Source organism: Chryseobacterium sp. Marseille-Q3244 (assembly GCF_940807095.1).
Taxonomy (GTDB): Bacteria; Bacteroidota; Bacteroidia; order Flavobacteriales; family Weeksellaceae; genus Chryseobacterium.
In genome coordinates this window covers 565,172-622,842 of record NZ_CALNWX010000001.1, presented here as the reverse complement: position 1 = coordinate 622,842, position 57,671 = coordinate 565,172, and the positions used below count along the sequence as shown (strand labels likewise).

Sequence of the window (57,671 nt, the reverse complement as noted above, 5' to 3'; positions counted from 1 at the left end):
CTGAAAACTCAATCTTTTTTTACCGTTAATATATTTTTCAAAATCTGCGCTAGAAAGTCTTTCCTTAAAAGATTTATCATTAAAAACTCTGGCGAACCTCTCTTCAATGGCTATCTGTTGTTCCTGCGGCATTTTATATGATATTTATCACAAAAATAGAACTTTTTAACTCGATAAACAAAAAAAATTGTTATAATTTTGTAGTTCAATATTTTAGGGAGGTGAGCGAGAACTGTTTTCATTGTGGTCAAGGTATAGAAAAAGAGAGAATTTTGTTTGACGAAAAGACTTTCTGTTGCAATGGCTGTAAGTCTGTTTATGAAATTCTGAATATAAATAATTTAAGTAATTTCTATGAACTTAATAAAGGGGCAGGAATTCGTCCAAACGATGAAAATTCTACCCAGTTCGATTATTTGGATACTCCGGAAATTTTTGAAAAAGTTACCGACTTCTCTGAAGGAAATACCAGTCTTGTCACATTCAAGATCCCTGTAATTCACTGTTCTTCTTGTATCTGGCTATTGGAAAGCCTTCATACGCTGAATCCTTACATTAAATATTCTCAGGTTAACTTCACAAGAAAGACCCTGCAGATCTCATTCAATCATAACGATCTAAAATTAAGCGAACTCGCTAATTTTTTAACGAATTTAGGATACAAACCTGTTATTAGCCTTGAAACTGCTGAAAAAAATGTTGACCATCTTGATAAATCACTTCTTGTAAAGTTTGCGATTGCAGGTTTTGCTTTCGGAAACGGGATGTTTTTAGCATTCCCTGAATATGTAGGTGGAGAAGATTATTGGATGGAGCATTACAAGGGGCTTTTCAGGGTTTTGATGTTCTTATTAGCCTGTCCTGTTGTATTTTATTCTGCTTCAGATTACTATAAATCTGCATGGTACGGATTAAAAAATAAAATTGTCAACATTGACGTCCCTATTGTATTAGGAATATTCGTTCTTTTTGGAAGAAGTATTTATGAAGTAGCAACAGATTACGGACCTGGTTATTTTGACACCCTTTGCGGACTTTTGTTCTTTATGCTGATGGGTAAACTGTTCCAGAAAAGAACCTATAGCGCTCTTTCTTACGACAGGGATTACAAATCATTCTACCCTATTGCTGTAACCAAGGTAGACTTTGAAGGAAAGCAAGAAAATATTCTTCTTTCCGAAATAAAAGTTGGAGACAGAATATTAGTTAGAAACCAGGAAATCATCCCGGTAGACGCAATTCTTATCAACGGAGAAGGAAACATTGACAACAGTTTTATCACAGGAGAAAGTGAAAGTATCAGCAAACAACCGGGAGACAAAATTTTTGCCGGTGGAAAACAGATAGGATCATCTCTGGAACTGGAGGTAATTAAGGATGTTGACCAGAGTTATCTTACTCAGCTCTGGAATAAAGAGGCCTTCAAGAAACACGAAACAGGTCTTGATACTCTAACCAACAATATCAGTAAATACTTTACATTTATCATCTTAGGAATTGCTCTTATTTCCGGAATTTACTGGGCATTCATCGATTTAGAGAAAATGTTCCAGGTTGTTTCAGCAATTCTCATCATTGCCTGTCCTTGTGCGCTTGCCCTATCCGCACCCTTCACTTTCGGACACATTATGAGAATTTTAGGTCGAAATAAATTTTATGTAAAAGACACCCTAACGATTGAAAAAATTGCCAAATTAGATACTATTGTTTTTGATAAAACCGGAACCATCACTCACAGGAAAAGATCAAACATTAAGTTTGAAGGTTCTGAAATCAGCGAATTTGATCAACTGAATATCAAAACATTATTAAAGAACTCCAATCACCCTCTTTCTAAATCACTTTATGAATTCATTGAAGTGAATGACGATTATTTCCCAGTGGAAGACTTCCAAGAAATCTCAGGAAAAGGATACTTGGCAAACGTAAGAGGAAATCTTTATAAAATTGGTTCTGCCCGTTATAACAATCAAGAACCTAAAAACCTAGAAACCGCTGTTTATATCAGCAAAAACAATGAATTCTTAGGCAAGTTTATCTTTAAGAATGAATACAGACCTAAACTTAAAGATCTATTCAAGAAACTCACCCACTACAAAATATTTATTCTGAGTGGAGATAATTCCTCAGAGGAAAATCAGCTTAAAGAGCTCATTCCAAACTACAAAGGAATGGCTTTCAATCAAAGTCCAGAAGACAAATTGAATTATATCAAAAATCTCCAGGATCAAAACATGAAAGTTGCCATGCTTGGAGATGGACTGAACGATGCAGGAGCCCTAAAGCAGAGCAATGTAGGTATTGCTATTGCCGATGACACCAACAGCTTTACCCCTTCTTCTGACGTTATCATGAATGGTGAAAAAGTAGTGACTTTAGACAACTATCTGAATGTCTGCAAAGGCTCCATCACCATTGTGAAAATGACATTTATAATTAGTTTTCTTTACAATATCGTTGGGTTAAGTTACGCAGTTACAGGGCACATGCATCCGCTTTTCGCTGCTCTCATCATGCCAGCAAGCTCTATCACGGTAGTTACATTTACGACAGTTTCAACATGGATACTGGGTCGCAAATACTTCAAAAAACAGGCTTAAACCCTCTTATTTAGACTGATTTTAAATTAGCTGAAATCGGCATTTCGTGATGAATGTCATTATTTTTCACTAAATTTGAACCCCGAAAATAGGTTAATTTTGTTGTCCAATGGATATTCTATATTTAATGATCGTCTGCAGTGTTTCTTTAGCTGCGATCTTCCTGGTCGTATTTATAGTGTATGCCAGAAAAGGGCAGTTTGAAGACGACGAATCTCCTGCTGTCAGAATCCTTTTCGATGATGAAGTCAAGGAAAAAGATGAAACTGGCGACAAAAATAAAGACGAGAAAGAAATAGGAGAAAATAATAAAAATTGAGAAAAATAGTGAATAGTTGATATGGAAACACAAAAGTTTAGTTATGACAATAGTATTGTCCGTGCGTTCCTCTATGCGACCATTATCTTTGGTTTCATAGGATTTACGTTCGGGCTTACGGCGGCATTAATGCTTTTCTACCCTGAATTACCTGAATTCTTATTCGGTACAGATGATACAACCATTAAAAGTTTGGCATCGGGTAATATTCAAGGGTTAATAAACACTCATGGAGCGTTTGGTTTTGGTAGAATCAGAATGTTGCACACCAATACCGTGATCTTTGCGTTCGTGTGTAATATTGTTTATGTAGGGGTATACTACTCTACGCAAAGATTATTGAAAACAAGAATGTACAGTGATACATTATCTTGGATTCATTTCTGGACATGGCAGTTTATGATCGTTGCTACGTTCATTACCTTCTTTATGGGTATTAACACTTCTAAAGAATATGCTGAACATGAGTGGCCGATCGATATCCTGATTGCATTCTCATGGATCATTTTCGGGGCTAATATGATTCTCACTATTTCAAAGAGAAGAGTAAGACACCTTTATGTTGCTATTTGGTTCTATCTTGGAACTTGGGTAGCAGTAGCAATGCTTCACATCTTCAACAATCTTGAAGTTCCATTATCTTTCTCTGGCTGGAAGTCTTATTCTGCATATGCAGGAGCAAAAGATGCCATCGTACAATGGTGGTATGGTCACAATGCGGTAGCATTCGTATTGACAACTCCGGTTCTAGGTTTAATGTATTACTTCTTACCAAAAGCGGCAGACAGACCTGTATTCTCATATAAGCTGTCTATTATTCACTTTTGGTCACTAATCTTCGTATATATCTGGGCTGGTCCTCACCACCTTCAGTATACCGCTCTTCCAGCATGGGCACAGGCAGTAGGAACAGGTTTCTCTATCATGCTTATCGCACCGTCTTGGGGAGGAATGTTAAATGGTCTTCTTACCTTAAGAGGAGCTTGGGATAAAGTAAGAGAAAATCCTATCCTTAAGTTCTTCGTAGTAGCTGTTACTTGTTATGGTATGGCAACGTTTGAAGGACCACTATTGGCAACGAAAAACATCAACAAAATTGGTCACTTTACTGACTGGGTTATCGGTCACGTACACTTAGGAGCTCTTGGATGGAATGGTTTCATGGCATTCGGGGTTATCTATTATCTGGTACCTATTATGTGGAGAACAAAAATTTGGTCTGTAAAATTAGCTAACTGGCATTTCTGGTTAGGGACTTTAGGAATTATTTTCTATGCAGTACCAATGTATATTTCCGGATTCACACAAGGATTAATGTGGAAACAATTCAACCCAGACGGAACATTATTATGGAAAAACTGGTTGGATACTGTAACAGCGATTATTCCTTACTTCAAAATGAGATTCTTAGGAGGTATCTTCTATATTTCCGGAGCAATCTTAATGATCGTTAACGTAATTGCTACGGTAAGAAAAGGATCATTCCAGAAAGAAGTTCCTGCTGAAGCACCTGCATTAGCAAACATCGGGAACAAACGTAAAGAAGGAGAAGGATTCCACCTTTGGTTGGAAAGAATGCCATTATTGTTAACAGTATTATCATTGTTTACAATTTCAATAGGAAGTATGGTTGAAATCATCCCTACCCTATCCCTTAAGAAAAGTGTACCTACTATTTCAGCAGTGAAGCCTTATTCTCCGCTTGAACTTGAAGGTAGAGATATTTATATCCGTGAAGGATGTAATGCTTGTCACTCTCAGATGATCAGACCGTTCAGAGATGAGATTACAAGATTTAACGGTAAAAACGGACAGTACTCTAAAGCTGGGGAATTTGTATATGACAGACCATTCCTTTGGGGATCTAAGAGAACAGGACCGGATTTACATAGAGAAGGAGGTAAAAACCCAAGTTCTTGGCACTACAAGCACATGTATAACCCAAGATCAACCTCTGCAGGTTCTATCATGCCTCGTTACCCTTGGTTAATTGCTACTAACTTAGACAGATCTAAAATGGTAGATAAATTGAAGCTGATGAAGAATACATTTGATGTACCTTATACAAAAGCTCAAATTGACTCTGCAGATAAGTGGGCAGACAACCAATCGGCAAAAATTGTAAAAGATATCTTCTCTGAAGCAAATGACTTGAAAGAGGCTTATGCTAAGAGACCTCAGGGAGAATTAGAGAAAAAAGAAATTATTGCTCTTATTTCTTACCTTCAGAGATTAGGAACAGATATTAAAACAACTGAAATTAAAACAGCAAGTAATAACTAAAAACATTAAAGGTTAGTATGATTCCTCAGAACTTTAAAGATATATTATCCAATACAGAAAATGCTGGCTTCTACCAGACACTGGCTCTGATTTTCTTTATGCTGTTCTTCGTAGCTCTGGTAATCTATGTTTTTAGCAAGCCTAAGAAATATTACAAAGAGGAAGAAGAAGCTCCCCTTGGAGAGGATGAAGACGACGATTTTAATTTAAAAAATTAAACTATTTTTTATGAAACAAAGAACACCTGTTGTTGTAAACATCTTGATAATAATCGGACTTTTAATAGTTTTTTATTATTTGTTTGTGCAGAGCTACGCGTTCCTAGCTTCGCCTTACTTCTGGGGAACTGTTGTGATAGCTGGTATCCTTGCCTTTATCCACAGTGCTATTGGAGATTTGATTGAAAACAACAAATTCAAAAAATTATCTCCGGAAGAGAAAGCGGCTTATTTAGCTGAAAAGAAAATTCCTTTCTTCAAAAGAATGTATGCAGCTGCCTTCAAAAAGCAATCTGATACGGAAGAAAAAGATATCCTTATAGACCATGGTTTCGATGGAATTATGGAGCTGGATAACCAATTACCAAAATGGTGGGTAGGTTTATTCTACTTTGGGACTGCTTTTTGTATTGTATATATTGCAGCGTATGCGTTTACAGATTTCGCTCACCCATTAAGCGAATATGAAAAAGAATACAAAGAACAATTGGCAAGTATTGCAATTTATGAAGCAAGCCAGCCACCTGTAACAATAGAAACAGCTAAATATTCAGCTGATAATATTGCAGAAGGTAAAGAATTATTCAAGACAAACTGTGCATCTTGTCACAAAGAAGACGGTAGTGGAGGTATTGGTCCAAACCTTACTGATAACTTCTGGATCAACCAGCCTGAGAAGACGTTATTCAAAAACGTATTCCACATGGACTGGAATGGTTCTCCTACTAACCCGGCGATGAGAGCATTTGGTAAAAACGGGGAAGTTTCTGGAGCTGAAATTGAAAAGATTGCAGCGTATGTATATCACATCAACCAGGAATTACCGCCAGTGACTCAGGCTCAAGGAGGAGCTGCTCCTCAGGGAACTGAAGCACATTGGGAAAAAGAATAATTTAGAAAATTAGAAACATATGAAAAAAACATAATTTGTTATTACCTTAAAAATAGTAACGAATTATGTTTTTTCTTTTTTAAACACATTACAATATGTCAGACATAGAAGAAATAGAAGTACGAGGCGGACAGGGACAGGTTCTGGACCCTGAGACTTACAGAGATTCTATCGGGACAATGGAGCAATCCGGTAAAAGAAGATGGGTATTTCCGAGAAAACCAAAAGGGAAATACACCAACTATAGAAACATTGTAAGTTATCTACTATTAATCATTTATTTTTCATTACCGTTCATCAAAATCAATGGTAACCCATTGTTGATGTTCAACGTCATAGACAGAGAGTTTTTCATTTTTGGACAGCCTTTCTATCCTCAAGACTTTTTTATCCTGACTTTAGGTGCCATCGCATCTTTAATCTTTATTATCGTTTTTACGATTGCATTCGGAAGAATTTTCTGCGGGTGGATTTGCCCTCAGACAATTTTTATGGAATCCATTTTCCGTAAAATCGAATATCTGATTGAAGGTGACCGAAACAAGCAGATGAAGCTGGACAGACAGGAATGGGACAGCGAGAAGATCTGGAAAAGAACTTTAAAATGGTCTGTTTATATCATTATTTCACTCATCATCACTCACTTTATGTTTATGTATATTGTGGGATATGAACAAGTATTCAAAATTGTTTCTGAAGGACCCTTTACGCATCCTACCAATTTCATTGTAATGATTCTGCTTACTGCTGCATTTTACTTTGTATTTGCGTGGTTCAGAGAACAGGTATGTACTTTGGTATGCCCATACGGAAGACTTCAGGGAGTATTGATTGATAAAGATACAATCAACGTTTTCTATGACTTCAAAAGAGGAGAAAACAGATCAAAATGGAGAAAGGGTGAAGACAGAAAAGCAGCCGGTAAAGGAGACTGTATAGATTGCCATCAGTGTGTAGTCGTATGTCCTACCGGAATTGATATCAGAGACGGGCAGCAGCTGGAATGTATCAACTGTACCGCTTGTATTGATGCCTGTGACGAAGTCATGGAAAAAGTAGGTCTTCCAAAAGGCTTGGTAAGGTATGCTTCTGAAAATGAAATTGAAAAACAAACTCAGTTTAAATTTACAGGAAGAATGAAAGGATTCAGTATATTCTTATTTCTTCTGGTAGGATTCTTAGGGTATCTATTATACAGCCGTGGGGAAATGGAAGCTAAATTCATTAAGCCCGCTGGAAGCACATTCTTTGTGAAAGAAGGAAAAATTATCAATACTTATAATTATACTTTCCTGAATAAAACCAATGAAAAGAAAATTGTTACCATCAAGGTAATAGATCCTGCACATGGAGAAATCACTTACAGTGCATCTAGTAAAATTCAGGTAGATAGAGATAAAATTACCAAAGGAACTATCAATATCAGCTTTCCGGAAGATGAAATGAAGCTTTCTAAACAGAACATTACGATCGGAGTTTACGATATGAAAGGTAAACTGGTAGATTCTTATCAAACTTATTTTGAAGGACCATTTAAATTACAATTTTAATTAGACAAAATGAAGAACTTTAGTTGGGGACACGGTGTTGTAATTGCATTATTAGCATTTATTATTTTCATATTATCCATGATGTTTCTTTTCCCGAACGGACAAAAGAACTCTGAAATGGTAACCGATAATTATTATGAAGAGGAATTACAATACCAGGATGTAATTGATTCCAAGAAAAGAGCAGATGAACTACAGGAAAAACCTGTATACAGCCAGGACACTCAAGGAATTAAAATCAATTTTCCAAAAGATTATAATAACTCAAACACTACGGTAAAGTTTGTTTTAAACAGAACCGACGACCAGAATTTAGATATCAAAAAATCTGTAGAACTTGATGCCAACCATTCTTTCATTATTCCTGCACAGGTATTGAAAATGGGTAATTATACCTTAAGACTGAGTTGGACGAAGGACAAAACAGACTATAGAATGGATTATGATGTGATATGGAAATAGGACTTGTTATATCGGCTATTGCGTTAGGCTTTGCTTCCGGTTTTCATTGTATCGGAATGTGTGGGCCTATAGCTTTATCGATGGGATTAACAAAAAAACAGGCAGCCAATTTTTATCTTCAAAATCTTACTTATCAGTTTGGAAGGATTTTCACCTATTCATTATTAGGTGCGCTTCTTGGAATTATAGGACAGGGATTTGAGATGGCTGGTTTTCAAAAATACCTGACCATCACTGCCGGCATCCTGCTTATTATTATGGCTGTATTTTCATTTGGTGGAAAAGATTTTGCTTCAAAGATTCCTTTTTTGTCCAAATTTTTATATTCAGTAAAGTCAAATTTAGGACGTCTCCTGCAAAAAGCTGATTACCGTTCGAGATTTACAACTGGAATTCTTAATGGCTTTTTACCCTGCGGAATGGTTTATATGGCTCTCACTGCAAGCCTTGCAGGTGGAGGAATATGGCAGGGAGCTTTATATATGGCTTTATTTGGTTTAGGAACCCTTCCATTCATGTTTGCCATCGTTCTGGCCGGAAACCTTATGAACCAGGCCTTCAGAACAAAAGTTTTAAAGGCGGTGCCTGTCATTATGATTATTTTGGGTGGACTTTTCATTCTCAGAGGTCTAGAACTGGGCATTCCTTATGTTTCGCCAAAAGCCGAGTCCATGACTATTTCAAAAGATCCTAATGGAGCTGTGAACTGCCATTAACTAGAATTTATAATATACCATGAAAAAAGCAATCGTCTTATTTTTAATAAGCTTGTTTATGTTGCAATCCTGTAGTGTCAATTCTGAGATTATCTACCATACCGATAAAGTAATTACCTCTGTGACGGATGTTGATACAAGAGAATTTATATCAGAAATGATGGCGATGACTCCTGATTCGTTAAAACAACAAGAATTTGAACAAATAGATAAACTACCGACGACCTGGAAAAGTATGTATGATCTTGCAAAGCAGGAAGGTACGTTAAAGACTAAAGATCCGGATACCCTAAAAATCATGAAAAAGGTATTCATAAAATCAAATAAAGAAAACAATAAATTGGCAGGTTTTTCCCTTAAAATGGAAAGTTTTACAACAGAGGATTATCAGTCTGTGAAAAGTATGACCAAAGAGGGAAGATTAGCCATAGATCAGAATATTTACAATCATTGGGACGGAAAGACTCTTACCATTGATACAGATAACTTTAATTTGGGATCTATTGAAGCGGCAATCCGAGCCAAAACTTCAAAGGAAGAATCAGAAAAAATGGAAGGCATGATGGAAATGTTTTTCAAAAATATCGGGACTACTTTAAAGTTCGAAAGTAAAATAAAATCGATCACCGGCAGACATGACTGGCTGAAACAGGTAGATGATTATTCAGTAAGAATAGAATACGATTTGAAAGCCATGTATGATAAGGATGTAAAATTAAAAAATGCTGATAAAAAGATTATAATCATTACGGAATAAAATAACAAGACCCACCGGAATCCGGTGGGTTTTTATTTGGAGATCAATCAAATTAGTTGATTGTATCAAATCTTGCATATTCAGCAATCTTCTTAGGAAGTTTAATTCCTTCTGCTGTCTGATTGTTCTCTAACAATGCTGCCATAATTCTTGGCAATGCCATTGCAGACCCATTCAGGGTGTGAACCAATTGAGATTTTCCATCTGCTTTGTAACGGCACTTTAATCTGTTAGCCTGGAATGTTTCAAAGTTGGAAACAGAACTTACTTCTAACCACATTTCCTGTGCAGCACTCCATACTTCAAAGTCATATGTCATTGCAGAAGCAAAACCTGTATCTCCACCACAAAGTCTTAATACTCTGAATGGAAGCTCAAGATCAGTAAGAATCTCTTTGATGTGCTCTACCATTTCTTCTAATACAGCATAAGAATTTTCAGGTTTTTCGATTCTTACAATCTCTACCTTTTCGAATTGGTGAAGACGGTTCAATCCTCTTACGTGAGCTCCATAGCTTCCTGCTTCTCTTCTATAACACTGAGAGAAAGCTGTATTTTTAATCGGGAGATCTTTCTCATCCAATAATACATCACGGTAAAGGTTTGTTACAGGGACTTCTGCAGTAGGAATCAGATATAAATTATCTTCGTTAATATAATACATCTGACCTTCTTTATCAGGTAACTGTCCTGTTCCATACCCTGAAGCTTCATTCACTACGTGAGGCGGGTTTACCTCTGTATATCCTTTCTCTACATTTTTATCAAGGAAATACTGAACTAAAGCTCTTTGTAATCTTGCTCCTTTTCCTAAATAGACAGGGAAGCCTGCCCCAGCAATTTTTACTCCTAGTTCAAAATCAATAAGGTTATATTTTTTAGCCAGTTCCCAGTGAGGAATAGCTCCTTCACCAAGACCTTCTACGGTATGAGACTGGAAAATATTTTCATTATCATCAGCAGAAGCACCGCTTTTTACCAATTCATTTGGAATGTTGGGAAGTTGGTACAAAATATTTAATAATTCTGTTTCTTTTACTTCCAGCTGAACTTTCAATTCTGAACTCGACTCTTTGTACTGTGCTGTTTTAGATTTTGCCGATTCCGCTTCTTCTTTCTTTCCTTCCTTCATTAAAAGTCCAATTTCCTTGGAGATTTTATTGATCTCGGAAAGCTGGGAATCTAATTCAAATTGGATTCTTTTTCTTTCATCGTCAGTAGCAATAGCTTCGTCTACCAACTCAAGATTTTTGAATTGTCTTTTTTGAAGACCTTCTAAAACGCGTTCTTTATTGTCGCGTAAAAAATTGACTTGTAACATTTTATTTAGATGTTAAATATTAAATTTAGCCTAATATAAGCTAACAATTTTACAAATTTAAAACTATTTTATGATAGTTACGTTATTTATCGAATTGGGAGTACCCGAATCTTTTGAAAATACAGATTTTGTGTTGTATAAAACTTCTGAAACCTGAAAAACTTCCGGCGAATTTCGATAATGAATTTCAAGAATATCCGTAACTGGCTGAGGAGTATTATTAACAGTCTTATTTAAGGTTACAGCCATCCTCGAATAATAAGTTGTGCCAGCAGAATCAAATTTCTTTCTTTTGGCTCCTGCAATATACTCTATATAGAAAACAGAATCCTGTCTCATTCTTAGAGGCATAGTCGTCACAGGAGAGTTATCTTTATCCCCCAATAGATCATTCACTGAATAGCTGGTAAAAGAACCACTTTTTTTAGCATTCAACAAATCCGGATTGGTATCCGATTTCATATAGATATTCATTATCTGGTCAATTCTTTGCAGAGATTCTTCATCCTGACCACAGCTGATAACCACACAACTAAATAATAAGATATAAAGAAAGATATTTTTCATTCCAACAAAGATAAAAAGATTTTATCATTAAGGCAGTTTCCTTAAGTAGGAAAAGAAAAAAAACAGAAAACCCAAACCTGAAATAAGCAATGTTGCCGTCATGGCAATTCCCATCCCAATGGTACCGTAAACAGGAACCAATATATATGCTAATACAGCCAGAAATAAGAGCGAACCCGCACTGAGCCAAGTATTGATTTCTACTTTACCTACAGCCGGCAAAAGATTCCCGTAAAGATTTCTGGTCAGCATTCCTAGTGTAAAACCCACCGATAAAATCATAAATAATGTTGTATTCTCCGCATAAGTTTCTCCAAAAAAGAAAATGATAATGTACTTTTTAAATAGATAAAAGAAAAGCAGAATTCCCAGGCAAATGGGAATGAAAAATTTATTAAAGTTTACAACATAGGACTGCAGGAACTTTTTATTCTTAAAATTCTTTGAGAGAACCGGAAAGTCACTCTGCAGAAAACTGGTCGCCAAAAAAATGATATTAGAAGGAATCAGAATAGCAGTTCTGTAATTGGCAACGGCATTCTCATTCATCATCAATCCAAGTAACAGAATATCCAATGAAAACAAAGCATCTGAAGTAAGGGATGTAAGACCAGTAAAGATACCGTATCTCCACATCTCTTTATAATTTTCAAGTTTGAATGCCCGATGCGAATAGATATCCTTCTTTAACCATATTAAAGATAAATACGGTGCAATACTGATGGCAATAAGATATCCGTAAAACTTAAAAAAATAGGTAAGAATTAAAACCAACAACAGTCCTCCGATATTCACAACATTATTGATTCTGGCAAATATCTGATTGCTGCCGGTAATTCGGTAAAATACCTGAATATGATTGAGAAAATAAAATCCTCCAAGCCTTACCGCACAGGCCATAAAAATAATGAAGATATCTTCATACTTATGAAAATAGAAAACAGAGGCACTTAGAAACAGGAGAATCAGAATGACTTCAAAAAAAATTCCTTTGAAAAAAAAATAAGATGAAATTTTTAATTTTTCCTCTTTATCAGATGAGATAGATCCGAAACGGATTAAACTCTGGCTGCTTCCAAATCCTGTAAATGGAGCAAAAATAGTTAAAACAGAAAGGACAATGCTTAAGACCCCAAATTCATTTTCAGGCAATAATCTGATAATCAGCAAAGATCCTAAAAAACTGCAGATTTTAGCAATAAGGAATGAAAAGAAAACATGATGTCCACTATTGTTAAAAAAATTTCTAAAAAAATCTTTCATGCTTTTCATTTCAACCTTATCAACGGAGCATTTAGACTTTAACAGTCTTATATTATATTTTTAAATGCCTGATTAAATTTATCTGCTATTGCTGATACTGAAAACTTTTCGACAACATATTGATGAAGTTTTTCCGGAGAATCTGCTTTATAATTTCCATTCAGCATATTCTTCATTGCTCTATAGAGTTCTTCTTTAGATTTTTCAATGATAATTCCCTGATTTTCTCCAATAATTTCAGGAATTGCTCCTACACGCGTTGCAATCACCGGAACCCCCGAAGCAAGAGATTCTAACAAAACACACGAGAAACTTTCATAGTCACTGAAAAGGACAAAGCAATTGCTTTTTTTCATTTTTTCAGCAACCTCTGTATATGAAATTTCTCCAAATGTTTTGATGTAACTCTTTCCATCATACTTTTCGATAAGTCTATTTAATTGCTCTACATCCCCGTCGCCTCCAATTTGGAGTTCAAAGTTCTTAAAATCCTTTCTTAGCCTAATTGCAGCTTCTATGATAGCATCTGGGTTCTTAAGGGAAATAAGATTCGATATATGAAGAAATGTAAATGTATTGCTTTGTTTATTTTCCGGAAAAAAAAGATCTGTGTTAACCACATTTCCGATGACCTTAAAGTTTTTACCGATTTTAAGATCTTTTAAATTATCCATCAGAGTTTTACTTACAGGAAATAAGAAAGAGGCTTTCCGGGCAATATATCGTGCCGTAAGAATACTTGTAAATGAAATTTTGGATCTATTAATCTGAAGAAAACCTGACCAGTGTTCTGAAACCACAAAGGGAATCTTATATTTTTCCTTTAGATAAACCGCAAAAAGCATGGAATTATGCAATATGTTTGCATGTACCAAATCAGGCTTTTGTAACTCAAGGAAACCCTTTTGGTAAGCCTGCATTCTATTTCTAAAATTCAGTAACGGATTTTTTGAGCTTTTATAATATACAATAAGAGTTCTTATTCCGTTGATCTTCTGATCATCGAAAATAAATTCCTGATCTTGGGAGAAATCCCCTATAGCATGTAGTATTTCTACCTCGTGCAACGACGCAACGGCTTCTGCATGACGTTGTACAAAGTTGCCATTCGTAGGCTCCAACTTGTTGGGAAACCATGAGGAAATATACAGGATTTTCAATAGAGATTATTTTATGGAAGAAGCCCAGCTTTTCTCCAATGGAAGAAGGAAATGGCTTAAAAAATCCAAATAAGTATTTTTAGAAAAATCAAAAACCTCAATATCTTTCGACAATTCACCGTTTCTTAACTTGTTCTTGAAATCAAGAAGCTTTAATGTTTTCACCTCACTGTTTTCTACGAAACTGGCTTTCATTCTGTCAAATAATCCCAACTGATACTCTTCATCAATCTCTCTCATTACCTTCCCTAAAGCATCAATACTGCACCCTGAAGCCATCTCCTTCTCTTCATCAACACATACAATAATGAATTGATTTTTTTCAATTTTGAAGGATGATGAAAGTGGCTTTCCATGCGCAGCCCAAGTTGCCAGAAAATCAAATAGTTTTTCCGTAATAGCTTTTGCTTCTTTAGTTTCAAATGGCCTGGATGCCGGATATATAATAACTCTGTAATCGTTTGTTTCTACAACGTTTGATTCTTCAATTTTCATATCTAATCAATTTAGAGGATAAAATTACGCTTTTTTCTTCAGACAGAATGTGACTTATATCCTGTAAAGATATTCTTCCCAATTAAAGACATTCAAAAACAGCATTATAAGAATTCTCATTTCTACTTAATACTTTGGTCTGAGAATAGCCTTTTTCAACAAGTAAATGGATGAGTTCTTCTTCGCTATGATTTGAATTTTTCAGTGCTATATTGTTTATTTCTATGATAATTTTAGGTTGGTAATGGGTAAGTATTTCGTGCATCCCCTGTAGTGCTGAAAATTCACCCCCTTCAATATCTATTTTAATAAGATTAATCTTTGTAATCTTTTGATTTCTAACATAATCATCCAGAATGACACTTTTTACCTTCTCTTTTGCCGTGAAATCTTCAAGATACAATGAAGCCATGCCTACATTTCCATAACTTTCGTTGTATAAAATTTCAATGTAATCATTTTTATCCGCAACAGCCAGGTGCTCAAGAGTTACATTTTTTAAATTATTAATAGAAAGATGCTGGGAAAATTTTTTATAATTAGGATTAAAGGCTTCAAAAGCGTACACATGACCATTAATTCCAATAATTCTGGATGCATTTAATGAAAACAAACCAATATTCCCGCCTACGTCTATGAAAGTATCTCCATCCTGTAAAACAGAGTATAGATAATCTATTTCGTTCTTTTCATAGTCTCCAACAAAATAAAGTTGTTGCTGAATCCAGTCATCAAGATCTAAATTAAGGATAATATTACCTCGGTAAACAATGCTTTTCTTTACCCCATTAAAAAGATGATAAGGTTTAAAGATATATTTATGAAAGGCAAAAAACTTTTGTCTGAAAAAAGGGAAACCTATGATGAATTTAAAAAATGAAGCTAAAAGACTTCCCATACTCGTTTTATCTGACTGCAATTTACAGCATTTTGAATAAAAAAACAAAACCAGGGATTCTTCCTGAACTGTATGATTTGATGTTATACATCTTCGTTTACATTCTTGAAATGTCTAGATATTATATCCATTTCTTAAGCCATATAATCATTTAATTTTTAATAGTATAATATTTTTGACTCAATGCATAGAGCATCATAATGAAAAGCGGAAAAATAAACGGAAAGAAGAGTCTCAATGCTGCCGTATGCGGAAAGAAAAAGAATTTGATGTATACATTCACCAGGAAAAGTACTGAAATCATTCTTACCCATGCATCTTTGGAACACCAAAATACTATTGCAATCATGATGATTACAGACAGAGTCACTTTTTTAAAGTAGATCATCCTGATATAAATAATACTCAGATAGTCTCTTACGCTTACTTCAATAGGATGGGTGGAAATAAAAGGTCTTCTGTCGATAAAAGTGTCGTAAAAAACGTCTTTCCAACCGGGATAATGGTAAAATTTAATAATTGCCAGATATATCAGCAGAAGTACTGCACCCTGTGCAATAAGGGAAAAATCAATCTTCTTTTCTTTAAAATAGTAAAAGAAGAAAACGGCAATAATATAAGTCAGGGTAAGTGTAATATAGTCCGGACGTATAAAGGTGATGGCACACAGAAGTACAAACATCCCCCATTTGTTCCATTTTTTGATCAAACCGATGATAAAAATCAGGATAAACTGAAAAATGAACATATCCGGTGTCGAAATTCTTGCCATATCCGTCATGGGCGGCAAAAGCATGGCTGCAACCGTTAGTCCTATTGCAAACCAATATTTCTTCGGAAATAGAAGTTTTAGAATATAAAATAATAGTAACCCTGAAAAAAAATAAGAAATAAGACTGGTAAACAAGACTGCCATTGGAGAGGAAAGTCCCAACTTATAAAAGAGAGTTATTACAAGAATATACCCTACTTTGATTTGAAAATAGGGTAATTGTTCTGTAAAAGATTGTGTATTTTTTACGAAATACTGCCTTGGAATGTTCCACTGCTTTATGCCGATGATATCTGTATACTGGTCTGCAGGTGCTTCTTTTTTTATTTCATCGTAAGTTATAATTCGAACTTTATCTTGTGAATTCGGGAACTCAGAAGTATACATACTTCCTAAATATCCCGGCATATCCCAGTTATATACTCTGTTTTGGTAATTCCAGAATGTAAGAGCAGCAAGTATCGAAATGATAAATAAAAAGGAGAGTTTCAATTCTACCTTCATAAAACTGTATAAGATTACAATTATAAATCGTCTGCTTCAGCAAGAAGCTCAACGATATCTTTTACCGCAACTTCTGTATTTTTGTTGAAGTGTTTTACCCCGTCCGTCATCATTGTATTACAGAATGGGCATCCTGTTGCAATTACCTTTGGTTCAAAAGATAAAGCTTCTTCTGTTCTTTCAATATTGATGTCTTTATTCCCTTTTTCAGGCTCTTTAAACATCTGGGCACCCCCCGCTCCACAGCAAAGTCCATTTGTTTTGCAACGCTTCATTTCTACAAGCTCTGCATCCAGTTTCTCAAGAAGCATTCTTGGAGCTTCATATTCATCATTGGCACGTCCCAGGTAGCATGGATCATGGAAGGTAATTTTCTTTCCTTTGAACGCTCCGCCTTCAATTTTCAATCTCCCTTCTTCCATTAAGGTTTTAAGGAATTGAGTGTGGTGAACAACGTCAAAGTGACCTCCAAGACTTGGATATTCATTTTTAAGGGTATTGAAACAGTGTGGGCACGCTGTTACAATTTTCTTTACCTCATAAGCATTCAGAACTTCAATATTGGTAAGTGCCATCATTTGAAAAACAAACTCGTTACCTGCTCTTTTTGCAGGATCTCCGGTACAGCTTTCTTCCTGTCCTAAAACAGCAAATTCAACCCCTATTTTATTCAATATCTTGCAAAATGCTTTTGTAATTTTTTTGGCACGGTCATCAAAACTTCCGGCACATCCAACCCAAAATAAAACTTCCGGTGATTTTCCTTCGGCAGCATATTCTGCCATTGTTTTTATATTGAAATCCATTTCTTTTTCCAATTTGAAAATGTGAGAATTTGGAAATTTGAAAATGACTTAGCTATCAGCAGTTTTCAAACTTTCAAATCGATTAGTTTTTTAATTTTCTGAAGCCCAGTTCAGACGATCAGCCTGATTATACTGCCAAGGAGCAGCATTATTTTCCACATTCGTCATCATCAGATTCAACTCCTGCGGAGCAGCAGACTGTTCCATGACCAGGAATCTTCTCATTTCAAAGATAATGGAAAGTGGGTCTAACAATACAGGACAAGCCTCTGTACATGCATTACATGTAGTACAAGCCCAAAGTTCTTCTTTAGTAATATAGTCATTCAACAGCTTTTTGCCGTCGTCTACAAATTTCCCATTTTTATCAATATTCCGTCCTACTTCTTCCAGTCTGTCTCTGGTCTTCATTAAGATCAATCTCGGAGACAATTTTTTCCCGGTAATATTTGCAGGACAAACAGAAGTACAACGCCCACATTCTGTACAAGAATATGCATTTAACAATTGTACCTGATTAAGGTCAAAAATATCTTCTGCTCCAAACTTGGAAGGAACATCTGCTTCAGCTCCCTCTGCTGGTGCCGCATAAGGATCTGCATTAGGATCCATCATCAATTTGATTTCTTTTGTTACAGAATCAAGATTGTTGAATTTCCCTTTTTTATCAAGATTCGCATACCAAGTACTTGGGAATGCTAAAATAATGTGTAAATGCTTTGAATAGTAAAGGTAGTTCATGAAGAAAAGAATTCCTACAAAGTGGAACCACCAAGCTCCTTTTTCTGTAAAGTGCAAAAATCCATCACCGAAATTACTAAAAACAGGACCTAAAATAGAAGAACTAATCGGGAAGCTTCCAAGCGCCGGTAATACACCTCTTTGCTGTAGCACCCAATCAGCAGCATTCATTTTAAAGAACGCCATCATTAAAGCAAATTCAATGATAAGAATCCAGTTGGCATCTTGTTTTGGCCATCCAAAAAGTTCTTTCATGGTTAATCTCTTTACTCCATAAAAGTTTCTTCTGATGAAGAAAACCACAACTCCGATAACAACAAGAAGTGCCAGAATTTCTAACGTGGCAGTAAAGAAACTATAGAATCCGTTTCCGAAAACTGAAGCCAGGAAACGATGAGTTCCAAACAGTCCATCAACAATAATTTCAATAAGTTCTATATTGATAATCACAAAACCTACGTACACGAAAAGGTGTAAAACACCAGCAATAGGACGTTTCACCATCTTGCTTTGCCCCATAGCTACTCTTGCCATGGTAGTCCAGCGTTCAGATTTTCTATCCGTTCTATTGATCTCGTGACCAAGTCTGATATTTCTATAGATCTTCAGTAGGCTCTTGGCAAACAGTCCAAATCCCGCTACTAATAAAATCAGGAAAATAATGTTATCGATGTACTGCATAAGGCGTATTAGTCTTTGTTATTTTTACCGAAAACTGAGAAATTGATATATCGCTTAGGATTCGCTTTCATATCCTCGATTAATGTATTCAGGTTAGAAGAAGCTGAATTAAGATTATTATACAGTTGATCGTCTTTCATTAGTTTACCCAAACTTCCTTCTCCCTTATCTATTCCACCAATCACCTGATTCAGTTTTCCTACAGTAGCATCAAGATTAGCAATCGTTGCATTTAATTGTTTTGTATCAATGCTCTGTGCAAGATTTCCGTATTTATCCAGGGTTACCTTTCCACTTTGCATAGTAAGACTTGCATCATCCAATACTTTCTGTAGTTTTGGATCATTATGACCTACCAGGCTGTTTACATTTCCTGCTGTAGTCTGAAGTGCTCCTACTGTTTTGTTAAGGTTGGATAATAAAGCTTTTACTTCGGCTCTGTTTTGTGCATCCACGAGCAGGTTGGCATTTGCCATTAAAGAGTCTACTCTGTGGAGAACTACCTGCAATTGATCTTTTACCGGACCTACCTGAGAAGAAAGGCTTCCCAGCGTTCCCAGCTTGAAAGCTCCTTTCAGAGTATCTCCATCTTTTGCTGTAGCACCGCCATACATCAGGTTTACTCTCATTTCTTTACCGGACATTAATCCCGGTTCAAAAATTTCCAATGTTGAATTTTTTGAAAATTCAAATTTGTTATCAACCGTAATTTTTACAACAAAACTGATTTTACCGTCCTTTGCTGTTTGAGGTATAATCTTATCAACCTGGCCTACTTTAAGACCATTAATAGAGACTGCCGAAGACTGCGCAAGGCCTTCTACATTTTCATATTTTGCGTAAAAGATATTGTCGGTAGTAAAAAGGCTTTTCCCTTTCATAAATTGAAACAACACCACAAAGCCTACGATAGCTAGAAGTGCAATCACACCAGCTTTTAATTCTTTACTGAACTTCACTTGCTAATTTTTTTCTAATAAGCAAATATAATACATTTTAAATAAATCTTTTCCTTTATTATTCTGCGTTAAATACAAAAAAAAGCGACAAAAAATTGTCGCTTTTATATTAATAGATAAGAATCTCTTATTGTTGCTGATTTCCCAGCTTGTTCCAGATCTCGATTCTATAGTCCTGGATATCTGCGTTATCCTGAAGACTCTTCAACCAAGCCTGTCCAAACATTCCTGCATTTCTCTGAGAAATAGACTCAGTGAACTGCTTAAGATCACCAGGTTGCTTGTTTACAGTTTCAGATTTTTTAATCAGTACGTAAACTCCTGTTCCTCCTTCAACCGGGTTAGACAGTTTACCTTTTGCAACACCGAAGGCTGCACCAGCAACTTTAGGCTCCATAGCACCAGCTACTGAAGGGTTTAATAGGTTTACCTGAGCGGTTTGTTTTGTAGTAGCAAACAAAGCAGCAATCTGATCTAAACCTGAAGCTTTTGCTCCTGCAATTTTATCAGAAATTTGTTTTGCAGCCAATTTATTTTTAACAATTACTTCAATCTGATCTCTTACAGATTCAGGATCAGCAAGACCAGCTTCCTGTTTTCCGTTCAGGAATACAACAATTTTGTCTCCTGTTCCGTCTACGTTAAATAATTCAGTATCTCCTTTAGATCTTTTCTTATCAAAAGCCCAAGTAAGAATATCGCTATCCTTTTCAGTACCTAGTCCCTGAAGTTGTCCTTCGAATCTCTTCGCAGCTTTAGGGTTAGTGAACTGGAAGTTTCCTTTCTTAGCAATGTTCACGAAATCGTTGAAAGATTTTCCTTGAACCTGCTGAATGAATTTTCTTGAGTTTTTATCTGTTTCAGCTTCTGTAGCATCTGAAGGCTTAATCTCTTTTACAAGATTTGCCACCTTATACCCCATTGATCCAGATTTTTTATCTTCGATATTGATGATGTGGTAACCAAACTGAGTTTCCACAACTCCTGTTGCTCCTTTAGGATTGTTTGCCAAATAAGTAAGGAATTCAGGAACGAAAGGGGTTTCCGGAGTTGTCCAACCAAGGCTACCTCCTTGTGCAGCAGAGTTTGGATCATTTGAAAGCTTAAGGAACTCTGTAAATTTAGCAGGTGTTGCTTTTACGATAGCTCCGATAGAGTCTGCTAATTTCTTAGCCTGTTCTTTAGATCTTGTTACTCCTTCTCCTGCAGGGCTTCCTTTGAAAGCGATCAGGATATGTCTTGACAATGTAGAATCTGAAGTCTTCTTCCCTACAAGCTTAGAAACTACATAGAAATTTTGTTCTTTATAAGGACCAAAAGTCTGTCCTATCGCAGCTGTTGCGATCTGACCTTGTATAGTAGCAGGCAATTGTGTAGGCTTTACATACTGAGGATTGAAAGGTGAATCTGAGTTTGCCATCACAAACATAGAGTCATTCTTCGTATTCTGGAAGTTTTCAGTACCTCCACTCGCATCCGTACCTCCTGAGTATAATTTTGTAATTTCCTTTAAAGCGGCTGCATCATCTGCTGCACTTGGCTTAGACGGGAAAAACACGATACCTAAGTTTCTGCTAGGCTCAGCTTTGAACATTACCGGGTGCTGCTTGATATAGTTGGCAAGATCTTCTGTCGTAACATTGATCTTTGTTTTTTGAAGATAAGCTGCATAGTCTACCTTTACAAAGTCGATGTCAGCAAGCTGATCTCTTTCTTTCATCAATTCTTCAGCTTCTTTCTTACCCGTAGTAATACCTGCTGAAATATTGGTAAACACCTGTCTTGCCATCAGTCTGTACTCAATTGATTTTCTAGTTTTCAACCATTGAGCATATCCCTGAGGGTTAGTGTTTTGTAATGTTTCAATTTCTTTTTTAAGGTCTTGAGTTTTAAAGTTCCCCTTCTCATCAAAAAACTGCTGATTTTGAGCGAACATCTGATCGTACTGGATTTGATTCCAGAAATAATCATCATTCATTTCAAAGCCCAATTTCTCAAACTGTTGCTTGATAAGTTTAGATTGAACAAGTAACTGCCAAGCCTGTTCTTCAAGACCGTTCTTTGGACGACCCTGTTGTTCAGCCTGTTGCTGCAGCACGAAAAGCTGATCATTGAACTCTTCGCGGGTGATTTTCTCACCATTTACTTTTCCTAAAACGTCAGGATTCTTACCAAAAACCTTGTCGATACTGTCTGGGTTCACCAAGAACGCCAAAAGCGCTAAGGCTATTACTCCCATTAAAAGCCAAGGCTTACTCCTAATCTGTCCTAAAATTGCCATTTTATAAATTATAGTTTTTTATCAGTTTGCGAAAATACACATTTTTAAGAAATTAGAGAAGCAGAAGTTCTTTATTTTAATTTTAAATCCTAAAGATTATGTAAAAAAGGAAATTTTGACCATATTTTTTAGCAAAAAACAAATGGCATAAGTATTGTGCAATCTAGTATATTATAATATACCACACGTTTTCAGGGCTTATTATAAAAAAATCCATTTAACGATTAAAAACGAAAATGACAATTTGTCATTCGATCCATTATGACAGAATTTGAAGATATAAGTTTAGAAGAAATGATCAGCGACGGTTTTGATATCGTCACTGAAGAAATCAATCTTTCCGACTTTGGAGAGACTGAAAAAAATTCCGAACAGAAAATATTCCCAATACTTCCCGTAAGAAATATGGTAATGTTCCCGAATGTAGTAATTCCTATTACTGCAGGAAGAAAAACCTCTATACAACTCCTTGAGGAAGCGCAGAAAAACGGAGATTTCATCGGAATTGTAAGCCAGAAGAATTCTGATCTTGAACAACCTACCGAAAAGGATATTTATACCACCGGTACATTAGCAAAGATCATCAAGATCATTAAACTTCCTGAAGGTAATATTACGGCTATTACCAAAGGCTTCCATAGGTTTAAAATCAAGAAAATTGTTGACATTCAACCTTATTTTAAAGCTGAAATCACAAAATTAAAGGATAATAAACCTAAAAATCAGGAGGAATATGAAGCGTTATTAGAAAATATCAAAGAGCTTGCTTTAAAAATCATTGAGCTGGACCCTAATATTCCTAATGCAGCTAATTTCGCCATCAAAAATATCAACAATAATGATGATCTGCTGAATTTCATCTGTACCAACGCCAGCTTCCCATCTCTGGAAAAGCAAAGGCTGCTTGAAGAAAAAAGCATGATGGAAAGGGCCAATAAATGCTACGAGATGATGCATGAAGATTTCAGAAAGCTGGAATTGAGAAATCAAATTCATCAAAAAACTTCAAAAGATCTTGATAAACAGCAAAGAGAGTATTTCCTGAACCAACAGATCAGAACCATCCAGGAAGAATTGGGTGGTGGACCTGAAAGTGATGTTGCAGACCTTATTGCTAAAGCTAAAACAAAGAAATGGAGCCAGGAAGTTGAAGATCATTTCCAGAAAGAAATTGGCCGATTACAAAGACAAAACCCTAATTCTCCGGACTATAATGTACAGAGAAATTACCTTGATTTCTTCACAGATCTTCCATGGGAAACCTATACCAAAGATACTTTTGATATTGCAAGGGCTGAAAAGGTGTTAGATAAAGCACATTTCGGACTTGAAGATATTAAGAAAAGAATTTTGGAGCACATGGCTGTTTTAAAACTAAAGAACAACATGAAGTCTCCTATTCTACTATTAGTAGGGCCTCCGGGAGTAGGTAAAACATCCTTAGGTAAATCTATTGCAGATTCTTTAGGCAGAAAATATATAAGATTATCTTTAGGTGGACTTCATGATGAAAGTGAAATCCGTGGACACAGAAAAACCTATATTGGTGCGATGGCCGGAAGAATTCTTCAGTCTATCAAAAAGGCAGGAACTTCTAATCCTGTAATTGTTTTGGATGAGATTGATAAAATTGCTCAGGGACTTCACGGAGACCCAAGTTCTGCACTACTAGAAGTCCTTGACCCTGAACAAAATAAATCTTTCTACGACAACTTCCTTGAAATGGGATACGACCTGTCGAAAGTAATGTTTATTGCAACGGCAAACTCCCTTTCAACGATTCAGACTCCACTTTTGGACAGAACGGAGATCATTCAGATTGCCGGATATACATTGGAAGAAAAGATTGAGATTGCAAAAAGACACTTAATCAAAAAACAGCAGGAAGAGAATGGACTGGACACCAAATCATTCAAACTTGGAAATGCTGAACTTAAGCATATTATTGAGGCTCATACCTCTGAAAGCGGCGTAAGAACCTTAGAGAAAAGAATTGCTTCTGTGGCAAGATGGGTAGCATTACAGACTGCTTTGGTAAAAGAGTATGACCCAAAAATTTCGCTGGAAAAAGTAGATGAAATCCTTGGCGTTCCAAGACCGAAAAGTTTATCTGAAATCACTGGAGTTCCCGGTGTTGTAACAGGTCTTGCCTGGACAAGCGTAGGTGGAGATATTTTGTATATTGAAAGTATTCTAAGCAACGGTAAAGGAGCTTTAACGATGACCGGAAATCTGGGAACCGTAATGAAAGAATCTGCTACTATTGCCCTAGAATACATTAAGGCTAAACATGATGAGCTGGGAATTGCCCAGGAAGACCTGGATAAGAAAAACATCCACGTTCATGTCCCTGAAGGAGCAACTCCTAAAGATGGTCCTTCGGCTGGTATTGCCATGCTGACTTCAATGGTTTCTTCTTTTAAAAACAAAAAGATCAAACCTCACCTTGCCATGACGGGAGAAATTACTTTAAGAGGAAAAGTACTTCCTGTAGGCGGAATCAAGGAAAAGCTTCTTGCGGCAACCAGAGCCGGAGTAAAAGATGTTATTCTTTGTGAGGCTAACAGAAAAGATGTGGAAGAAATCAAAAAAGATTATTTAAAAAATCTGAAAGTGCATTATGTCAATAGAATGGAAGAAGTCATTGATATTGCTATTGAAAAATAAAAACAATTTATTTACATATTAACTTCTCAATAAGAAACACGTTCTGAATTCCAGAGCGTGTTTCTGTTTAAATAGTAAGGATTTAGGAATGGAATTTGATGTGCAGAAAGAAAAATCCACACTGTTTGAATAAAAAATTCTTCAAATCGACGGGTTTTTCTTATTTTTATTCCACACTGCAGATTTTAGATTATGAACTTTCTTAGACTTCCTTTCCTTGTCAAGCTTACCCTTGTCGTTATTTCGATCATTGGGATCGGGTATCTTTTAGCTTTGGGGCAAACCATTTTAGCTCCATTTTTCTTTGCATTCCTGATGGCCATGCTGTTTTTGCCGGCAGCCACTTTCATGGAAAAGAAACTAAGATTTCCAAGATCTATGTCAACAATGACTTCCGTATTCATTATGTTGATTATTTTAGCGGGGCTCATTTATTTTTTCACCAATCAATTATCAGATTTTAGCAAAGATTTGCCTCATTTAAGAGAGCAGCTGACTACCGTTTTTAATAATGCTCAACATTGGGTTTCCAAAACATTCAATGTAAAAGTAGACGAGCAGGTAGATTACATCAATCAGGGATTGAATAAGCTTTTATCTTCTTCCGGTGCCATTTTAGGATTTACTTTTGGTATTTTCTCAACAGGATTTGGTTTTATCATATTTTTCACCCTGTTTTTTATCTTTATTTTAAATTACAGAAGACTGTTGAACAACTTTATTGTAACGGTTTTTAATGAAAGACATAAATCAAGTGTTCAGGCAGCGGTGAATGAAATTCGTGTCATGACCAAGAAATACATCTTCGGACTGTGTCTTCAGGTGATTATTGTATCCATTCTTACCTCTATAGTACTCACTGTTTTAGGGGTAAAATACGCTATCCTTTTAGCTGTTTTAACAGGTTTATTAAACGTAATTCCTTATTTAGGTATTTTTATCTCACTCATTATATCCTGCTTTATTGCCTTTGCTACAGCCAGTCCTTCAACATGTATTTATGTTGCTATCGGATATATTGGTATTCATGCTGTAGATGGAAATATTGTACTTCCATTTGTTGTGGGTTCCCGAGTGAAGATCAATGCTTTATTTTCTTTCATAGGAATCCTTCTGGGTGAGCATCTTTGGGGAATTGCCGGGATGTTTCTTTGTATTCCTGCGATTGCTATTATCAAGATCATCTGCGAAAAGGTTGAAGATTTAAAGCCTTGGGGAAAACTACTAGGAGAAGAGGAAAAACCAAACAAAAAGAAGAAAAGCTACAAGATTTCAAAGAATATTACTCTGAAGGAAATGGACTAACATCATTGCCGATAAGTAATTAATAATGAGCAATAAAACATTCATTAGCAATGACCGCTAAATTGATATTTACAGCATAAACGAACATATTAAACTTTAAACAATAAAGACTGCTTTTCACAGCAGTCTTTATTTATTGTATTATGGAAGAGCACAAAGCGGTCTCATTCCATTTGGACAAGATTCTTCACAAGGAATATAGGATTGATTATCCGGGCAATATCCTAAATTAGGAGTTGTAGGGCCGCCTCCACCAGGACCACCTCCTAAACACGGATCTCCCGGAGGTATTTTACATGGACAACCAATAGGACCTATGTCACATTTTCCAATGCCAGCTCCCCCCTGAATTTCTCTTAAATCTGTACGGTTTAATTTTTTAAGGTTTTTCAACATAATTTTTATGAGTTTAGTTTGTACTCAAATATAAATAATAAAATGATACAGAATATCACATTAACCTACCGTTAACACAAACAATGTTATTTTTAAATTGCAAAATCACAATAAAATTGTATTTTTATTTTACATTTGATATAAAATATTTATTATGAAACTCATTAAACTTATCATCTGTATCTTATTTGGCATTATGTTTATTAATGCAGGCTTAGACAAATTCTTTCATTACAATCCAACCCCTCCCCTCACAGAAGCACAAATGAAAATCTATGCTGCATTCGGAGAAATTGGATGGTTACTACCATTGGTAGGCACTGTAGAAGTAATAGGCGGTCTATTATTTATTTTTCCAAAGACAAGAGCATTAGGTGCCATTATAATCCTGCCTGTTTTGACAGGAATTTTAATACATAATACTTACAGAGATCCTTCAACCACTGGAATTTGTATTTCCGGTATCTTGTTTCTGATCAATATCTGGATATTGATTGATAATAGAGAGAAATATAAAAATCTGGTTGGATAGCAATTAGAAACCCATATTTAGCAGATGACATCAACTATCATCTGCTATTTTTTTTTTATATAAAAGCACTGAATCCTGTAATAGATCGCCCTACAATGAGTGAGTTAATTTCTTTTGTTCCTTCATAGGAATAAATAGCCTCGGCATCTGCTACAAAACGGGCCACATCATATTCCAGGAGAATACCATTTCCACCCATCACTTCTCTCGCTCTGGAAACAATATCCCTTGTTCTTAATGTACAGAAAACCTTTGCTAATGAAGCATGTTCATCTTTTAGAATCCCTTCATCCTGCATTTCAGACAATCTGAAAACCATAGTCTGCATGGCCGTAAGATTGGATAACATTTCTACCAAATGTCCCTGAATCATCTGAAATGAGGCAATAGGTTTTCCAAACTGTTCTCTGGTTCTGGTATATGCTAAAGCACTTTCATAAGCTCCTCTTGCACATCCTGTTGCCATCCAGGCAACCCCTGCTCTTGTCATTCTCAGAACTTTTCCGGTATCTTTAAATGAATTGGCATTCTGCAAGCGATTTTCTTCTGTAACTACGCAATCTTTAAGAGTAATTAATCCGTTTTGGACAATCCTCAAAGCCATTTTCCCTTTGATCTTTTCTACAGAATATCCCGGATTATCTTTTTCAACAATAAATCCTTTTACTTCTCCACTATCCAGATCTCTTGCCCAAATAATAATAAGATCTGCAAAAGTTGCATTTCCGATCCATTTTTTCTGACCATTTAAAACCCATCCTTCAGCTGTTTTCTTACAAGTCACTGTAAGACCCCCTGCAGCTCCGGAGCCCACTTCCGGTTCAGTCAGTCCAAAGGCTCCTATTTTTTCAAACTTCTGCATCTGTGGGAGCCATTTCTGTTTTTGCTCTTCTGAACCACATATATAAATAGAACCCATTGCCAACCCGGACTGTACTCCAAAAAATGTAGCAATAGAGGCATCAATTCTTGCCATTTCCATCGCAATAACACCTTCCATCAGAAAAGGCATTCCAGGACATCCATATCCTTCATAAGTTACTCCACAGATATCCAGTTTTTGAAATTTCGGAATTAACTCAAAAGGAAATTCATCCCTAAGCCAGTAATGATTGACCAAAGGTTTAACTTCTTTTTCCATAAAAGCTCTTACTTTCAGTTGAATTTCCCGCTGTTCAGGAGTTAAAGTATGGTAGATATCGTAAAAATCGCCATCAATGGGAGGAAGTTCTTTCTTTTTCTTATCGGGATCAAGCATTTTCATAAGCCCGGTAAGTTGTTTATCATCCAGCTTTGAAAAATTATGCATTAGTTTCGGCAAATCTACTTTTTGAGAAATAGCACTGAGTTGTTCAAAATCTATGGATGTGAATAATCCTATTGCATTTCTGATTTTAGAAAAGGTATTTGACATAATGATATATTGTGATTTTGGTTTGTAAAAAGATAAGCAAAAATTACTCCGAAAGCAAACCACCAACCTAGACTCTATTTTACAAACGACTGATATATAATCAATTAAAATAGAAAATTCTCTTTACAAATTTTTTACTTTCAATTTTCAAGCATTACAAAGGATCCTTGCTGAACTTTGACTCAAGCAAAACCTCAAAAATCTTACGCTATGAAAACGACTTACATCAAATTATCATTATCCGCAGTTCTTTTATTAGGAATTTATTCATGTAAAAAAGGAGAAGCTACTAACAGCGAACTTAAAAGCTATGAAACTGCAGCAGATTCTGCAGCTGTTACGACAGACAGTGTTTCATCTGCTGCCAGTATGGAAGTGAAGGATAAAAAGTTCATCAAAACAGCAGATGTCAACATGGAAGTGAAAGATGTATATAATGCAACCATTGCCATTGAAAAATCAGTACAGGACCTTGGAGGATTTGTCACCAAAAGCAATCTACAAAGTAATGTTGTTTATGAAGACACTTATAACACTTCTGATACTGAAGCAATGCTGATAAAAAAATACAAAACCGAAAATTCAATGCAGGTAAGAGTGCCTACTGAAAAGCTGGGCGAGCTACTGACCTTTATCAACACCAACAAGCTATTTCTGAACTCAAGATCCATCAATGCGGAAGATGTTACTGCCCATATTAAATATTCTGAACTGGAAGCGAAAAGAAACCAGAAGACTTCTGAAAATATTGATAAAATAAAAAACAATAAGGACAAGGTAATCGTGGATGACAATAATATGTCTGAAGGAAATCTTCAAAAACTAAATACCATGAGCATGGCTGACAACCTGAAATACAGCACCGTTGATATTTACATCAAAGAACCGAAATTACGCATCGCAGAAATTGCCGTTACCAATACGGACAGTATTGACAACAAATACAAATACAACTTTATTCATGATGCAAAAGACGGCTTCATCTATGGATTCTATCTGATCCAGAGAATTATCGTAGGACTCATCAACATCTGGCCTCTCGTTCTCATCGCAGGTGGAATTATTTATTTCCTAAGAAAAAGAAAAATCAAAAGATCTGAGCTGCCTAAATCCTCAGAACAGAACTCCTAACCTATAGGTTATCATCATAATTTTAGATTTTACAGCCTCCTGTTTTCAGGAGGTTTTTATTTTTTTGAAAAAAAAACTGTAACGATTGTAATATACCTCTTACCTACTGTTTAAAAGAACAGAAAATCAAAAAAAACAAATACTATGAAAAATTTAATAAAACTTGGATTCGCAGCATTATTATCAATGAATTTCATGACGGCAACGGCACAGAATAATAATACAGAAAATGAAAACAGCCTGTTATGGGAAGTATCCGGGAACGGACTTTCTAAACCCTCTTATATTGCCGGAACATTTCATATCTTATGCAGCAAAGATTTTGAGATAAAACCAAAAACATGGAATGCTCTTAATCAGGCTGAAAATTTTGTAATGGAAATTAATTACACCGATCAGAATGAAATAGTCGCAATGCAAAAAATGATGGCCGCAGATAAAAAAATTTCTGAACAATTAACTCCTGAAGAGGCAAAAGAACTGGATAAAATACTTGCTGACTATGGAACCAACCTGAAAAACATTGACCACCAAACCCCACAAGCTCTTTATGCTCTTATTGCAACAAAAGCAATTCCTTGCCCTCCTAATGAAGTGAAAATGTATGAAATTGAGCTTCTGAAAACAGCTTTGAAAAACAAAAAAAGTGTGAATGGGCTGGAAAAGGTTGATGATCAGATTTATTCAATTGGTCAATCCTACAATCTGAAAGAAGTGATTTCTCAACTGAAATTGAGTAAAGAGTATACTATTGCTTCACAAAAAATGACAGAGGCATTCAAAAATGAAAATTTAAAAAGCTTGGATCAGCTTATTAAAGATCCAAAATTCATGAATAAAAAACAGGAGAAATTCATGCTGACTGACCGAAATACAAAATGGGTAGAAAAAATGCCTGAAATAATGAAAAAACAAAGCTCTTTCTTTGCCGTTGGAAGTGGTCATTTATGGGGAAATAATGGGCTCATCAACCTTCTTAAAGCAAAAGGATACACCGTAAAGCCTGTATCAAACTTATAACAATAACCCAACCATGAAACTATTGTGAGTACCCCAACCGGAACAGCCTTTCTAAAGCTTGTCAATCAGCACAAAGGCATATTATATAAAGCTTCCCGGATCTATGCAGATTCCATAGAAGACCGTGAAGATCTTCAGCAGGAAATTCTTATCCAGCTATGGAAATCTTATCAAAACTTTAAGGGAAACAGTGAATTTTCTACATGGATGTATCGCGTTGCCATCAATACTGCCATTACCTATTTAAAAAAAGAAAAACAGAGGACAAAAAATCATACGGATCCGTCTCATCATTTTGAGGTACAACAGGAGGACTACAACCCCACAAAGGACAGGCAGCTCGAAATTTTTTACCGTGCCGTCCAAGAACTGAATGCATTAGAGAAGGCAGTTATCTTTTATTTCATGGAGGGGATGTCACATAAAGAGATTGGAAGCAACCTCGGGCTCAGTGAAGGCAATGCCCGTGTAAAACTTAACAGAACCAAAGAAAAAATACAGCAAATCATAAAAAAAACAGGTTATGAATTTTGATCAATTAAAAGAACAGTGGAATAATGAAGACAGCAATGTTCATATTCCAGACGCTATAGAACAATTAAAGGAGAGTAAACATCCTATAGAAAAAATCCAGAAAAGTATGAAAAAAGAATTTCCGGCACAGATTTTAGCCATCATTCTTATCGGATTCTTTCCTCTTCAGTTTAAATTTCCCTCTTCTCAATACATTATTTATTATATATCCTATACAATGATGGTTGTAATATCATCTTATTATCTGTTTGGATTTTATAAATTCTATAAACAAACGGAGCTTTATACGGGAAATACCAAGAACAGCCTTTGGAAAATTTATCATGAACTACGATTAAACATGGAAAGATATCAGTCATTCGGCTTTTTATTACTACCTCATTTCCTTATTACTATTGGATTATTTATCTATAACACTTTGGAAAAAAAAGGGAAAGATCTGACTGAACTCGCAACCCATACTCAGATCTATTTAATAATTGCCGTTTTAATTGGAACACTTTCCCTACTGGTAAGCATTGTTTTATGGACAAAATATTTCTATGGTGCCCACGCTAAGCAATTGGAAAATATTTTGAATGAAATAGACGAATAATGTCTCAAAAAACATTTTTATACCCATAAAAAGTAAACCTCAGGTCATTTCTGGGGTTTTGTTTTTTAAAAAATCGTTATTTATCATCCTCAAATTTATTTGAGGTTTTATTTTTCCTTAAATTTGCACATCAGAAATAAATCGTTATGGATCTCTAAAGATTTTGATCCGCGATATTATTTTTCTGAACTATAAATTCCCAACAACATGCTATCAAAAATAAACCCTATACAAACCAACAGCTGGAAAGCCCTTGATGAACATTTTGCATCTAACGACCTTGAGCTAAGAAGTCTTTTCCAGTACAACCCGAATCGTTTCGAAGAATTCTCCCTGCAAAAAGATAATTACCTTTTTGATTATTCTAAAAACTTAATTGATTCAAGAACAAAAGAACTTTTATTACAATTGGCAGAAGAATGTCAGTTAAAAGATGCTATTTCTAAAATGTTCTCTGGTGATAAAATCAATGAAACAGAGGGAAGAGCAGTTCTCCATACTGCTTTGAGAGATTTCTCTGACCGTGAAATTCTTGTAGACGGCGAAAATATTAAGCCAGAGATCAAAAGAGTATTGAACCACATGAAAGATTTTTCTGAAAAAATCATTTCAGGAGAACACAAAGGATTCAGTGGAAAGCAAATTACAGATGTGGTAAACATCGGAATCGGAGGTTCAGATTTGGGACCTGTGATGGTTTGTTCAGCTTTAAAGCATTTTAAAACAAGACTAGACGTTCACTTTGTTTCCAATGTGGACGGAAATCATATTGCAGAGGTTGTTAAAAACCTAAATCCGGAAACGACTCTATTCATCATTGCTTCTAAAACGTTTACTACGCAGGAAACAATGACAAATGCCAATTCAGCAAAAGACTGGTTCCTTAAAGCAGGTAATCAGGAAGATGTAGCAAAGCATTTCGTAGCTTTATCCACTAATATTGAAGCGGTTAAGCAGTTCGGAATTGCTGAAGAAAACATTTTCGAATTCTGGGATTGGGTAGGCGGAAGATACTCGCTTTGGAGTGCTATCGGATTAAGCATTGTACTGGCTGTAGGTTATGAAAACTTTGAACAGCTTTTAAAAGGAGCTTTCGATACAGACCAGCACTTCCAGACTGAAGACTTCTCTGAAAACGTTCCTGTACTCATGGGGCTTTTAGGAATCTGGTATCGTAATTTCTACGCAGCAACCACCTATGCAATCCTTCCCTATTCGCAATACCTTGACAGGTTTGCTGCTTATCTTCAACAGGGAGATATGGAAAGCAACGGAAAATGTGTAGACAGAAACGGTGAATTCGTAGAATATGAAACAGGACCAATCATTTGGGGAGAACCTGGAACCAATGGACAACATGCATTTTACCAATTGATTCACCAAGGTACAGAATTGATTCCTGCGGACTTTATTGCTTATACTAAAAGCTCTAATAAAGTTTCTGACCATCAGGATAAATTATTAGCGAACTTCTTTGCCCAGACTGAAGCACTTGCTTTCGGGAAAACAGAAGAAGAAGTGGAAGAAGAACTTAGAAATGCAGGAAAATCCGATGAAGAGATTGACCGATTATTAAACTATAAGGTTTTCCACGGAAACACACCTACTAACTCTATATTATTCAAAGAATTAACGCCTTTCACATTAGGACAGTTAATTGCTATGTATGAACACAAAATCTTCGTTCAAGGGGTTATATGGAATATTTTCAGCTTCGATCAGTTCGGAGTTGAATTAGGTAAAGTACTCGCTAACAAAATCTTACCGGAGCTTGAAAACAACGAGACGATAACTTCACATGATAGTTCTACCAACGGATTGATTAACTATTATAAAGAATTTAAGTAGTAAAGTAAAAATAAATCTAAATAAAAGTAAAAAGTAAAAATGGCAGAAATTCTTGACGGACTTAAGGTTTCCAAAGAAATCAAAGCTGAGATCAAAGTTGAAGTTGAAAAAATCCTGGCAAATAAAAGAAGAGCACCTCATTTGGTTGCTATTCTTGTAGGAAACAACGGAGCAAGCAAGGCTTATGTAAACGCTAAGGTAAAAGATTGTGAAGAGGTAGGATTTCAATCCAGCTTAATCAAATTCCCAAGCACAGTTTCAGAATCTGAACTATTGGAAACCATTGACGAGCTGAATAAATCTAAAGCAGTGGATGGTTTTATTGTTCAGCTCCCTTTACCGGATCAGGTGGACCAGGAGAAAATCATCAACGCTATTGATCCAAGAAAAGACGTGGACGGATTCCACCCTGAAAACTTCGGAAAAATGGCTCTTGAAATGGATACTTTCTTACCGGCAACTCCTTTCGGAATCTTAACATTATTGGAAAGATATAATATTGAAACCAAAGGAAAAGACTGTGTAATCATTGGTAGAAGTAAAATTGTAGGAAGACCAATGAGTATCTTAATGGGAAGAAAAGATTTCCCTGGAAACTCAACGGTTACCCTTACCCACTCCTACACAAAAGACATTGAAGAATATACTAAAAAGGCAGACATCGTTATTACAGCCTTGGGAGATCCTCATTTCTTAAAAGGAGAAATGATTAAAGAAGGTGCTGTAATCGTTGACGTGGGTATTACAAGAGTAGACGATGACTCTCCAAAAGGATATTACCTTGCCGGTGATGTAGATTTTGACAGCTGTGCAGCAAAGGCAAGCTGGATTACTCCGGTTCCTGGAGGAGTAGGCCCAATGACAAGAGCAATGTTGATGAAAAACACCATTATTGCTTATAAAACTTCGGTCTATAACGACTAATTTTAAAATGAATAAAGAACAAGATATTTTATTAAAAGAAGGTAAAATGCTCCCTGTAATGGAGCATTTTTACACTTTACAAGGAGAAGGAGCACATACTGGAAAAGCGGCTTATTTTATCAGGCTGGGAGGCTGCGATGTAGGCTGCCACTGGTGTGATGTGAAAGAAAGTTGGGACCCGGAGCTTCATCCTTTGATGAATGCTGAGGAAATTGCAGAAACAGCGGCTAAACATTGTAAAACCGTCGTTCTTACGGGAGGAGAACCTCTTACTTGGAATTTGGAAGTTCTTACCTCCAAATTAAAAGAACTTGGATGTACTATTCACATTGAAACTTCAGGAGCATATCCTATGAGCGGGCATCTGGATTGGATTACTCTTTCTCCAAAGAAAACAGGATTGCCTAAAGATGAGATCTATCAAAAGGCCCATGAGCTTAAAGTTATTGTTTTCAACAATCATGATTTTGCATTTGCACAGGAACAGGCTGCCAAAGTTTCTGAAAGCTGCAAGCTTTACCTCCAAAGTGAATGGAGTAAAAGAGATGATATGTATCCTAAAATTACAGATTTTATTCTGGAACACCCGGAATGGCAGGCTTCTGTTCAGACCCACAAATATCTGAATATACCGTAAAAATACGTACATTAGCTGGCCCTTCCTGTTATAATACCGATAGATGCAGAGAATTCGATACTCTAGATACCTGAAATCGATCATTATTTTGCTTGACCTCATGGTTATTGCATCTATTTTCATATTCTTTTTTATAAGCAGAAACGAAAACCTGAAGTATCATAAGGAAACCTGGTACCAGAACGCTTTTTCTCTGGTTTTGCTGTTTTTGTTCTGGGTGCTTCTCAGCGGTAGGACAAAAATATACAATATTCCGAGGAACCTTACGTATACTCTCTTTCTGGAAAGGCTTCTGATTCATTTCATATCCTTTATACTTGGTGTTTTGCTTATTGGGAAGGTCAGTAATAATGTATTCTTCAACTCTGATATTTACTGGTTATCATTTTATCTGTTTATATTTATCTTTTTAGCAAAATCACTCATCTATTTTTCTATTAAGTACCTACGGTCTTTAGGGGTTAACTATCGAAATATCATGTTTTTAGGAGATGGAGATTCTACGGAGATCCTAAAAAACATTTTTAAAGAACGTAAAGATTACGGATACCGAATATTTGAACATGAGAATGCAGATGCCAGCACCGCCGAATTGGTGAGCTTCTGGAAAAAAAACGGTATCCATACATTGTTTTTATCTACAGAAAATTCTTACGGTGAAAGTGTTGAGTCTGACATATTCAAACTTGCAGAGGAAAACAAGGTTCATATTTCATTGATCCCCAGTATTACCCAAAGTGATTTTTTCCTCTATGATCTGGCTTATATCCAAACTCAACCCGTTCTTAATCAGGCAAGATATCCATTAGATTATTATTCCAACTTCCTGATGAAAAGAACATTTGATATTTTCTTTTCCATATTTGTTCTGGCTTTCGTTTGTACATGGTTATTTCCGATCATCGCAATTTTAATCAGGGTAAGTTCCAAAGGACCTGTTTTCTTCTTTCAGAAAAGATATGGTTTTCATGAGGAGGTGTTCAGCTGTATAAAATTCAGAACCATGGTCGTCAATGATGAATCTACAACGAGTACAACCAGAGAAAATGACACCAGAATCACCAAGGTAGGTAAATTTTTAAGAAAGACCAGCCTTGATGAACTTCCGCAGTTTATCAATGTACTGAAAGGCGAAATGTCTGTAGTAGGTCCACGTCCTCACATGTTGGCTGTTGATAATTACTACAAACCAAAAATCGGAAGATATAGCCTAAGAAGTATGGTAAGTCCAGGAATTACAGGTCTTGCACAGGTAAGCGGATTGCGTGGTGACTTTGGAGATGTGGAGGTAGAAATGAAAAAAAGAGTTCTCGCAGACGCATTCTATGTAAGGAACTGGAGTTTTGTGCTGGATCTGGTTATCATATTAAAAACCATTTTACTGGTTATTGGTGGGGACAAAAACGCAAAATAAAGCTATAGCTAAGGTTAGGATAATTTTAACATTTTCCGGGCTTCTGTCTTCTCTTCAACCTTAGCCTAATTCAATAAAAAAGTCTAATTTAGCAGTATGTTAAAAAAGTTTTTCACAGCAGTAGGGGAATATATGATCCTTTTAGGAAAATCCCTGCAAAAACCCCAGAAAATGAGGGTTTTTTGGAAGCTGCTCATGAGGGAAATTAATGATTTGGGAGTTAATTCTTTCGGTCTCGTAGTCTTTACCTCGATCTTCGTGGGGGCAGTAGTAGCGATTCAAATGTTTAATAACTTTGATGCTTCATCATTTCCTATTCCTCCTTCATTTGTAGGATATGCAACAAAAGCAGTACTTGTTTTAGAATTTGCTCCTACCATTATCAGTTTGATTTTAGCAGGTAAAGTAGGATCATACATTGCTTCCAGTATTGGAACAATGAGGGTTTCTGAACAGATTGATGCCTTAGATATCATGGGAGTCAATTCACCCAATTTTTTGATCTTTCCAAAGATCATTGCCTGTATGATTTTTAATCCTCTTCTTATCGCTATCAGTATCGTATTTGGTATTGGTGGAGGCTATATTGCCGGGATTTTAACAGGAAACTGGACCGAAAACGATTATATTGTAGGGATCCAAATGTATATGCCTAATCTATTTATCTATTATGCATTTACCAAAACCATAGTTTTTGCATTCATTATTGCAACGGTTCCTTCTTATTTCGGATATTTTGTGAAAGGAGGATCTTTAGAAGTAGGTAGAGCAAGTACCCAGGCAGTGGTATGGACAATGGTCTTCATTATCATTTCCGAATTAATTTTAACCCAATTAATATTAAGCTGATGATTGAGGTAAAAGATCTTAAGAAAAGTTTTGGAGATGTTGAAGTACTTAAGGGAATTTCGACTTCATTTGATAAAGGAAAAGTAAACCTTATCATCGGACAGAGTGGCTCGGGAAAAACCGTTTTTCTTAAAAGTTTACTGAATGTCTATATGCCATCATCCGGAGAAATTTTGTTTGACGGCCGGGATGTCAATACCATGACGAGAGAAGAAAAGCAACACCTTCGTTCAGAAATTGGAACCGTATTTCAGGGAAGTGCCTTATTTGACTCTTTAACAGTAGAGGAGAATATTATGTTTCCATTGGATATGTTTACCAACCTTACTTTTAGAGAAAAAAAGAAGAGAGTTTTCGAAGTAATAGGAAGGGTACATCTTGATAAAGCAGGAAGGAAATATCCTTCTGAAATTTCCGGTGGAATGCAAAAAAGGGTTGCCATTGCAAGAGCAATTGTAAACAATCCGAAGTATTTATTCTGCGATGAACCTAACTCAGGGCTGGATCCATATACCTCTAAGGTTATTGATGATCTTCTTTATGAAATCACCAAGGAATACAATACTACAACCATCATCAATACTCACGATATGAATTCTGTAATGACGATTGGCGAGAAAATTGTATACCTAAGACTTGGTATCAAGGAATGGGAAGGGAATAAAGATATCCTGATTACAGCAGGCAATAAAAATCTGATTGACTTCGTTTATTCTTCAGAACTATTTAAAGAGCTGAGAGAATATTTACTTGAGAATAACAAAACAATTGAGAATACAAAATTAGACGATAATGAAAAAGGTACTTAGTATAGCGTTAATCGGGTTTTCAATGTGGGCTTCTGCACAGATCTCACTGGCGGGTAAAGCCAATTTAATATTTCCTACAGGTTCACCTTCATGGTCCAACATTAAAGGAACTGTGAATGATGCCATTGAGGGAACAGGAAAAAACAATGTAGGGTTCAACGTAGGACTTTCATTAAAAGTAGGATTACCTACGTCATTATTCTTGATGCCTGAAGTATATTACACTCATTTTAAAAATGAGTTCACTACAGAAAACACAACTTTTGATGTGAAGAGCAACCGTATTGACGTTCCGGTTCTTTTAGGATATAACGTTTTAGGTAATATGTTAGGCGTTTTTGTAGGTCCGGTAGGAAGCTTTAACCTAAGCAAAGACAACACCTATAATGATTTTAAAGAAAATGCAAAAAATAACTTTACAGTAGGCTACCAGTTCGGTGCACAGCTTGAAATTAAAAAGCTTATTGTAAATGCAAAATATGAAGGAGCTTTCAGCAAAGATGAGAGAAACTTCATCAATAAAGTTTCCGGTTCGGAGATCAGATATGATAACAGACCTAACCTGTTTATGGTTGGTTTGGGATATAAATTTTAATCAACAATCGAAAATAACAACTTTAAATCCTCAAATTTTAGATTTGAGGATTTTTATTTTGATTTTCAAGTTCGGCCTGGCGTTGTGCAATTTCTGCTGCCTGTTTTTCCAGTTCTTCTTTTTCTTTCTGAAGCTGCTTGAATTCTTTTTTCTTCTGTTCAGCCTTTATAGCACTTCCTTTGCTTAAATATCCTACCATTCCACCAATGATAAGCCCGATTCCTATCCCAGCCATTATTCCCATAATATGAGAAATCCTGATCTGTTCTACAGCAAAATCAGTAGTAAGATAAAATAGTAAAGCAGAAACTGCTAGTAGGATAAGTCCGGTAATTGATAAACTCTTCATAATATTGTGTTTAAGTAATTATGTGATAAAAGCTCTACCAAATTTACTAAAAATTTAATAAGTCTTTATACAGGAATAGTATTTAAATGGTGTTTTCAATAATAAATACAACCATAATTATTCCAAATCATGTGAAAAGAAAAAATATTATTCATAAAAAAGCGAACTCATTTAAAAAATCAGTCCGCTTTTTGATTAATAAGCTAATACATTATAATTTTCCTCCTGCAGCCTTGTAATACTCTAAAGCTTTCGGTAAGTCTTTATTAATATCTGAAATTCTTGTATCCGGGCTCGGGTGAGTAGATAAGAATTCTGGTTGTCTCGCTCCTGAAGATGCAGCTTCCATTCTGTTCCAGAAAGGGATGGCTGCTCTTGGGTCATATCCTGCCATAGACATCAGGTAAAGCCCCATTTCATCAGCTTCTGACTCCTGGCCTCTACCATACTTTAATAATGCAACTTGTGAACCAATAGGATATACTTTCTGGAAAACACTTGCCCATTGTGCATTTGAAATAGCTCCTCCAAGGATAGCTCCTCCATATTGAGCCATCATAGCCTGAGAAATTCTTTCATTTCCATGACCTGCCAATGCATGGGAAACTTCATGTCCCATTACTACTGCTAGTCCATTATCATCCTTTGTAACTGGTAAAATTCCTGTATAAACAGCTACTTTACCTCCCGGCATACACCATGCATTTAATTCATTGCTTTGCAGAAGAGCAAACTCCCAGCTGTAATTGGCTAAATCTGCCGATCTTCCTATGCTCTGATAATATCTCTCTGCTGCGTTTTTAATTCTGTTTCCTACATTTACCACTCTCTTTGCATCTGCTGTTCCGGTAATAAGTTTACCTTTAGACAATGTCGTTTTGTATTCCTGTGCAGACATTGTTAAAATTTCTGAATTATTGGCCAGCTGTAAAGATGATCTTCCTGTAATCGGATTTGTAGTACAGGCAGCGACCAACAGAGCGAATGCTCCCATTCCTAATAGATGTGTAACTTTCATAGTTTGAGTGTTAATAATTCAACTTTAACAATTTTTATTCCAAAATATTATAGAAGGAATATATTTGCATACATTTTGCTGTTTAAATTTAATAATTATATCGATTATGAAAAAGTATATTTCTATTCTGATGATCTTTGGATTTCTATTCAGTTTTCAAAGCTGTGCATCACAGGGTTCATCAGATCCAACAATAGTAAATGCGTTAGTGAATTCTCAGGAATTTACTTTCTACGCACAGAGAGCCAATCCTACAAATTATGATGTTATCAATGTTATGAACTCTATGCCCAATTCGACTTCAACCAGAATGTTGAATCTGAATTCCGGAGATTATACTATTGATGTAAGTAAAAGCAATGTGGATGTAGTTCTTCCGTATTTTGGAAGATTATTCAACCCTTCTTTCGGTAATAATGATAAAAACGGCTATAGATTTACTTCAAAGGATTTTGTCATCAATAAATCTCAGAATAAAAAAGGAACCTGGACTGTTCAGATTAAACCTAAGGATGTGAGCACAGTTGAAGAGATTAATATTGAGATCTTTAAAAACGGAAAAGCATTTGTTTCAATGAAAAGTAATGACCGACAGCCCATTACTTATGACGGATATGTCGCTAAAAGTGAAGTTAAACAGGAAAAAGAAAAACTTTAGGCCCTGTTTTCTCCCGATAAAAATTTTTCAACAAATAATTTTGCTTCAGTGCTTGGATTGGAAACCATCTCTGAAGCATTTTTTTTATGCATTTGATAAGCTTCTTCTACATCATTACTCTTTTTCATCAGGGACAGGATATATTCCTGCACCCAATATTCGAATCGCTTTTCTGCCTGTTGGGTACGGATTTCATCAAAACGTCCCGCTTTTTTTTTCAAATTAATAAACTCAGAGATTTTGTCATATATCTCCTGCAGCCCTTCATTATGTAAGGCAGAACCTAATAATACCGGGATTTTCCATTCTTTTTCTTTTGGCGGAATAAAATCCAGGGCTCTTTTTAATTCAAGTCTGGTATTTTTTGCTTTTTGAAGATTATCCTGATCTACTTTATTGATGAAAATAACATCTACCATTTCCATTATTCCTCGTTTTATCCCCTGTAATTCATCTCCACCACCAATGATTTTAAGAAACAGAAAAACATCAGTAATATCGGCCACCAAAACCTCAGATTGCCCTACTCCAACGGTTTCAATTAAAATATAATCATAACCGGCAGCTTCACAGATCATCATGGTTTCAAAAGTGGTATTCGCAACTCCGCCCAAAAATCCTGAGCTTGGAGAGGGTCGTATGAAGGCATTTTCTTCTTTTGCTAATTCTTCCATACGGGTTTTATCACCCAGAATACTTCCTTTATTGATTGAAGAACTGGGATCAATGGCAAGAACTGCCACTTTTTTGCCCTGGGCAATCGCCAACCTACCGAAACTTTCAATAAAAGTAGATTTCCCGGCACCGGGGACTCCAGTTACTCCTATTCTTATGGAGTTCCCTGTTAAAGGCATAATTCTTTTCAGAAGGTCTTCCGCCTGTACTCTATGCTCAGCTTTTTTACTTTCAACCAAAGTAATAGCTTTTGCAATCAGACGTTTGTTTCCTGATTGTATTCCCTCAATAAGTTCTTCTGTAGAAAATTTCATTGATTCAAAATTAATAATTAAAAAGTGAACGGTCAATAGTTCATTGCCAAAGGAAGAAGAAAAGCTTGAGAATGGATTTTTTCACATTCTATTATTCACACTATTTCAATTTTTATTTCTTCTAAATTAAAACTACACTACAGTGTATCAACGGGTTTCGGAAATTATTACATTTGTTATCTATCAAAATAAGAAACATGAAAAAACTCATTGCTGCGGCATCATTCACTGCGATTCTATTAGTTTCCTGTACCCCTAAAGCTTCAACATCTGCTGCTACAGCAGGGACTTTAACTTCTACTACTGAAGAGATGGCTCAGGGAAAAACTATTTTTGAGAATTCTTGCGGAAAATGCCATAAGCTACCGGACCCTACGTCTCATAATTCTGTACAATGGGTTGGAATTATGAATGCTATGGCTCCTAAAGCAAAACTAACGGATGACCAGCACAAATGGGTTTATGATTACATTGTTTCTGTGAAAAAGTAATTCACCAAACAAAAAATAAAGGTATGAAAAAATTAATCTTAAGCGGTATTGCGGCATCGGCATTTCTGGTATCCTGCGGTCCTAAAAGTACGGCCGTAACAGGTCCTAAGTATACCTCATCTGAACAGTTGGCCCAGGGAAAGACCATTTTTGAAAATTCCTGTGCAAAATGTCATAAGTTGCCTGAGCCTACCAAGCATGACAATCAGGGCTGGATCAACACTTTAAGCAGAATGGCTCCTAAAGCTAAGCTTAATGATGACCAACATCAAATGGTCTATGACTATCTAATCTCTGTAAATAAAAAATAAGCTTTCAAATGAAAGCTTATTTTTTTGATTATCATTAAAAGAAACTCTTATCTTACAATAAGCTTTTCTGTCTGGGTTTTATCTCCCTGCTGAATATGAACCATATAAACTCCTTTCTGCAATTCCTTTGTAGAAATGGCTTTCTTCGACCCAGACTCCCTGGCGTCTGAAAACACTAATTTTCCTGACATATCGAACATTTTAATCTTAACTTCCTGGGAAGATTTGTCAATATTTCCAACGAAGAACTCATCATAAGTCGGATTAGGGAATACTATAAATTTATTATTTATTACTTTAGCTTCGTCAATTGCCAATGATACATTACATTCAGCAGGAATTGTAAAGTCTTCTACCTGATCCTTCATGCTAAATATGTTTCCAAAACTTGCATTTACACCCAGCCCTCTTTTAGCAAATGCTTTCCATATCAAACATTTATCAGCACTTGAATTTCCAATCGCATCAGCCTGAAGAATCGCATTTCTTCCATCTATAAATGTAGGGTTACAAGTTTGTAGCTTCAAACCATCCATTACAATTTGTATTACTTTTGCATTTCCTGATGTTGTACTGGCCAGCACATCGTTGTTATATCCATATTTCTCAATATATTTCCAGGCAAGATCCCAAAGCATAGTCGCCCAAATAAAGCCTACAGCATGTGCTCCTATCGCTGAATTAGTCTTTCCATACGTGTAATTGTTGATTGCAAAATCAGGAGAGTATTTAGATGGTCTAATCCCTACATCTGTTGTTGACTGATTCATTGTATATGTTCCAAGACTTCTTGCTAAAGAAGAAGTATCTCCTGGTCTGGTTGTAAGCATCAAAGCAAAAAAATCAGACCATCCCTCACCCATTTGCTCAGGATAATAAAGGCAGTCATAGCCATCTCCTGTTAGTCTATTAGAAATCCCATGTCCATATTCATGAGCAACAATTCCATTATCCCAACCTGAATGTTTGAAACCATTGAAATCATATTTCAGCGTTGTATTAATTATTGCACCTCCTGTAATTTGGTTAACAAGGAAGTCACCTTCTGTTTTACCAACTATGATTGCAGGAATCGTTAATTCCTGGCTATTTCCACCTCCCATTGTAGGAGGAGTATCAGAAGTGAGATGATAATAAATGGCTCCAATAGCTCCGGCGTTTTGTAAGTTTTTCAACTTAATTAAATTCGGGCACGATGTACTAGCCTCTACCACTGCTATTTTTCCTGTTAAGCTACCTGCTGCAACATTTACACAGGCATCAAGAGGTACTGAAAGAGCTAAATCACCTGTAACCTCTTGACCAGTTGCTAATTTATTGCCAAAAGAAGCTCCTGAAGACAGCACTATGGGCCTGTTTACTATTGTTGCTGGAGAATTGTACTTATATCTTACAATAGGATCAGCGGCAGACTGTTCTCTGGTCCATAGATACATTTGCATAATAGGTGAGTCAAACTCTATTACACCATTCGTTTCCAATTCGTAGCCCGAATAAAAAGCAGCATTATTAAAGGCGCTTCCATCAAAAGCTTCTGCTTTTACTGCGTCACCTTCTATCCCTCCTTTTCCAAAGTTATTTATCTGAAAGTTTCTGGCCGGCTCTGTAAATCCAAATTTATAGAATATATCATGCATTCTATTATTCATATAAAATAGATTGGTGATAGCAGCATCCTGATGGGTAAGTGGATTTATATATCTTCCTTCATCAAAGGTGAAATTAAAATTGAGAGCACTACCTCCGTCAGGAGAATATCCAGGAACATCCATATCATCTATGTCTGAATATGCATACACATTATTTCCTCGTGTAGTGGTATAATTATTTATTCCATCAGAATGCCATCCTTCCGGAGAGGCGGTTAGATCCCAAGGGTTATTTACAATTGTTCTGGAGCCGAATGTAGGAGCTTCAACAGGCAGAGGAAAGACATTATATGATGCATTAGTAGGAGTCAGCATATGAACCGGATGAATCACTTCTGAACTTTTATTTACTGGAAAATGAGGTCCTGATTTTATTTCAGGTTCGGCATGTTCCTGTGAATCATCTCCTGAACGGCAATAAATTGTACTATTATTTTTGTTTAATATTTCACCAGTACTGGCATCGGCAATCACGTGCCATATATCCGAAGAATTTTTATCTGAGACAAATAATTCTTTTGAATGTACATATACTTTATTTTTTTCAAAGTAAACGTCTGGCAAGTATCTTACTCTGGAGATTTCATATAATCCTAGTTTCTCTTTCAATGATTCTTCTGAAAATCTTTCCTGTATTTTTTTCTGATTAGCCACTACCAGATTTTTGCTGAAATCATTTCTTTCTGAGATAATCTTATCTTCTTTAATCACTACTTTTCCCAATGCTTTAAAAACACGAAGTCCATTATAAGTTTGCTGTACATTAACAATACTAGCTTTTAAGCTTTTGGAAACGTCTTCGTTCAGGATAACAATTCCAACATTATTATTCCTATTACTTTTTTGGATTAAATCTCCAGTTTTCTGATAATAATCTTCAATCAGTTTTTTAGAGTTTTGGGCACTTGTGTAGTTGCTGGTTAAAAATAATGTCACAGAAATGGGCAATAAAAAAAGATTCTTATTCATGGTTTGTTTTTTGGTGTCTCTAAAATAAAGATTATCAATAGAAAACCCTAGTAAATCACAAACTTTATTCCATCCTTGTTGAATTATAGTTTTTTTATTCAGTCTTTTCCTATTTTACAGATATTCTACTAAATATTTTATTTTTCAACCAATAAAAAAATCCGAAGGAATATTTATTCTCTCCGGATTTTCTATTATATTATTTTAATATATTTCAATAATTATCTTACAATAAGCTTTTCTGTCTGGGTTTTATCTCCCTGCTGAATATGAACCATATAAACTCCTTTCTGCAATTCCTTTGTAGAAATGGCTTTCTTCGACCCAGACTCTCTGGCGTCTGAAAACACTAATTTTCCGGACATATCGAACATTTTAATCTTAACTTCCTGGGAAGATTTGTCAATATTTCCAATGAAGAACTCATCATAAGTCGGATTAGGGAAAACAATAAATTTATTGTTTAAAGCTTTCACTTCATCAGTAGCCAATGAAACGTTACATTCTACAGGTACGGTAAAATCCTCTACCTGATCATTAGCCACTACTTTACTTCCTGCGGAAGCGTTAACTCCTAATCCTCTTTTTGCAAAGGTTTTCCAAATCATGCATTTATCTCCGCCCCCATTTCCTAAAAGATCAGCCTTAAGAATAGCATCCCTTCCATCTATAAATGTAGGGCTACAAGGCTGAAGTTTTAATCCATCTATCACAATTTGCAGCGCTTTTGCATTTCCTGATGTTGTACTTGCCAAAACATCACTGTTGTATCCATACTTTTCAATATAGTTCCAGGTAAGATCCCAAAGCATAGTGGCCCAGATAAATCCTACCCCATGTGGAATAGCTGCTGTATTTGTTTGTGCATAGGTATAACCATTTACATTGAAATCCGGTGAATATTGGGCAGGTCTGATCCCTACTCCTGTAATAGGCTGTCCTTTTGGATAGGTTCCTACGCCTCTGGCAAGGGCAGAAGTATCACCTGGTCTTGTGGTAAGCATGAGCGCAAAATAATCTGACCATCCTTCTCCCATCTGCTCTGTTGTATTGGCCGTAGAAAGACAGCTATATCCTTGTCCTGTAAGTCTGTTTGAAATTCCGTGTCCGTATTCATGAGCAATAATCCCGTTATCGAAGCTTGAATGTTTAAATCCGCTGTAATCAAAGTTCAAAGTGGCATTGACTGTAGTCCCACTATTCAGTTGAGCGATCATAAATTCGCCTTCCGTTTTTCCAATATTGATAGATGGAATCGTTACTTGCCCCCCCGAATTTCCTGCTCCCATACTTACAGGAGTATCACTTGAAGGTCTGTATACTATAACTCCAATGGCACCTGCATTTTGTGCATTCAGAACTTTAAGTCCATATTCGCAGCTTGTACTGGTCACAATGGCTATTTTATTGGTAAGACTTCCTGCAGCGGGTGCTATACATGCATCGGCAGGGACGGAAACGGCAAGATCTCCTGTAACTGCAGGGCCAAAGATAGGTCCGAATGAGGCTCCCCCGGTTAACACTTTAGGCCTGCTTACAATGGTAGCCGGAGAATTATACTGATATCTTACAATAGGATCATCTGCCGTTTGAGTTCTATCATACAGATACATTTGCATTCTTGGGGCTAAAACCTGATTTTGCCCTGAAACAACTCTTTCATATCCTGAGCTGAAATTGGCATTATTGAGACCGCTTCCGTCAAAAGCTTCAGCTCGTACTGCATCACCACCTATTCCTCCATTAGTAAAATTATTGGTTTGAAAATTTCGAGCACTTTCTGTAAATCCGAACTTATAAAATACATCATGCATTTTATTATTCATATAAAACAGATTGGTAACCGCTGCATCTCTGTATGCAAACGGATCGGCATATCTGTCATCTGCAAATGGGAAATTGAAGTTTCTGGCACTGCCTCCGTCAGGTGAATAACCTGGCAGATTGGTATTACCCTGATCAGAATAGGCATAGACATTATTTCCCCGGGTATTGGTATAGCTATTGGTGCCGTCAGAATGCCACCCTTCCGGAGAAGCCGTCAAATCCCATGGATTATTTACAACAGCACGGTTTCCAAAAGTGGGAGCTTCTAGAGGAAGAGGGAAAATATTATAGGAAGCATTAGAAGGGACAACCAGATTACCTGCTGTATTCTGAATAGTCCCTTTAAAAAAGGCGGGTTGATCTACGATATTTTGAGATTCCTGTATCTCTTCAGATTTTTCACCGGAATCTGAACTGTGATCAAATTGACAGCTCAGGGTCATATTATCTTTACTAAGTATCTCTCCACTGCTGGCATCTGCAATGACATGCCATACATCGGAAGAATGAGCGTCTGATACAAATAATTCCTTTGAAAGAACAAATACTCCATTTTTCTCGAAATAGACATCAGATGAATAATCGATTTCCAAAATTTTAATAAGTCCTAATTTTTGTTTGATTAGATCTTCAGAGAGCCTTCCTTGGGCTTTATTTTGTTGAGCCACTACAACGTTTCGGCTGAAGTCATTTTTTTCAGAGATAATTTTATCTCCTTTAACAATGACTTTTCCTAACGCATTATACACTCTAAGTCCGTCATAGGTTTGTTGTACATCCACGATGTGAGCTCCAAGGCTTTGTGACTTATCTTCGTTTAGAATAATCACCCCAACCTTATCATTGGCACCATTCTTTTGAAGTAATTTTCCACTTTTTTGATAGTAATCCTGAATAAGCTTCGTGGAGTTTTGTGCATTTATTTTACCAAAGGCAAAAAAAACCGCTACCGAAATCGGGAGTAAAAATAATTTTCTATTCATAAAATTGTTTATTTATAACAAATCTATCAATTATTTGAAACATTCAAAATATTTAAAGAAATCTCATAAACAAAAATTAAATTTACACAACATTTTCCTTAGTTTTCCTCATTCTCGTTTTAGGCATTTTATTCTGAAGAAGCTTCTCTCTATCCTCTAAAATTTCAAGTGAACTTCTGCAAAAACTAAATTTCTTTGCTTCTTTAAGCTTTTCCATAGCTAGTTTATATTCTCCTTTTCTTTCCAGTAAAAGAGATTTAGCGTTCAAAATTTCTGCTTTGTTTATTCCCTTCATCTTTAGAGCATATTCAATGAGCTTTTCTGCTTCCTCATAATCTTCATTACTCAAAAGGCATTCAATATAATATTTAGGGGTGTTTACATTTCCGATATTACACTGCATGGCTTCTTCAAAGTATCTTTTTCCTGTTTCATAATCTTTCAAGACCTCTGAATATACTCTTCCCATTAGACAAAGGCTGTCTGCATCTTCGGGTTCATAGGAAAGAGCATAATTCAAAGCATCCAAACACTCGGACATATTGTAAGGGAAATAGTCCAGGGCTTCAAAATAGTATTTATTTTTAGTTAAGGTCATTGCTGTAGTTTTTTAATTTCTGTTTAAGAATATTCCTTTGTTTTTTATAGGACTTATCCTCATATGTATTTTTAAAATCTGTTCCTGAAAATGTACGGACCGGATTGCCTCGTTCTACCTGAAGATGAAGGTTCCAGGTTTCTTTCATTTTATCTTCCAGCTTTTGAACATAAACTCCCATTACCTTTTCTGTTAATCTGATAATAGAAAGTTTTTTATTATTCAACTGTGATCGTGTATCCTGTACAAATACCGATTCATTGGTGGGAATATGAGTAGCACGAACGGCTGTATTTACTTTATTAACATTCTGTCCACCACTTCCCTGGCTTCTGGCTGTCTGAAATCTGATATCTTTTTCATTGAAATTAACCGGTTCCAAATTTTCCAATTCGAATATACCGATGAACCATTTACTTCTTTTATGCAGCTTTCTGAATGTACTTTTGCCTTCCCAACAGATGCTTCCAAGCCATGTTTTTAAAAATTCTTTAACGTGCTTCCCTTTTAGAAGAACGGTTGCAGATTTTATGGTCATATTTACATCTCCGTTTTCGCGATGAATGATTTCGTAATCTATATTGTTTTCTTTTGCTTCTTCCAAAAAGCTTTTTAATACTTTAGAAACAACCCACTGGCATTCTAAAGGTCCTCTTCCGGAAGTGATCTGTATTAATTTTTCCATTGTTATGTTGGCATTTTGCTTAATAAAGGATGTCCAACAGGATCTATTCCTTTTTGTAATAATTCTTTTGCAGCCATTACTGCCCAGCATTTATCGCTGGAATGAATATTTCTGTAGAATGAAAGTAAAAGATCAGGTTTCACCACTGTAAATCCATTGGCTTCAATGGTATCTAGATCATTTCTTTCAAAAAAATCGATCGTGATTCTATGAAATTTTTCATTTTCTAATTCTACAATTTTCTCATATCGCTTGAAGTTTTCCTGGCTAGGTAAGTGGTCGTACCGTGTCCAGACTTTTTGAAATCCATCCTGCCGGAGAATCATCACTACTTCGGCGACATTTTCTTTTCTTACAAAAACGTCAATATCTTTGTGGTCATGAGCATGTTTATATTCTGTATGTCCTGTTACAGACATAAAGTGCCATGCCCACCCACCTGATATGATGACTTTATTTTTTAGTTTTTCTAAAATTTCGAGGCCCAGCAGGATTCTGAATTCCGGCCAGACTTCTCCATATCTTTTTATATTATGAGGTGCTCCCATTTTTTTTTAAGTTAAAGGTTTATAATTGACAGCTCTATGATCTGTCATCGTATTAAACCTTATAGGTTTTTGAAACCTATAAGATTTGATTTTCACTGAGATTATCTATCCATTCTCACAATTCTTGGTTGGAATGTTCCCAGAATGTCTACCAATTCGCTTTGCGCATTCATTACTTCATGAATATCTTTATAGGCCATTGGTGCTTCTTCTGTATTTCCACCCATTAAGGTAACATCTTTAAGTTTTAACTCTTTTTTAATGTCATTTTGGGTGAAAAGGTTTCTGCATTCTCCTCTTGAATGAGCTCTACCTGCTCCGTGTGAAGCTGAATTCAAAGAGTCAGGATTTCCTTTTCCGCGAACGATAAATCCTTTGGCAGTCATAGATCCCGGAATCATTCCCAATTCATTTTCATTGGCTGGAGTGGCTCCTTTTCTATGAACAATCACTTCTTTTCCGTTATGAATTTCTTTCCATGCAAAGTTGTGATGGTTTTCGATTCGGGCTTTTACTCTTCCGCCTACCGCTTTCACCAATCTTCTATGAATATCATCATGGCAGGCTGAAGCGTAGTCTCCTGCAAGGTTCATTGCCGTCCAATATTCCAAACCAAGGTGCGTGCTTAGATCCAACCAGGCAAATTGCTGCGCTTCTTTAGGCAACGGGCACTGTTCTACTGCTACTCTTGAGTAATATTGGGCGATTTCTGCTCCTAATCCTCTTGATCCGCTGTGTGAAAGGATTCCCAGATATTTTCCTTTGGGTAAACCGATTTGTTCATCTTCTTCAGTGATTTCTACTTCCCCGAATTCCACAAAGTGATTTCCGCCTCCTGAAGATCCCATTTGCTTGATGGCTTTTCCTTTTAATCTTCTTAAAATAGGAATCAGGTCAAATGCATCTCTGTCGAAGATTTCGTGATCTATATGAGATTTGTGAGTCTCATACATTCCAAATTTTGTATGTTCAGCAAGAGCTTTTTCATATTTATCCCTTGCACCGTTCAGATATGAAACTGGTGTATCTAAAATGCTAAGGCTCATTCTGCATCCAATATCCATACCTACTCCATAAGGGATTACAGCATTTTCTACCGCTAAAACGCCGCCGATTGGAAGGCCATAACCGCTGTGAGCATCAGGCATCAGTGCTCCCTGAACAGAAACCGGAAGTTTCAATGCAGTGTACAGCTGATTTTTTGCTTCCTCTGAAATATTGTTCCCGAAAATCTCAAATGCTGCACGCTGTGCATTCAACATTCGTTTTTCTGTTTTTTTAGATGAAAGCAGCGTTTCTGCAATCTGTCCGAAGGTTAAATCTTTTTCAAAATTTTCCGGATGAATCAAAATATCCTTCAGAAGAGATTTCACATAATGGATATTTTTCGTTGCAAAATTTCTCTTCATCACTTCCAGGGCTACGTTTACGCTCTGATTGTTTGGATAGCCCAGTTTTAATATATCTTTTCCTTTTAGTTTTAAATTTCCCATTTTTTTTGTTTTAAATTATGGACGTATCGTCCAAAAAACTTTCTGCAATTTCTGTTGCAGACATTGTACAGGTAACATATTTCCTGCTTTTGATAAGATCTGTTTCATATTCCATTTTCCATGGATTAGATTTTCCGTAAATTTTTTTCTGAAGGATTCCCACAATTTTATACTGTTCCAAATACGCATATAGTTCTGCTTTCTCTTTTTCCAGTTCTGCATCTATAGGCTTTTGATGGGTAATCATGTGAGGTCTTGTCCTTAGGATAAATCTCCACGGATCAGTAAATTTGTAGTAGGTTTCATTGCGTTTCCGAAAAGGACAGTATTCTTCTTTTTTCAGAAAATATTGCCTTTCTTTTGGTGTAAGTCCAAATTTTGGACAGTTCCAGAAGTATGAAGAAATACGATTGAGTTTTTGTTCTCTTGCTACATATATTCTTCGGCCAAATTTTCTTTTCTTTTTTAAAAACTGGCGGCTTTCAGAATACATGTAAGTATTGATTTTCTTCAAGAGTCCTTCAAAAAACTCTCCATCACCACTCCTCATGACATCATCTCTTACAACAAAGAATCTCACGAATCCTAATTGGTAAGGATTTTCAAGAGGAATTAATGGAAGGTTTCTTAACATTTTCGAAACTTCTTTACTACGTTTAAACTTTTTTCTTATCTGTTTTTCTACATCTTTTTTTATTGTTCTTTTTCTGCTTCTTAAGCTTTTCAGCCGGTAAGACAGAAGGTTATCATCTCCCATGTAAGGCACAAGATATCAGATACAAAATCCAAAATATTGAATTTGATCTTAGTCTATTTTCCTAATCAACTAAAATATTAGTTGATTGAATTAATAATGATGAACTGTCATAGTTTTGAGAATAAAACCTCATCCTATTGAGTTCTTAATAACACTTAAAAAGATTTCGGGGGAAACTAAATTTGAGTTTTGAAATATTGCGCAATAAAAAACCCGAAACCTTTACGGCTTCGGGTGTTGATATTTCATTGTACTGTTATTCTATGAGTGTACCAAACCACGAAGCCCTACCACTGTAAGCGGTAATCCAACTGTAGAATTCTGATTAGTTCTGAACATTTGCTTCGTTGTTTTTAATTGGTTAAACTTGATTTTCAGGTGCAAATATATTAATTTTTCTGATAATCCAACTATTTTTTTCACTTAAGGTGAATAATACTTAGAAAAATAGCATCAATAACCTTCGTCATTCGCCTTATATCCAGAGTTTCCAGAGTATCAGTTGTTTGGTGATAATTTTTATTTCTAAAAAAGGAAGTATCAGTAATCATGAGGGCGGGGAAATCGAATTTCCAATAATTCAGGTGATCCGAATAATCTACACCACCTACAAACTTCGGGGCCGGGAATGTTTCTGTTTTTATCTGATGGGAATCTTTGAAGTGATCTATAAAATTTCCAACAAACGGTCCTGCTCCACTAAATTTTTTAACCAAAGTAATAAAGTCTCCTTTATTTCCATAAACCCAGGAGAGAATTCCTATAGGAAAGCTCTGGGATTCTTGTTCATCTTTGAAATAGCCAATCATTTCTACACTGGCCATTCCATAGACGTCTATATTGTTGTCTTTTAAATATTTTGCATGAACATAGCTCCCCATATTTTCAGTCCTGAAATATGGAGGTTCTTCTAAGGTATAGGCCACCAGATCTACTCTATAATTGAGTTTCTGTTTTTGAAGCATTCTTGCCAGTTCCAAAAGTGCCGTAACTCCGGTCGCATTATCATCTGCACCCTGCTGATCTCCACAAACGTCATAATGAGCTCCTATAATAATTCTTTTGCTATTTTCAGTCCCAAAGGAGCAGATTACATTTTTATATTCTTTTCCATCTACTTTATATTCCTGAAAGCCTATACTGTCACTATAGGTATTGAAAGTCTGATGAATATACTCTGCAATGGCATTCAGCTGCTCTACATTTTTATGATTCCGGAACTTTGGAGTTTGGGTAAGTGAGACCAAATGTTTCTTAACCTGTGAGCTATCTGCAGGAACAGGAGATTTTTGTACAATTCGCTCTTTCTTTTCGCCTGAAATGAATATCAAAATACCTATAAAGAGAAAGCCTACAAAGAAAATCAGCTTTTTCTTTGTAGGCTTAGTTATATTTTTTAAACCCATAGATGTGCTTTTAATTTCTTAATGAAAATTAAAGCTTTTTCGGATTAGTTTTCTAAAAATCTCTCTAAAATTTCCACAGCACATTTTGGAAGATTGGTCCCAGGACCGAAAATAAAATCGGCTCCATTGGCGTAAAGAAATTCATAATCTTGTTGCGGAATAACTCCACCTACTACGATGGTAATATCATCTGCACCCAGCTTTTTCAATTCTCCTACAACCTGAGGAACTAATGTTTTGTGCCCAGCAGCTAATGAAGATACTCCCAGAATGTGAATATCATTTTCTACAGCTTGCTTTGCCACTTCTTCCGGAGTTTGGAATAATGGAGCTACATCAACGTCAAATCCCATATCAGCAAATGCTGTTGCTACTACTTTTGCTCCTCTGTCATGACCGTCCTGACCCATTTTAGCTACCATAATTCTTGGACGACGTCCTTCTTCTTCTTCAAACTTCTGAGTCAGATTAAGGGCTTTTTCAAAATATTCGTTTTTACCAGCATTCATAGCGTATACTCCAGATATCGTTTTAATGTTTGCTTTATATCTTCCAAAAGTTTCCTCCATCGCATCACTCATTTCACCCAGGGTAACCCTTCTTCTTGCGGCTTCAATACAAAGTGCCAGTAGATTACCTTTTCCTGTTTTTGCACTTTCACGGATTTCATTCAGGATTTGCGTTACTGCTTCAGAACTTCTTTCTGCTTTAATGCTATTTAGTCGTTCAATTTGTTTTCTACGAACTTCAGTGTTATCAATATCAAGAATCTCAATTGCATCTTGTTTTAATGAGGACCTGAATGAGTTTACTCCAATGATGAATTCTTCACCACTATCGATCTTGGCCTGCTTTTTAGCAGCGGCTTCTTCAATTCTCATTTTTGGAATTCCTGCTTCAATCGCTTTGGTCATTCCTCCTTCCTGTTCTACCTCGTCAATAAACTTCATCGCTTCTTCAATCATCTGCTGAGTAAGGCTTTCTACAAGATTACTTCCTCCCATCGGATCTACTACATCACATATTCTGCTTTCCTGCTGAAGAATGATTTGTGTATTTCTTGCAATTTTTGCAGAATAATCCGTAGGAAGGGCAATTGCTTCATCCAATGCGTTGGTGTGTAACGATTGTGTTCCACCTAATGCAGAAGATAGTGCTTCAATAGCAGTTCTTGTAATATTATTGAAAGGTTCCTGCTCTGTTAATGACCATCCGGAAGTTTGGGAGTGGGTTCTTAAGGCTAAGGATTTAGGATTCTGAGGGTTAAATTGCTTTAAAAGATTAGCCCAGATATATCTTGCGGCACGCATTTTAGCAATTTCCATAAAGTGGTTCATCCCAATGGCCCAGAAAAATGATAATCGAGGTGCAAAATCATCTACGTTCATCCCTGCCTTGATTCCCGTTCTTACATACTCGAGGCCATCTGCCAGGGTGTAAGCCATTTCCAGTACCGGAGTGGCTCCTGCTTCCTGCATGTGATATCCTGAAATGGAAATTGAGTTGAATTTCGGAATATTTTGAGAAGTATATTCAAAAATATCTGCAATAATCTTCATGGATGGTGCGGGTGGGTAGATATAGGTATTTCTTACCATAAATTCTTTCAGAATATCATTTTGAATTGTTCCTGAAAGCAATTCCTGCTTTACACCCTGCTCTTCTGCTGCTACGATATAGAAAGATAGAATTGGCAGTACTGCTCCGTTCATCGTCATGGAAACGGAGATTTCGTCTAACGGAATTTCATTAAACAAGATTTTCATATCTTCTACTGAATCGATCGCAACTCCTGCTTTCCCAACATCTCCGACAACTCTTGAATGATCTGAATCATAACCTCTATGCGTAGCCAAATCAAATGCTACGGAAAGTCCTTTTTGTCCTGCAGCAAGGTTTCTTCTGTAAAAGGCATTGGATTCTTCAGCGGTGGAGAAACCGGCATACTGGCGGATCGTCCATGGTTTTTGAACATACATGGTGGAGTACGGACCTCTCAGATAAGGTTCAATTCCTGGAGAAGTCTGCGTTAATGATTCATTTTTAATATCTTCTTTTTGATAGGAAGATTTCAACTGTAATCCATCTTTTTCAAAAGGATAGATTTCAGTTATTTTTTCAGTTATATTAAATTGAGGAGTTTTATTTTGAACTTCTCTTCTCATACTTACGGATTTATTAGATGCTAAATTTAAGCATTTTTAGAATAATAGATAAGCATTGATAATCTTATGATTACGTGAGTTTTAAATTGCAATCTTCCTATATTAAATTCTGTTTAAAAACTTTATCAAAACATATGGAATGAATCTCTAAATCGTATTTTCAATATAAATTTAAGTATCTTCGGCGTTCCATTGACGGAAGCGTATGCCTTACCCACTTCTGTTTTAGCTGCAAAAGAAATTCAGGCTGGAAGTAAATTATCTGCTTTGCCCGTTCCGACGAATAAAATATTGAATGTTATGAATCCCGGAAAATTAGTTACTAACAAATCTTTTTCGGCTTCAGAAGGTAAGATTTCGGTTGATGTAGAAAATCTTCCAAAGGGAGTGTATGTATCTCAGCAATAATAAATAAAACCCCGGATGAAATTCATCCGGGGTTTTTAAATTATAGTTATTTATATCCTATTATTTTTTAATAAGCTTAGTATTGTAAGTGTTTTTATCATCTTTGATCGTAACAACATACATCCCTTTGATTAATGAAGCAACATTAATTCTCTGTCCGTCAATCTGACCTTCCTGAACTAATCTTCCGTCAGCAGAGTAGATTTTGTAATCTGCCTTACCTTTAAGGTTTTTCACTTCTACGAAAGTATCTGCAGGGTTAGGATAGATGGATACTTCTGATGCTTTTGTACCTCTTACTTCGTCTGTTCCTAATGTTTCTGTGATCTTAACCGGAAGATCCATTACACCTCCTGCTCCTGAAGGGATTTCAACACATGGGTTCGATAAGTCTGTATTACCATACTTTCCAACAACTCTCATTCTTAATGTTTTATCACCTGAATAAGCCGTGGCTGGTACTGTAAAGTTTACAGCTCCTCCAATAGCTGCATTTACTTGAGCATTATTTGATCCTAATCCAAAAATTCTTTCTGTATCTTCAAACACTCCATTTCTGTTATAATCTATCCAAGCATTAATTCTTAATTGTCTTCCTGACATTTGAGAATAAGCACTGGAGATTACTGCTCTAGCATCTAAACTATAAGTAGTTCCTTTCACTAGGTTTATTGTCTTAGCAGGGTTATCACTCACATCTTTATAAGCTCTGAATGTACCATCAGTATGAATTGCTGTGTTATTCAATGACACCTGATATACCATTCCAAAATCAGGAATTCCTGAATTTAGTATACAATAATCAACCCCTGTTGTAAGTCCCTTAGTTTTAAATGTATAATTATTAGAGAATGCACCAGGAACGGTGTTTACAACAGCAGCAACCTGTACTTCATAATTTGTTTCATCCTCTAAACCTGTCAATACAACATTGTTTGTCTGACTTAACACGTTTGACCAGTTTGAAGTAGCACCTTTTCTATAATTGATTGAGTAAGTAGCACCCGGAACACTATTCCAAGATACTCTCGCTGTTGTTTTAAACACTTCTGTATTTATTGTTGAAACTCCTGTTGGGGCTAAAGTTGTAGAAGTAGGAGCATCGGCAACAGTAATAGTAGGAGATACTGCATAGAATACATTTCCAATAGCTGATACTCTTAACTTAATTGGAGTTGTAATTGTACTTGGCATCTGCACAGTATAGCTTCCGTTGTTTGGAGTAGAGGCAACAAGTTCCGTCCAAGTTGCTCCATTCACAAGATCTGTTGTATACTCAATTTTTACATTCGTTGAGTTATAAGGAGCCTGGTTGGTATTGGCAACTTCCCATTGAATAACGTTATTAGCATTTCTATATAATACTGAAGATGTAGTAATACCATTAAATTTGAATGGTCCATCATTTCCAACTACTGTATTAATTTCCTTAGAAGAAACCATTGGTCTCAT

The 57,671-nt window shown here is 36.0% G+C and carries 54 protein-coding genes (2 of these 54 running past the window's edge); 27 read left to right on the top strand and 27 right to left on the bottom strand.

The genetic code is table 11. From position 1 onward, the window contains the following. Positions 1 to 132, bottom strand: the 5' portion of a protein-coding gene (locus NBX25_RS02870; protein WP_065400912.1) for a Crp/Fnr family transcriptional regulator. The gene continues 582 nt to the left of window position 1, outside the view; the window shows 132 of its 714 coding nt (coding positions 1-132); its start codon is at positions 130 to 132; its stop codon lies beyond the left edge, outside the window. A gap of 89 nt (positions 133 to 221) precedes the next feature. Here NBX25_RS02870 and NBX25_RS02865 point away from each other — a divergent pair, with 89 nt between their 5' ends. The 9 genes from NBX25_RS02865 (at position 222) to NBX25_RS02825 (ending at position 9,797) form a co-directional block, all read left to right on the top strand. After that, positions 222 to 2,600: a heavy metal translocating P-type ATPase gene (locus NBX25_RS02865; protein ID WP_123909735.1), complete on the top strand. Its 2,379-nt coding sequence runs from the start codon at positions 222 to 224 to the stop codon at positions 2,598 to 2,600. A 109-nt stretch (positions 2,601 to 2,709) separates the two neighbouring features. Then, positions 2,710 to 2,919, top strand: coding sequence for a cbb3-type cytochrome oxidase assembly protein CcoS (ccoS, locus tag NBX25_RS02860; RefSeq protein ID WP_068939164.1), 210 nt, complete (start codon positions 2,710 to 2,712; stop codon positions 2,917 to 2,919). A gap of 21 nt (positions 2,920 to 2,940) precedes the next feature. Next, the gene (gene ccoN, locus NBX25_RS02855; protein WP_123909734.1) at positions 2,941 to 5,202 is read left to right on the top strand and encodes a cytochrome-c oxidase, cbb3-type subunit I; all 2,262 of its coding nucleotides are present in this window, start codon (positions 2,941 to 2,943) and stop codon (positions 5,200 to 5,202) included. Between the two features lie 17 nt (positions 5,203 to 5,219). Then, the gene (locus NBX25_RS02850) at positions 5,220 to 5,420 is read left to right on the top strand and encodes a cbb3-type cytochrome oxidase subunit 3 (RefSeq protein ID WP_045501410.1); all 201 of its coding nucleotides are present in this window, start codon (positions 5,220 to 5,222) and stop codon (positions 5,418 to 5,420) included. A 10-nt stretch (positions 5,421 to 5,430) separates the two neighbouring features. Next, positions 5,431 to 6,312 (top strand): cbb3-type cytochrome c oxidase N-terminal domain-containing protein, encoded by an 882-nt coding sequence (locus NBX25_RS02845; RefSeq protein WP_123858180.1) that lies wholly within the window; start codon positions 5,431 to 5,433, stop codon positions 6,310 to 6,312. Positions 6,313 to 6,407: 95 nt separating this feature from the next. Further along, a complete protein-coding gene (gene ccoG, locus NBX25_RS02840) occupies positions 6,408 to 7,862 on the top strand; it encodes a cytochrome c oxidase accessory protein CcoG (protein ID WP_123909733.1) in 1,455 nt (484 codons plus the stop codon). A 9-nt stretch (positions 7,863 to 7,871) separates the two neighbouring features. Next, complete coding sequence (locus tag NBX25_RS02835; RefSeq protein WP_123909732.1) at positions 7,872 to 8,324, top strand: FixH family protein; 453 nt, start codon at positions 7,872 to 7,874, stop codon at positions 8,322 to 8,324. Then, entirely contained in the window at positions 8,315 to 9,040 is a 726-nt protein-coding gene (locus NBX25_RS02830) for a sulfite exporter TauE/SafE family protein (RefSeq protein ID WP_250252743.1), read from the top strand. Before NBX25_RS02835 ends, NBX25_RS02830 begins: the two co-directional genes overlap by 10 nt. 58 nt (positions 9,041 to 9,098) lie before the next feature. Then, positions 9,099 to 9,797, top strand: coding sequence for a hypothetical protein (locus tag NBX25_RS02825; RefSeq protein ID WP_250252741.1), 699 nt, complete (start codon positions 9,099 to 9,101; stop codon positions 9,795 to 9,797). Positions 9,798 to 9,849: 52 nt separating this feature from the next. Here NBX25_RS02825 and serS read toward each other — a convergent pair whose 3' ends face one another. The 11 genes from serS to NBX25_RS02770 all read right to left on the bottom strand — a co-directional run bounded on the left by serS (position 9,850) and on the right by NBX25_RS02770 (position 22,245). Continuing rightward, the gene (gene serS / locus NBX25_RS02820) at positions 9,850 to 11,118 is read right to left on the bottom strand and encodes a serine--tRNA ligase (protein WP_123909729.1); all 1,269 of its coding nucleotides are present in this window, start codon (positions 11,116 to 11,118) and stop codon (positions 9,850 to 9,852) included. A 63-nt stretch (positions 11,119 to 11,181) separates the two neighbouring features. Continuing rightward, positions 11,182 to 11,685 (bottom strand): hypothetical protein, encoded by a 504-nt coding sequence (locus NBX25_RS02815; protein ID WP_123909728.1) that lies wholly within the window; start codon positions 11,683 to 11,685, stop codon positions 11,182 to 11,184. 27 nt (positions 11,686 to 11,712) lie between these two features. Beyond that, entirely contained in the window at positions 11,713 to 12,948 is a 1,236-nt protein-coding gene (locus NBX25_RS02810; protein ID WP_250252739.1) for an oligosaccharide flippase family protein, read from the bottom strand. A gap of 47 nt (positions 12,949 to 12,995) precedes the next feature. After that, positions 12,996 to 14,108, bottom strand: coding sequence for a glycosyltransferase (locus tag NBX25_RS02805; protein ID WP_123909726.1), 1,113 nt, complete (start codon positions 14,106 to 14,108; stop codon positions 12,996 to 12,998). A 6-nt stretch (positions 14,109 to 14,114) separates the two neighbouring features. Then, positions 14,115 to 14,603, bottom strand: a complete 489-nt coding sequence (locus NBX25_RS02800) for a hypothetical protein (RefSeq protein WP_250252737.1) — start codon at positions 14,601 to 14,603, stop codon at positions 14,115 to 14,117. A gap of 82 nt (positions 14,604 to 14,685) precedes the next feature. Then, positions 14,686 to 15,522, bottom strand: coding sequence for an FkbM family methyltransferase (locus NBX25_RS02795; protein WP_250252735.1), 837 nt, complete (start codon positions 15,520 to 15,522; stop codon positions 14,686 to 14,688). Positions 15,523 to 15,652: 130 nt separating this feature from the next. Then, positions 15,653 to 16,777, bottom strand: a complete 1,125-nt coding sequence (locus NBX25_RS02790; RefSeq protein WP_250252733.1) for a hypothetical protein — start codon at positions 16,775 to 16,777, stop codon at positions 15,653 to 15,655. 20 nt (positions 16,778 to 16,797) lie between these two features. Beyond that, the gene (locus NBX25_RS02785) at positions 16,798 to 17,583 is read right to left on the bottom strand and encodes a (Fe-S)-binding protein (RefSeq protein ID WP_123858192.1); all 786 of its coding nucleotides are present in this window, start codon (positions 17,581 to 17,583) and stop codon (positions 16,798 to 16,800) included. 90 nt (positions 17,584 to 17,673) lie between these two features. Next, complete coding sequence (locus NBX25_RS02780) at positions 17,674 to 19,005, bottom strand: 4Fe-4S dicluster domain-containing protein (RefSeq protein ID WP_123909722.1); 1,332 nt, start codon at positions 19,003 to 19,005, stop codon at positions 17,674 to 17,676. Positions 19,006 to 19,013: 8 nt separating this feature from the next. Then, on the bottom strand, positions 19,014 to 19,964 hold the full coding sequence (locus NBX25_RS02775) for an MlaD family protein (protein ID WP_250252731.1): 951 nt from the start codon (positions 19,962 to 19,964) through the stop codon (positions 19,014 to 19,016). 127 nt (positions 19,965 to 20,091) lie between these two features. Then, positions 20,092 to 22,245 carry a peptidylprolyl isomerase gene (locus NBX25_RS02770; RefSeq protein ID WP_123909720.1) on the bottom strand — a complete coding sequence of 718 codons (2,154 nt, stop codon included), beginning with the start codon at positions 22,243 to 22,245 and terminating at the stop codon, positions 20,092 to 20,094. Positions 22,246 to 22,506: 261 nt separating this feature from the next. Here NBX25_RS02770 and lon point away from each other — a divergent pair, with 261 nt between their 5' ends. Both lon and NBX25_RS02760 read left to right on the top strand, forming a co-directional pair. Continuing rightward, positions 22,507 to 24,912 carry an endopeptidase La gene (gene lon, locus NBX25_RS02765; protein ID WP_123909719.1) on the top strand — a complete coding sequence of 802 codons (2,406 nt, stop codon included), beginning with the start codon at positions 22,507 to 22,509 and terminating at the stop codon, positions 24,910 to 24,912. Positions 24,913 to 25,104: 192 nt separating this feature from the next. Further along, complete coding sequence (locus tag NBX25_RS02760; RefSeq protein ID WP_123909718.1) at positions 25,105 to 26,217, top strand: AI-2E family transporter; 1,113 nt, start codon at positions 25,105 to 25,107, stop codon at positions 26,215 to 26,217. Positions 26,218 to 26,358: 141 nt separating this feature from the next. Here the strand turns inward: NBX25_RS02760 and NBX25_RS02755 are convergent, their stop codons facing one another. Further along, positions 26,359 to 26,613 carry a bacteriocin-like protein gene (locus NBX25_RS02755; protein ID WP_250252730.1) on the bottom strand — a complete coding sequence of 85 codons (255 nt, stop codon included), beginning with the start codon at positions 26,611 to 26,613 and terminating at the stop codon, positions 26,359 to 26,361. Between the two features lie 154 nt (positions 26,614 to 26,767). Between NBX25_RS02755 and NBX25_RS02750 the strand changes: the two genes are divergently transcribed. Then, entirely contained in the window at positions 26,768 to 27,145 is a 378-nt protein-coding gene (locus tag NBX25_RS02750) for a MauE/DoxX family redox-associated membrane protein (protein WP_250252729.1), read from the top strand. A 55-nt stretch (positions 27,146 to 27,200) separates the two neighbouring features. Here the strand turns inward: NBX25_RS02750 and NBX25_RS02745 are convergent, their stop codons facing one another. Then, positions 27,201 to 28,559: an acyl-CoA dehydrogenase family protein gene (locus tag NBX25_RS02745; protein ID WP_250252728.1), complete on the bottom strand. Its 1,359-nt coding sequence runs from the start codon at positions 28,557 to 28,559 to the stop codon at positions 27,201 to 27,203. A gap of 210 nt (positions 28,560 to 28,769) precedes the next feature. Between NBX25_RS02745 and NBX25_RS02740 the strand changes: the two genes are divergently transcribed. From NBX25_RS02740 to NBX25_RS02690, 11 genes are all read left to right on the top strand, one after another. Continuing rightward, positions 28,770 to 29,690: a DUF4349 domain-containing protein gene (locus NBX25_RS02740; protein ID WP_250252723.1), complete on the top strand. Its 921-nt coding sequence runs from the start codon at positions 28,770 to 28,772 to the stop codon at positions 29,688 to 29,690. Positions 29,691 to 29,834: 144 nt separating this feature from the next. Then, positions 29,835 to 30,710: a TraB/GumN family protein gene (locus tag NBX25_RS02735; RefSeq protein ID WP_250252721.1), complete on the top strand. Its 876-nt coding sequence runs from the start codon at positions 29,835 to 29,837 to the stop codon at positions 30,708 to 30,710. 99 nt (positions 30,711 to 30,809) lie between these two features. Beyond that, complete coding sequence (locus NBX25_RS02730; RefSeq protein WP_502799722.1) at positions 30,810 to 31,244, top strand: RNA polymerase sigma factor; 435 nt, start codon at positions 30,810 to 30,812, stop codon at positions 31,242 to 31,244. Further along, a complete protein-coding gene (locus NBX25_RS02725; protein ID WP_250252718.1) occupies positions 31,234 to 31,839 on the top strand; it encodes a hypothetical protein in 606 nt (201 codons plus the stop codon). Before NBX25_RS02730 ends, NBX25_RS02725 begins: the two co-directional genes overlap by 11 nt. 207 nt (positions 31,840 to 32,046) lie before the next feature. Continuing rightward, the gene (pgi, locus tag NBX25_RS02720; RefSeq protein WP_123909709.1) at positions 32,047 to 33,687 is read left to right on the top strand and encodes a glucose-6-phosphate isomerase; all 1,641 of its coding nucleotides are present in this window, start codon (positions 32,047 to 32,049) and stop codon (positions 33,685 to 33,687) included. A gap of 39 nt (positions 33,688 to 33,726) precedes the next feature. Continuing rightward, the gene (locus NBX25_RS02715) at positions 33,727 to 34,611 is read left to right on the top strand and encodes a bifunctional 5,10-methylenetetrahydrofolate dehydrogenase/5,10-methenyltetrahydrofolate cyclohydrolase (RefSeq protein ID WP_123858206.1); all 885 of its coding nucleotides are present in this window, start codon (positions 33,727 to 33,729) and stop codon (positions 34,609 to 34,611) included. A 7-nt stretch (positions 34,612 to 34,618) separates the two neighbouring features. After that, on the top strand, positions 34,619 to 35,248 hold the full coding sequence (locus tag NBX25_RS02710; protein WP_123909708.1) for a 7-carboxy-7-deazaguanine synthase QueE: 630 nt from the start codon (positions 34,619 to 34,621) through the stop codon (positions 35,246 to 35,248). Between the two features lie 43 nt (positions 35,249 to 35,291). After that, the gene (locus NBX25_RS02705; protein ID WP_123909707.1) at positions 35,292 to 36,662 is read left to right on the top strand and encodes an exopolysaccharide biosynthesis polyprenyl glycosylphosphotransferase; all 1,371 of its coding nucleotides are present in this window, start codon (positions 35,292 to 35,294) and stop codon (positions 36,660 to 36,662) included. Between the two features lie 96 nt (positions 36,663 to 36,758). Next, positions 36,759 to 37,511: an MlaE family ABC transporter permease gene (locus NBX25_RS02700; RefSeq protein WP_047097199.1), complete on the top strand. Its 753-nt coding sequence runs from the start codon at positions 36,759 to 36,761 to the stop codon at positions 37,509 to 37,511. Next, a complete protein-coding gene (locus NBX25_RS02695) occupies positions 37,511 to 38,320 on the top strand; it encodes an ABC transporter ATP-binding protein (RefSeq protein ID WP_123909706.1) in 810 nt (269 codons plus the stop codon). Before NBX25_RS02700 ends, NBX25_RS02695 begins: the two co-directional genes overlap by 1 nt. Then, entirely contained in the window at positions 38,304 to 38,915 is a 612-nt protein-coding gene (locus NBX25_RS02690; protein WP_123909705.1) for an outer membrane beta-barrel protein, read from the top strand. Before NBX25_RS02695 ends, NBX25_RS02690 begins: the two co-directional genes overlap by 17 nt. Before the next feature lie 37 nt (positions 38,916 to 38,952). Here the strand turns inward: NBX25_RS02690 and NBX25_RS02685 are convergent, their stop codons facing one another. Together NBX25_RS02685 and NBX25_RS02680 are read right to left on the bottom strand one after the other, a co-directional pair. Continuing rightward, a complete protein-coding gene (locus NBX25_RS02685) occupies positions 38,953 to 39,264 on the bottom strand; it encodes a hypothetical protein (protein ID WP_123858212.1) in 312 nt (103 codons plus the stop codon). 211 nt (positions 39,265 to 39,475) lie between these two features. After that, positions 39,476 to 40,282, bottom strand: a complete 807-nt coding sequence (locus NBX25_RS02680; protein WP_068939094.1) for a M48 family metallopeptidase — start codon at positions 40,280 to 40,282, stop codon at positions 39,476 to 39,478. A gap of 106 nt (positions 40,283 to 40,388) precedes the next feature. Between NBX25_RS02680 and NBX25_RS02675 the strand changes: the two genes are divergently transcribed. Next, entirely contained in the window at positions 40,389 to 40,940 is a 552-nt protein-coding gene (locus tag NBX25_RS02675; protein WP_250252715.1) for a DUF4251 domain-containing protein, read from the top strand. Here the strand turns inward: NBX25_RS02675 and meaB are convergent. After that, positions 40,937 to 41,929 carry a methylmalonyl Co-A mutase-associated GTPase MeaB gene (gene meaB, locus NBX25_RS02670; RefSeq protein WP_250252713.1) on the bottom strand — a complete coding sequence of 331 codons (993 nt, stop codon included), beginning with the start codon at positions 41,927 to 41,929 and terminating at the stop codon, positions 40,937 to 40,939. The two genes, NBX25_RS02675 and meaB, sit on opposite strands and share 4 nt — an antisense overlap. A gap of 197 nt (positions 41,930 to 42,126) precedes the next feature. On the opposite strand from meaB, the gene NBX25_RS02665 reads away from it, so the two are divergent. After that, entirely contained in the window at positions 42,127 to 42,420 is a 294-nt protein-coding gene (locus NBX25_RS02665) for a c-type cytochrome (protein ID WP_250252711.1), read from the top strand. 23 nt (positions 42,421 to 42,443) lie between these two features. Next, a complete protein-coding gene (locus NBX25_RS02660) occupies positions 42,444 to 42,731 on the top strand; it encodes a c-type cytochrome (protein WP_106918105.1) in 288 nt (95 codons plus the stop codon). 47 nt (positions 42,732 to 42,778) lie between these two features. On the opposite strand, the gene NBX25_RS02655 is transcribed toward NBX25_RS02660, so the two are convergent. From NBX25_RS02655 to scpA, 9 genes are all read right to left on the bottom strand, one after another. Next, on the bottom strand, positions 42,779 to 45,349 hold the full coding sequence (locus tag NBX25_RS02655) for a T9SS-dependent M36 family metallopeptidase (RefSeq protein WP_250252709.1): 2,571 nt from the start codon (positions 45,347 to 45,349) through the stop codon (positions 42,779 to 42,781). Positions 45,350 to 45,570: 221 nt separating this feature from the next. Next, on the bottom strand, positions 45,571 to 48,159 hold the full coding sequence (locus NBX25_RS02650; RefSeq protein WP_250252707.1) for a T9SS-dependent M36 family metallopeptidase: 2,589 nt from the start codon (positions 48,157 to 48,159) through the stop codon (positions 45,571 to 45,573). Positions 48,160 to 48,241: 82 nt separating this feature from the next. Next, positions 48,242 to 48,757 carry a tetratricopeptide repeat protein gene (locus tag NBX25_RS02645; protein WP_250252706.1) on the bottom strand — a complete coding sequence of 172 codons (516 nt, stop codon included), beginning with the start codon at positions 48,755 to 48,757 and terminating at the stop codon, positions 48,242 to 48,244. Further along, positions 48,744 to 49,442, bottom strand: coding sequence for a peptide chain release factor H (gene prfH / locus NBX25_RS02640; RefSeq protein ID WP_250252705.1), 699 nt, complete (start codon positions 49,440 to 49,442; stop codon positions 48,744 to 48,746). The genes NBX25_RS02645 and prfH overlap by 14 nt, the downstream gene beginning before the upstream one ends. A gap of 2 nt (positions 49,443 to 49,444) precedes the next feature. Continuing rightward, positions 49,445 to 49,990: a nucleotidyltransferase domain-containing protein gene (locus NBX25_RS02635; RefSeq protein WP_250252704.1), complete on the bottom strand. Its 546-nt coding sequence runs from the start codon at positions 49,988 to 49,990 to the stop codon at positions 49,445 to 49,447. Between the two features lie 101 nt (positions 49,991 to 50,091). Next, positions 50,092 to 51,483, bottom strand: coding sequence for an RtcB family protein (locus tag NBX25_RS02630; RefSeq protein ID WP_250252703.1), 1,392 nt, complete (start codon positions 51,481 to 51,483; stop codon positions 50,092 to 50,094). A gap of 10 nt (positions 51,484 to 51,493) precedes the next feature. Continuing rightward, positions 51,494 to 52,117 carry a hypothetical protein gene (locus tag NBX25_RS02625; RefSeq protein ID WP_250252702.1) on the bottom strand — a complete coding sequence of 208 codons (624 nt, stop codon included), beginning with the start codon at positions 52,115 to 52,117 and terminating at the stop codon, positions 51,494 to 51,496. Between the two features lie 542 nt (positions 52,118 to 52,659). Then, complete coding sequence (locus tag NBX25_RS02620) at positions 52,660 to 53,646, bottom strand: M28 family peptidase (protein WP_250252701.1); 987 nt, start codon at positions 53,644 to 53,646, stop codon at positions 52,660 to 52,662. A 44-nt stretch (positions 53,647 to 53,690) separates the two neighbouring features. Then, positions 53,691 to 55,811, bottom strand: a complete 2,121-nt coding sequence (gene scpA / locus NBX25_RS02615) for a methylmalonyl-CoA mutase (protein WP_250252700.1) — start codon at positions 55,809 to 55,811, stop codon at positions 53,691 to 53,693. A gap of 192 nt (positions 55,812 to 56,003) precedes the next feature. On the opposite strand from scpA, the gene NBX25_RS02610 reads away from it, so the two are divergent. Next, positions 56,004 to 56,219: a T9SS type A sorting domain-containing protein gene (locus tag NBX25_RS02610; protein ID WP_250252699.1), complete on the top strand. Its 216-nt coding sequence runs from the start codon at positions 56,004 to 56,006 to the stop codon at positions 56,217 to 56,219. A gap of 60 nt (positions 56,220 to 56,279) precedes the next feature. On the opposite strand, the gene NBX25_RS02605 is transcribed toward NBX25_RS02610, so the two are convergent. Then, positions 56,280 to 57,671, bottom strand: partial view of a reprolysin-like metallopeptidase gene (locus tag NBX25_RS02605; protein ID WP_123909694.1) — the end only. The gene runs 1,599 nt beyond the window's last position; only the last 1,392 of its 2,991 coding nucleotides appear in the window; the start codon falls outside the window, past its right edge — the gene reads right to left on this strand; its stop codon occupies positions 56,280 to 56,282.

Coding starts and splice junctions, on each gene's coding strand:
- ccoS (WP_068939164.1), top strand. CDS start 2,710: ATGGATATTCTATATTTAATGATCGTCTGCAGTGTTTCTTTAGCTGCG.
- ccoN (WP_123909734.1), top strand. CDS start 2,941: ATGGAAACACAAAAGTTTAGTTATGACAATAGTATTGTCCGTGCGTTC.
- NBX25_RS02850 (WP_045501410.1), top strand. CDS start 5,220: ATGATTCCTCAGAACTTTAAAGATATATTATCCAATACAGAAAATGCT.
- NBX25_RS02845 (WP_123858180.1), top strand. CDS start 5,431: ATGAAACAAAGAACACCTGTTGTTGTAAACATCTTGATAATAATCGGA.
- ccoG (WP_123909733.1), top strand. CDS start 6,408: ATGTCAGACATAGAAGAAATAGAAGTACGAGGCGGACAGGGACAGGTT.
- NBX25_RS02835 (WP_123909732.1), top strand. CDS start 7,872: ATGAAGAACTTTAGTTGGGGACACGGTGTTGTAATTGCATTATTAGCA.
- NBX25_RS02830 (WP_250252743.1), top strand. CDS start 8,315: ATGGAAATAGGACTTGTTATATCGGCTATTGCGTTAGGCTTTGCTTCC.
- NBX25_RS02825 (WP_250252741.1), top strand. CDS start 9,099: ATGTTGCAATCCTGTAGTGTCAATTCTGAGATTATCTACCATACCGAT.
- serS (WP_123909729.1), bottom strand. CDS start 11,118: ATGTTACAAGTCAATTTTTTACGCGACAATAAAGAACGCGTTTTAGAA.
- NBX25_RS02815 (WP_123909728.1), bottom strand. CDS start 11,685: ATGAAAAATATCTTTCTTTATATCTTATTATTTAGTTGTGTGGTTATC.
- NBX25_RS02810 (WP_250252739.1), bottom strand. CDS start 12,948: ATGAAAGATTTTTTTAGAAATTTTTTTAACAATAGTGGACATCATGTT.
- NBX25_RS02800 (WP_250252737.1), bottom strand. CDS start 14,603: ATGAAAATTGAAGAATCAAACGTTGTAGAAACAAACGATTACAGAGTT.
- NBX25_RS02790 (WP_250252733.1), bottom strand. CDS start 16,777: ATGAAGGTAGAATTGAAACTCTCCTTTTTATTTATCATTTCGATACTT.
- NBX25_RS02785 (WP_123858192.1), bottom strand. CDS start 17,583: ATGGATTTCAATATAAAAACAATGGCAGAATATGCTGCCGAAGGAAAA.
- NBX25_RS02780 (WP_123909722.1), bottom strand. CDS start 19,005: ATGCAGTACATCGATAACATTATTTTCCTGATTTTATTAGTAGCGGGA.
- NBX25_RS02770 (WP_123909720.1), bottom strand. CDS start 22,245: ATGGCAATTTTAGGACAGATTAGGAGTAAGCCTTGGCTTTTAATGGGA.
- lon (WP_123909719.1), top strand. CDS start 22,507: ATGACAGAATTTGAAGATATAAGTTTAGAAGAAATGATCAGCGACGGT.
- NBX25_RS02760 (WP_123909718.1), top strand. CDS start 25,105: ATGAACTTTCTTAGACTTCCTTTCCTTGTCAAGCTTACCCTTGTCGTT.
- NBX25_RS02755 (WP_250252730.1), bottom strand. CDS start 26,613: ATGTTGAAAAACCTTAAAAAATTAAACCGTACAGATTTAAGAGAAATT.
- NBX25_RS02750 (WP_250252729.1), top strand. CDS start 26,768: ATGAAACTCATTAAACTTATCATCTGTATCTTATTTGGCATTATGTTT.
- NBX25_RS02745 (WP_250252728.1), bottom strand. CDS start 28,559: ATGTCAAATACCTTTTCTAAAATCAGAAATGCAATAGGATTATTCACA.
- NBX25_RS02740 (WP_250252723.1), top strand. CDS start 28,770: ATGAAAACGACTTACATCAAATTATCATTATCCGCAGTTCTTTTATTA.
- NBX25_RS02735 (WP_250252721.1), top strand. CDS start 29,835: ATGAAAAATTTAATAAAACTTGGATTCGCAGCATTATTATCAATGAAT.
- NBX25_RS02725 (WP_250252718.1), top strand. CDS start 31,234: ATGAATTTTGATCAATTAAAAGAACAGTGGAATAATGAAGACAGCAAT.
- pgi (WP_123909709.1), top strand. CDS start 32,047: ATGCTATCAAAAATAAACCCTATACAAACCAACAGCTGGAAAGCCCTT.
- NBX25_RS02715 (WP_123858206.1), top strand. CDS start 33,727: ATGGCAGAAATTCTTGACGGACTTAAGGTTTCCAAAGAAATCAAAGCT.
- NBX25_RS02710 (WP_123909708.1), top strand. CDS start 34,619: ATGAATAAAGAACAAGATATTTTATTAAAAGAAGGTAAAATGCTCCCT.
- NBX25_RS02705 (WP_123909707.1), top strand. CDS start 35,292: ATGCAGAGAATTCGATACTCTAGATACCTGAAATCGATCATTATTTTG.
- NBX25_RS02700 (WP_047097199.1), top strand. CDS start 36,759: ATGTTAAAAAAGTTTTTCACAGCAGTAGGGGAATATATGATCCTTTTA.
- NBX25_RS02695 (WP_123909706.1), top strand. CDS start 37,511: ATGATTGAGGTAAAAGATCTTAAGAAAAGTTTTGGAGATGTTGAAGTA.
- NBX25_RS02690 (WP_123909705.1), top strand. CDS start 38,304: ATGAAAAAGGTACTTAGTATAGCGTTAATCGGGTTTTCAATGTGGGCT.
- NBX25_RS02685 (WP_123858212.1), bottom strand. CDS start 39,264: ATGAAGAGTTTATCAATTACCGGACTTATCCTACTAGCAGTTTCTGCT.
- NBX25_RS02680 (WP_068939094.1), bottom strand. CDS start 40,282: ATGAAAGTTACACATCTATTAGGAATGGGAGCATTCGCTCTGTTGGTC.
- NBX25_RS02675 (WP_250252715.1), top strand. CDS start 40,389: ATGAAAAAGTATATTTCTATTCTGATGATCTTTGGATTTCTATTCAGT.
- meaB (WP_250252713.1), bottom strand. CDS start 41,929: ATGAAATTTTCTACAGAAGAACTTATTGAGGGAATACAATCAGGAAAC.
- NBX25_RS02665 (WP_250252711.1), top strand. CDS start 42,127: ATGAAAAAACTCATTGCTGCGGCATCATTCACTGCGATTCTATTAGTT.
- NBX25_RS02660 (WP_106918105.1), top strand. CDS start 42,444: ATGAAAAAATTAATCTTAAGCGGTATTGCGGCATCGGCATTTCTGGTA.
- NBX25_RS02655 (WP_250252709.1), bottom strand. CDS start 45,349: ATGAATAAGAATCTTTTTTTATTGCCCATTTCTGTGACATTATTTTTA.
- NBX25_RS02650 (WP_250252707.1), bottom strand. CDS start 48,159: ATGAATAGAAAATTATTTTTACTCCCGATTTCGGTAGCGGTTTTTTTT.
- NBX25_RS02645 (WP_250252706.1), bottom strand. CDS start 48,757: ATGACCTTAACTAAAAATAAATACTATTTTGAAGCCCTGGACTATTTC.
- prfH (WP_250252705.1), bottom strand. CDS start 49,442: ATGGAAAAATTAATACAGATCACTTCCGGAAGAGGACCTTTAGAATGC.
- NBX25_RS02635 (WP_250252704.1), bottom strand. CDS start 49,990: ATGGGAGCACCTCATAATATAAAAAGATATGGAGAAGTCTGGCCGGAA.
- NBX25_RS02630 (WP_250252703.1), bottom strand. CDS start 51,483: ATGGGAAATTTAAAACTAAAAGGAAAAGATATATTAAAACTGGGCTAT.
- NBX25_RS02625 (WP_250252702.1), bottom strand. CDS start 52,117: ATGTTAAGAAACCTTCCATTAATTCCTCTTGAAAATCCTTACCAATTA.
- NBX25_RS02620 (WP_250252701.1), bottom strand. CDS start 53,646: ATGGGTTTAAAAAATATAACTAAGCCTACAAAGAAAAAGCTGATTTTC.
- scpA (WP_250252700.1), bottom strand. CDS start 55,811: ATGAGAAGAGAAGTTCAAAATAAAACTCCTCAATTTAATATAACTGAA.